At 38.7% G+C, this 42,318-nt stretch carries 37 protein-coding genes and 3 pseudogenes; 12 read left to right on the top strand and 28 right to left on the bottom strand.

What is annotated here, in order from left to right; translation table 11 throughout:
• Nucleotides 1–1,718 precede the first annotated feature (1,718 nt).
• The 3 genes and pseudogenes from tnpA (BUB71_RS19275) to BUB71_RS17510 all read right to left on the bottom strand — a co-directional run bounded on the left by tnpA (BUB71_RS19275) (nucleotide 1,719) and on the right by BUB71_RS17510 (nucleotide 6,089).
• Nucleotides 1,719–2,032, bottom strand: a pseudogene (gene tnpA, locus BUB71_RS19275) (IS200/IS605 family transposase).
• A 525-nt stretch (nucleotides 2,033–2,557) separates the two neighbouring features.
• Nucleotides 2,558–3,925 (bottom strand): SH3 domain-containing protein, encoded by a 1,368-nt coding sequence (locus BUB71_RS17500; RefSeq protein ID WP_073158076.1) that lies wholly within the window; start codon nucleotides 3,923–3,925, stop codon nucleotides 2,558–2,560.
• 811 nt (nucleotides 3,926–4,736) lie between these two features.
• The gene (locus BUB71_RS17510) at nucleotides 4,737–6,089 is read right to left on the bottom strand and encodes a hypothetical protein (protein ID WP_073158083.1); all 1,353 of its coding nucleotides are present in this window, start codon (nucleotides 6,087–6,089) and stop codon (nucleotides 4,737–4,739) included.
• A 207-nt stretch (nucleotides 6,090–6,296) separates the two neighbouring features.
• Between BUB71_RS17510 and BUB71_RS17515 the strand changes: the two genes are divergently transcribed.
• The 3 genes from BUB71_RS17515 (at nucleotide 6,297) to BUB71_RS17525 (ending at nucleotide 9,106) form a co-directional block, all read left to right on the top strand.
• Entirely contained in the window at nucleotides 6,297–6,692 is a 396-nt protein-coding gene (locus tag BUB71_RS17515; RefSeq protein WP_073158087.1) for a hypothetical protein, read from the top strand.
• Nucleotides 6,693–6,755: 63 nt separating this feature from the next.
• Nucleotides 6,756–7,157 carry a nuclear transport factor 2 family protein gene (locus BUB71_RS17520; RefSeq protein ID WP_073158090.1) on the top strand — a complete coding sequence of 134 codons (402 nt, stop codon included), beginning with the start codon at nucleotides 6,756–6,758 and terminating at the stop codon, nucleotides 7,155–7,157.
• Nucleotides 7,158–7,675: 518 nt separating this feature from the next.
• Nucleotides 7,676–9,106 carry a prolyl oligopeptidase family serine peptidase gene (locus tag BUB71_RS17525; RefSeq protein ID WP_073158093.1) on the top strand — a complete coding sequence of 477 codons (1,431 nt, stop codon included), beginning with the start codon at nucleotides 7,676–7,678 and terminating at the stop codon, nucleotides 9,104–9,106.
• A gap of 59 nt (nucleotides 9,107–9,165) precedes the next feature.
• Here the strand turns inward: BUB71_RS17525 and BUB71_RS17530 are convergent, their stop codons facing one another.
• The 3 genes from BUB71_RS17530 to BUB71_RS17545 all read right to left on the bottom strand — a co-directional run bounded on the left by BUB71_RS17530 (nucleotide 9,166) and on the right by BUB71_RS17545 (nucleotide 10,925).
• Complete coding sequence (locus BUB71_RS17530) at nucleotides 9,166–9,765, bottom strand: hypothetical protein (protein WP_073158096.1); 600 nt, start codon at nucleotides 9,763–9,765, stop codon at nucleotides 9,166–9,168.
• A 226-nt stretch (nucleotides 9,766–9,991) separates the two neighbouring features.
• Nucleotides 9,992–10,252: a hypothetical protein gene (locus tag BUB71_RS17535; RefSeq protein WP_073158101.1), complete on the bottom strand. Its 261-nt coding sequence runs from the start codon at nucleotides 10,250–10,252 to the stop codon at nucleotides 9,992–9,994.
• A gap of 331 nt (nucleotides 10,253–10,583) precedes the next feature.
• The gene (locus BUB71_RS17545; protein ID WP_073158108.1) at nucleotides 10,584–10,925 is read right to left on the bottom strand and encodes a hypothetical protein; all 342 of its coding nucleotides are present in this window, start codon (nucleotides 10,923–10,925) and stop codon (nucleotides 10,584–10,586) included.
• A 424-nt stretch (nucleotides 10,926–11,349) separates the two neighbouring features.
• Here BUB71_RS17545 and BUB71_RS17550 point away from each other — a divergent pair, with 424 nt between their 5' ends.
• On the top strand, nucleotides 11,350–11,604 hold the full coding sequence (locus BUB71_RS17550; RefSeq protein WP_073158111.1) for a hypothetical protein: 255 nt from the start codon (nucleotides 11,350–11,352) through the stop codon (nucleotides 11,602–11,604).
• A gap of 321 nt (nucleotides 11,605–11,925) precedes the next feature.
• Here the strand turns inward: BUB71_RS17550 and BUB71_RS17555 are convergent, their stop codons facing one another.
• The 3 genes from BUB71_RS17555 to BUB71_RS17565 all read right to left on the bottom strand — a co-directional run bounded on the left by BUB71_RS17555 (nucleotide 11,926) and on the right by BUB71_RS17565 (nucleotide 14,916).
• Nucleotides 11,926–12,525 carry a hypothetical protein gene (locus BUB71_RS17555; protein WP_073158115.1) on the bottom strand — a complete coding sequence of 200 codons (600 nt, stop codon included), beginning with the start codon at nucleotides 12,523–12,525 and terminating at the stop codon, nucleotides 11,926–11,928.
• A gap of 512 nt (nucleotides 12,526–13,037) precedes the next feature.
• Nucleotides 13,038–13,466, bottom strand: coding sequence for a hypothetical protein (locus BUB71_RS17560; protein ID WP_073158119.1), 429 nt, complete (start codon nucleotides 13,464–13,466; stop codon nucleotides 13,038–13,040).
• Nucleotides 13,467–13,839: 373 nt separating this feature from the next.
• The gene (locus BUB71_RS17565) at nucleotides 13,840–14,916 is read right to left on the bottom strand and encodes a hypothetical protein (protein ID WP_073158123.1); all 1,077 of its coding nucleotides are present in this window, start codon (nucleotides 14,914–14,916) and stop codon (nucleotides 13,840–13,842) included.
• A gap of 867 nt (nucleotides 14,917–15,783) precedes the next feature.
• Between BUB71_RS17565 and BUB71_RS17570 the strand changes: the two genes are divergently transcribed.
• Complete coding sequence (locus BUB71_RS17570) at nucleotides 15,784–16,215, top strand: hypothetical protein (protein ID WP_139279179.1); 432 nt, start codon at nucleotides 15,784–15,786, stop codon at nucleotides 16,213–16,215.
• Nucleotides 16,216–16,497: 282 nt separating this feature from the next.
• On the opposite strand, the gene BUB71_RS20265 is transcribed toward BUB71_RS17570, so the two are convergent.
• The 11 genes from BUB71_RS20265 to BUB71_RS17625 form a co-directional block, all read right to left on the bottom strand.
• Nucleotides 16,498–16,632 (bottom strand): hypothetical protein, encoded by a 135-nt coding sequence (locus BUB71_RS20265; protein ID WP_281248225.1) that lies wholly within the window; start codon nucleotides 16,630–16,632, stop codon nucleotides 16,498–16,500.
• Nucleotides 16,633–16,681: 49 nt separating this feature from the next.
• Nucleotides 16,682–17,179: a GNAT family N-acetyltransferase gene (locus BUB71_RS17575; protein ID WP_245815716.1), complete on the bottom strand. Its 498-nt coding sequence runs from the start codon at nucleotides 17,177–17,179 to the stop codon at nucleotides 16,682–16,684.
• A gap of 278 nt (nucleotides 17,180–17,457) precedes the next feature.
• The gene (locus BUB71_RS17580) at nucleotides 17,458–18,918 is read right to left on the bottom strand and encodes an MFS transporter (RefSeq protein WP_217653575.1); all 1,461 of its coding nucleotides are present in this window, start codon (nucleotides 18,916–18,918) and stop codon (nucleotides 17,458–17,460) included.
• A gap of 118 nt (nucleotides 18,919–19,036) precedes the next feature.
• Nucleotides 19,037–19,618, bottom strand: coding sequence for a TetR/AcrR family transcriptional regulator (locus BUB71_RS17585; RefSeq protein ID WP_073158129.1), 582 nt, complete (start codon nucleotides 19,616–19,618; stop codon nucleotides 19,037–19,039).
• A 673-nt stretch (nucleotides 19,619–20,291) separates the two neighbouring features.
• Entirely contained in the window at nucleotides 20,292–20,636 is a 345-nt protein-coding gene (locus BUB71_RS17590; RefSeq protein WP_073158132.1) for a YhjD family protein, read from the bottom strand.
• A gap of 419 nt (nucleotides 20,637–21,055) precedes the next feature.
• The gene (locus BUB71_RS17600) at nucleotides 21,056–21,352 is read right to left on the bottom strand and encodes a hypothetical protein (RefSeq protein WP_073158140.1); all 297 of its coding nucleotides are present in this window, start codon (nucleotides 21,350–21,352) and stop codon (nucleotides 21,056–21,058) included.
• 157 nt (nucleotides 21,353–21,509) lie between these two features.
• Nucleotides 21,510–22,739: a chromate transporter gene (locus tag BUB71_RS17605; protein WP_073158143.1), complete on the bottom strand. Its 1,230-nt coding sequence runs from the start codon at nucleotides 22,737–22,739 to the stop codon at nucleotides 21,510–21,512.
• A gap of 323 nt (nucleotides 22,740–23,062) precedes the next feature.
• A complete protein-coding gene (locus tag BUB71_RS19810) occupies nucleotides 23,063–23,227 on the bottom strand; it encodes a hypothetical protein (RefSeq protein ID WP_175552420.1) in 165 nt (54 codons plus the stop codon).
• Between the two features lie 568 nt (nucleotides 23,228–23,795).
• The gene (locus tag BUB71_RS17615) at nucleotides 23,796–24,482 is read right to left on the bottom strand and encodes a 3'-5' exonuclease (RefSeq protein ID WP_073158149.1); all 687 of its coding nucleotides are present in this window, start codon (nucleotides 24,480–24,482) and stop codon (nucleotides 23,796–23,798) included.
• 98 nt (nucleotides 24,483–24,580) lie between these two features.
• Nucleotides 24,581–24,895, bottom strand: a complete 315-nt coding sequence (locus BUB71_RS17620) for a DUF6881 domain-containing protein (RefSeq protein ID WP_073158152.1) — start codon at nucleotides 24,893–24,895, stop codon at nucleotides 24,581–24,583.
• A 29-nt stretch (nucleotides 24,896–24,924) separates the two neighbouring features.
• The gene (locus BUB71_RS17625) at nucleotides 24,925–25,290 is read right to left on the bottom strand and encodes a hypothetical protein (protein ID WP_139279181.1); all 366 of its coding nucleotides are present in this window, start codon (nucleotides 25,288–25,290) and stop codon (nucleotides 24,925–24,927) included.
• 1,424 nt (nucleotides 25,291–26,714) lie between these two features.
• Here BUB71_RS17625 and BUB71_RS17635 point away from each other — a divergent pair.
• Genes BUB71_RS17635 through BUB71_RS17645 form a run of 3 tightly spaced genes read left to right on the top strand, consistent with a single transcriptional unit; the run spans nucleotide 26,715 to nucleotide 28,738 of the window.
• Nucleotides 26,715–27,326 (top strand): DUF2239 family protein, encoded by a 612-nt coding sequence (locus tag BUB71_RS17635; RefSeq protein ID WP_084731787.1) that lies wholly within the window; start codon nucleotides 26,715–26,717, stop codon nucleotides 27,324–27,326.
• 32 nt (nucleotides 27,327–27,358) lie between these two features.
• A complete protein-coding gene (locus BUB71_RS17640) occupies nucleotides 27,359–27,829 on the top strand; it encodes a DUF1330 domain-containing protein (protein ID WP_073158164.1) in 471 nt (156 codons plus the stop codon).
• Nucleotides 27,830–27,847: 18 nt separating this feature from the next.
• Nucleotides 27,848–28,738 (top strand): alpha/beta fold hydrolase, encoded by an 891-nt coding sequence (locus BUB71_RS17645; protein ID WP_073158167.1) that lies wholly within the window; start codon nucleotides 27,848–27,850, stop codon nucleotides 28,736–28,738.
• A gap of 441 nt (nucleotides 28,739–29,179) precedes the next feature.
• On the opposite strand, the gene BUB71_RS17650 is transcribed toward BUB71_RS17645, so the two are convergent.
• The 5 genes and pseudogenes from BUB71_RS17650 to BUB71_RS17670 all read right to left on the bottom strand — a co-directional run bounded on the left by BUB71_RS17650 (nucleotide 29,180) and on the right by BUB71_RS17670 (nucleotide 34,164).
• Nucleotides 29,180–29,596, bottom strand: coding sequence for an ester cyclase (locus BUB71_RS17650; RefSeq protein WP_073158172.1), 417 nt, complete (start codon nucleotides 29,594–29,596; stop codon nucleotides 29,180–29,182).
• Nucleotides 29,593–31,854, bottom strand: coding sequence for an ATP-binding cassette domain-containing protein (locus tag BUB71_RS17655; RefSeq protein WP_073158176.1), 2,262 nt, complete (start codon nucleotides 31,852–31,854; stop codon nucleotides 29,593–29,595). The genes BUB71_RS17650 and BUB71_RS17655 overlap by 4 nt, the downstream gene beginning before the upstream one ends.
• A complete protein-coding gene (locus BUB71_RS17660; protein WP_073158180.1) occupies nucleotides 31,844–32,383 on the bottom strand; it encodes a PadR family transcriptional regulator in 540 nt (179 codons plus the stop codon). Before BUB71_RS17660 ends, BUB71_RS17655 begins: the two co-directional genes overlap by 11 nt.
• Before the next feature lie 253 nt (nucleotides 32,384–32,636).
• A pseudogene (locus BUB71_RS20125) lies at nucleotides 32,637–33,016 on the bottom strand (tyrosine-type recombinase/integrase).
• 611 nt (nucleotides 33,017–33,627) lie between these two features.
• Entirely contained in the window at nucleotides 33,628–34,164 is a 537-nt protein-coding gene (locus BUB71_RS17670; RefSeq protein ID WP_073158183.1) for a dihydrofolate reductase family protein, read from the bottom strand.
• A gap of 469 nt (nucleotides 34,165–34,633) precedes the next feature.
• Here BUB71_RS17670 and BUB71_RS17675 point away from each other — a divergent pair, with 469 nt between their 5' ends.
• Nucleotides 34,634–34,888: a hypothetical protein gene (locus BUB71_RS17675; RefSeq protein ID WP_073158187.1), complete on the top strand. Its 255-nt coding sequence runs from the start codon at nucleotides 34,634–34,636 to the stop codon at nucleotides 34,886–34,888.
• Nucleotides 34,889–34,898: 10 nt separating this feature from the next.
• Here BUB71_RS17675 and BUB71_RS17680 read toward each other — a convergent pair whose 3' ends face one another.
• Together BUB71_RS17680 and BUB71_RS17685 are read right to left on the bottom strand one after the other, a co-directional pair.
• A complete protein-coding gene (locus BUB71_RS17680) occupies nucleotides 34,899–35,159 on the bottom strand; it encodes a DUF7660 family protein (RefSeq protein ID WP_217653576.1) in 261 nt (86 codons plus the stop codon).
• Nucleotides 35,160–35,407: 248 nt separating this feature from the next.
• The gene (locus BUB71_RS17685; RefSeq protein ID WP_073158191.1) at nucleotides 35,408–35,713 is read right to left on the bottom strand and encodes a hypothetical protein; all 306 of its coding nucleotides are present in this window, start codon (nucleotides 35,711–35,713) and stop codon (nucleotides 35,408–35,410) included.
• A gap of 787 nt (nucleotides 35,714–36,500) precedes the next feature.
• Between BUB71_RS17685 and BUB71_RS17690 the strand changes: the two genes are divergently transcribed.
• Nucleotides 36,501–37,727, top strand: coding sequence for a hypothetical protein (locus tag BUB71_RS17690; protein ID WP_073158196.1), 1,227 nt, complete (start codon nucleotides 36,501–36,503; stop codon nucleotides 37,725–37,727).
• Nucleotides 37,728–38,076: 349 nt separating this feature from the next.
• On the opposite strand, the gene BUB71_RS17695 is transcribed toward BUB71_RS17690, so the two are convergent.
• Nucleotides 38,077–39,198: an MFS transporter gene (locus BUB71_RS17695; protein ID WP_245815721.1), complete on the bottom strand. Its 1,122-nt coding sequence runs from the start codon at nucleotides 39,196–39,198 to the stop codon at nucleotides 38,077–38,079.
• 379 nt (nucleotides 39,199–39,577) lie between these two features.
• On the opposite strand from BUB71_RS17695, the pseudogene tnpA (BUB71_RS17700) reads away from it, so the two are divergent.
• Both tnpA (BUB71_RS17700) and BUB71_RS17705 read left to right on the top strand, forming a co-directional pair.
• A pseudogene (tnpA, locus tag BUB71_RS17700) lies at nucleotides 39,578–39,892 on the top strand (IS200/IS605 family transposase); the annotation flags it as partial.
• Between the two features lie 1,495 nt (nucleotides 39,893–41,387).
• Complete coding sequence (locus BUB71_RS17705; RefSeq protein WP_073158208.1) at nucleotides 41,388–42,218, top strand: hypothetical protein; 831 nt, start codon at nucleotides 41,388–41,390, stop codon at nucleotides 42,216–42,218.
• The last annotated feature ends 100 nt before the right edge of the window (nucleotides 42,219–42,318 follow it).

The raw sequence follows: 42,318 nt of genomic DNA on the forward strand, positions 1-42,318 counted from the left end.
GAAAGTCGTGCTACACTCATGATGATCCGCCCTTTGTGGATGATGGTTGTGTGAGAGCTTTCATCTAACCACATTTTGGCGGATTTTTCTATTTTTTATTTTCGATTAATGCAACAACCTCTATCTATTCTTATTATTTTATTGTCCTATGCTGTTAAAACTCAATCCTTTTCAGTACTTTATAGTTTTGGTCTTTTATTTATCACGTTTGCGATCATCTTAGGTCTTTATTACTGGATTTCAGAAAGATATACATCCTATTCATCCCTTGTTCATCGTTATAAGGATATTTTTCGGACATGGAAAAAAACGAATTATAAAACTATAGGAGTTGATGGATGTAGTTATTTTTACAAAGAGGAAATTTTCGATTGGTTAGAGCTAGAAGTACAACAAAATGGACTCCAGCTAAAAACAGATTCAGAGGAAACTTCTTACCTTTGGGATAACATAAGTCTTAAAAGTACGAATCGATATCTTTATTTTTCTGATTCTGATTATATTTTTGCCATTATTCCCAAAGATATCTTCAAAGAAAAGAAGCTTGAACAGCAGTTTGTTTCATTCGTGCATTCCTTTTTGAACAGTTGATACCTCACACGTTATAAGGGAATAACCAACATTTGCATTGGTGAAAGATCATAATGCCTTATCCATAATGGATAGGGCATTATAACCTTATATCGCTTTCGTTTTTCAGTTGATTGGTATTTCATGATAACTGAAAAATCCCAGCAACCATAACACACTCCACATTTTTTTCTTTACACCTAACAGATTCGCGAATCCATATTCCCCATTAGCATTTTTGTAGATGATTCGCATAGATTAGCCCTACAATAATCCTACTTCTGATAAGCAACACCAAATATCATCGACTGACAACCGGTCTTGATATTTTCTATGGCCTGTCGCCTTGATCTGTTTTGATAATAAAAGATGATTATCTTATCCTCAATGAAATGTCCTTTTAGATACATTCCTTTATCATCTATCCAACTTAAACAAAAAAGTTATAGACTGACCTATGTTAAAGCAAGCCAGTCTACAATTCTTAACATTTATCTTTTACTCATACATTTTAGATCTCTAACAGGAAAAACATGATGTTTACAACCTGGATGAAAGATTTCTTTAAATCCATAATTCCTCAAATTAGACAATATTGGATAATCTCCTGAAGCCTCAGCTGTCAATTTAATATCCCTTCCCATTTTCTGCAACTTGCATGATTGAAATTATGAAAAGAAATTACACAATATAAAGCATCTCGTTTCAAAGATTCATTGATAGTACCTTCAAATTGAGCTTGCATGACCTTTGTTCTGGCTACCATCATTGAATAGCTTTCAACTGGTACAAGTTCGGTTAGCTCGATCAATGATTGCAAAATCAGCAACTTATCTAGCTTCCTCTTTTAACACTTGAATGATGTTCCTGTAATTTCTTCAAACTAACCCCCTATTTCCCGATTCCTCATATTCTCCATAACGACACGAGTAACAATATCTTTAGCCCGTTGGCTGATATTTTGGGTCATCAAAAGTTAATGATTATAAGCTACTTTTTTTATTTGATTGGTAGTTTGCTTGTTGAGTTTGTTCTCGATTTTTACCGCATCTTTTGCTGCTTTTATGGTAATAGGAGAGACTGAATTTTTTAATAATTGTTACTCCGTCGGGTACAACCGAAACTTAAATGCTTTGTACATTTGCACCTCACTTTCCTTGTTTTTCAATATACTTTCTAACTACATCAATGGGTGCACCACCTGTAGTTAAAAGACAAAAACTTCTAGACCAGAAGGACTCCTTCCACAGTTGCTTTTTGATGTGAGGAAATTCTTATTGATGATGCGAGAACTGTAAATTTTGTAATAATTTATAAATTTCGAAGGTTCTGTTTTAGGATGTGCTTTCGATAACACGTGAACATGATCTTGATCGTGGTTCCACTCTATTAATGTTATATGGTACTTACTACCAATGTCGATAAACATTTGTTTTGCTTTTTCTTTGTTTACCAGGTTCATTTTTGGTTTTTATCCTATACACACTATTTGATTACTATTACTCTTTATCCAAACTGCACACGAAATTACAAACTTACTCTGTTCCCTTCTGTGTAATCTCATTATCTCGTATTGCTGATAAGCGCCTCAAAGCTTACGGTTTATACAATCACCAACTTGCTGTCATAGAGTTAAAGATAATGGCATTATAATGTGCCAGCTATTGATAGATATATCAGTAAGAGATCAATTTATCGTGTTACAAAAGTGACTATTAGGAATTATTTCGCCACAATTGAACCGTCTGAGAATCAATTTGCTTACCAGTTTTTAGCTCCATTTGGGAATAAAATTAAAATTATCAGTTCGAAACGTTTTATTACTAACTTTTTCTCTTTATTACACTTCGCTTTTTCTGGTTCGCTTTTCATATGGAAAGGTATGAGTTCAATATAAACTCATACCCTACAAACATGCTTAATTTTTCTTGACTTTATAGGTTCCATTCAAAATCAGTTGAATCCTTATTAATCAGCAAGAGTTGATTCACCTCCCGCCACCTTGCTTTCCCTCTTCTTTCATCAATTCAGATGGTATCACTGGATTTTTCTTACATCCTGGGTATGATTCGCCTTTTATGATTTTGATGGATTCGGCAGAAAGATAGCCTTTCTTTTTATCGACTTGAACATAATACCAATTATCCTGTTTACCGTTTGCATCTTGCTTACTTGGTTTTACACAGATAATGTCTACTTCAGTTCCTTTATTAATGTAAGCCAAGATATCCGAATTTTGGTCGGCTTTTTTGTAAAGAGCGGAGTCTGATCGCACAAGATGACGTATCTCAGTATTCGGAGTTATGGATGGCTTTGGACATGACGGAATGAATCCTTTTGTTGTGAGATATTTAGCAGGAATATATCCTTTCATTTTACCTACTTTGATATATGACCATGTGTGATAGATTTTGGAATCATCTCCAAGGAAGGGGGAACCTGACGTTTTACAAATCGCTTGAACAGCAGATGCAGCTTTTACTTCAGTGATTGAATCTGAAACATCTGGTTTTTTTAATAAATAGGTGGTTTTGGTGACAATAGCATTATTGTTGCCATCTGGTTCTTTTGTAAGTGGACTATAACTTCCACCTTTTCCATTGGTTAAGTCGGGGCAATTTTTTTCGCCAGCAGCATAACACTGTGGATTCTTTTCTATCGCAACGGGATGTTTAAAATATTCTTCCCATAATTGATCAAAATTTTTAAAAACGGTCTCTTGGCGAGCATATTTATTGATCTCCTCTATGATCGTGCTTCGCTTATAATTTTTCGCCCAAATGAGAAAACGAGCTGCTTCTTTATACTTTTTCTTTTCAATTTCAGAAGAAAAAGTAGCTTTCGGTTCTGGGTGGATGGGAACAGAAACATCAGTCATACCATCTCCTAAAAGAATCATGGCATAATCTGCCATTCCTTCTATAATCCAAATTGGAGTAGATGGACTATATGCCTGAACCAAATGGGCCAATTCATGATCAAATACACGGAAATTCAACTGATCCATTTCTTGAGAAATAGGAACTTTATTGTCTGGTAAAGATTTACTCATGTTAAGATAGATAGTATCTGGCTCATTGAATTTATAAAATCCCCCTTTGTTAGGATCGCTATTGTCAACCTTTACTTTTACGATTTTAGGAGCATTTGGGTTAAAGGTTGCAACGAGCTTTGGATAAACACGATAAAATTCATTCCTGATCAGTGTTTCATATTTATCCCCTAATTCATCTACAAAGATCAGCGAGTAAGGCGATTGGTTTCCAGCGTAAACGTTTGGAATTTGTCCGGTAAGGATTGAACCCATTAATATCAAGCAGAATAGGAATAACCCAAATCTATGACATTTTGTCAATCAAACATGCCTCCTTTAGTTATTCTATTAATTTATAAATCATATTATTATATATAATGGATTAATTATCAACATAAATATAATTCAAATAACAAACTAATAAAACATCTAATTCAGCTAGATTTCAATGATGACAATCCGATAAATGAAGATCAAGATACATATCATAATATTCTGGATTTTTTGGTTCATTTATGAATTAATATTCAAATAAAAATATTATCTGATTATATGATTCCATTACGTTGTACAAAATAATCATGCGCTAGAAAAATTTGATTCCTATGAAAACACATAATGAAAGGGAGATGCAGAATTGTTAAAACGATCACGATTCGTAGTAACATTATTGATATAAAGGAATTAGGTAAGAAATATCGATACTTTGGATCAGAAAGTAGCGCTTCAAATGGTTTCGGCTTATCTTTTAAAAGATCTTTGATTCGAGGTGGAAATGTCCAAATTCTTAATAGGAAAACATGATTCTTAAAACCTGGATGAAAGATTTCCTTATAGCCATAACCCCTCAACTTTCCCGATTCCTCATATTCTCCATAACGACACGAGTAACAACGTCTTTAACCCGTTAGTTGGTATTTTGGGTCACCAAACAGCCAATTCAGAAAAATCATTTAGAAAAGTATAAGACAAAGGAAAGCTAGTAGAAATGCTACTCCTGACTCTATAAAAAGCGCCTCGAATCAAGAGACACTATTTTATATTTGGCACCGATGCAATCACAGAAAAATATTAAATTTAGTTTTCCTATTACTATTTTTGACTGTTTAAGTTCTGGATACCCTAAAATATCTTACTTTGATATTAAAAATTTATCCTTTAATTGCAAAGCTACTAGACGTGCTGCTGCATTTGTCCAATTATAAAAAGTACGCTCGGGGACACAAGTTCGAAACCAATCTAATGCCTTTTTGGCATCCTCATCGAGTTGAGAATGATCATATCGTTTACTATAGGGCTTGATCCCGATAATATATGGAAAATATAGTGAGTTATAAAATCGCCACTCATCTGTTGTATCGAATGATCGATCTTTTTGAGGTTTTAATTGTTGTACACATTCAAACATAATTAATTTCAATTCATTTGCACGTTCTAAGATGTCTGATGTATTCCCTTTTTGCTGTAACCGGTGATCAATAACCTGCAATTGAGTGAGTGGATTTGCTGATAAACGTTGTAAATCTCCAAAATGGCTAAATGCACGGCGCACCATACGAAATAATTCTTCTTCTTCCATCTGCTCTGGATAAAACTGTTCATTTACAACTAATTTTACACTCTCAATTGTACGTAAACGAGAACGCTCTTGACGTAACTTGGGAAACGATACAAAAACAAAATAATCAAATATTGTTTGGATATAACGGGATAACACTTGCGCGGATACTGAAATTAAAATACTTATTAGGATAAAGAGTATGGTATTAAATGAAAATCTGGAGCTAATCCAGATCACAAATACCACTTGTCCGGTAAAAACTAAAGTGATCAGTAACATATAATCAAAGGAATAGATGAAATCTGGAAACCATCGCTCACCTTGTTTTAGAACCATGGAAGCAAACATAATGATTGCGATTCCTATTAATCCAATACTATTTAAAATGCTAAAGATCGCGTGATCATTGAATAACAACATAATTAAACTAACCACATAAATAAATATACATAATAATAAGCTGAATTTTGTTATCTTATCTTTCAAATGAGTAATAAAAGATTTCATTGAGATGATAATAGTAAGAACGAAGGCTATTAAAATAAATGAAAAAAGCACCACCTGTAAACTATAGATATTATGTAAATAGAATAGATATATACTGACGACACTTACTAATGGTAAAAGCACATAACACCATAACTGTATCATGCGAGTTCGATACTTTGAACTCTGTGGAAGTTGAGCATATATGGCTCCTATTAAGATCAATGGTGAATAAAAGATACAAAAGTCACATATCGAAACGAAAATAGATCGGAATGTTATCGTGTAACTAGCAAGAATCATTCCCCCATTAGAAATAGCTGAAAAAATCAGACTGATGCCTATCAGCACAAATGATTTATTTTTTATATCCCGTTGCATGATATAGATAGCAATCCATATCAATAATCCATATAAAACAAAAAATACGATTTCCAAACCATGCACCCCCTTTAGACAAATTAATACAGCTTAATAGATTATGCAAATGCTGATGTTTTTTACCAATATTTTCAAAAACATACTGCTAAACAGTGCTATTTTTGCAAATCAGCACTGTTTAGCAGTGAAATGTATGGGTATGGCAGTGAAATATGAATGATAATCAGGTTGAAAGTTAAAACACATAAAGCGAGGGATCGCAAAATGAAATCAAAAAAAGTTACTATCTCAAATGGATTGAAATGGATCTTGCTTGTAAATACTTTTTCAACAGGTGGATTTGCTCTTATCTTATTACTGTTTGGTAATTTCGTTGGACAATTAACAGGAATCGAAAACGGTTTAATCATTCGATTCGTTGGATTTGGCCTACTAGTCTTTGTTTCTTTTACCTTCTGGGCGGCTAAGCAAAAACAAATCCCAGCAAATATGCTGCTTACCTTTGCTGCTATTGATTTAATCTGGGTTATTGACAGTGCAATTCTTATTTCCCTTCTTCCACTCACAGTTGTCGGGATCATAGGTATCATTCTCGTTGCACTATTAGTCGCCATCTTTTCAATTTTTGAATTCTACTTTTATAAGGTCAACCAAATATAAAAACCTATCTTTATCCTTTAAAAACATTTAATTTACGATACTAACATACAAAGGATGATATTTATGAAAAAAGCAGAACAAATACTAACACAATACATTCAAAGTATGAGTAATCCAGAAAAAGCACTCTCCTATGTACATGAGGACGCCAAATTTATCGCAGCTAAGGAGCATCCTTCTACTAAACATCATTTTTATGGTACGTATCGTGGTCCAGAGGGCGTACGCAACTTGCTATCGAAGTTTCAAAAAGATCTCGATACACAAGAATTTACTATTCATAAGATCATTGGAGATGAATTAACTGCTTTTGCATGGGGGAAATTTATTCATCGCATTCGAACCACCAATAAATTATTTGAAAGTTACTGGGCAGTCGTTGTCGAAGTTGAAGATGATAAAATCAAATTCTTTCAAGGGTTTGAAGATACAGCCGGTTTGGAGGAATCATTTAAAAAAGAATAAGTCAAAAAACTAGTAGAAATGCTACTCCTGACTCTAGAAAAGAGCCTCTCGATATAAGTGCTCTTTTCTAGAGTTAGTATCAACAACAACTTGATTTTGATTTCGTAATCCTAGCTTCTTACGATTAGCCCCTTTGGGGCTGAGAATAGTCAATGGACACAAAGACTGGTTTACTTTTATGTTAGTCAATTGAAATGCCTCTGGTTCCCAGGTGTCAGTCAATTGGTTTATGTTCATGGTAGCAAATATGGGGATTTTCCCTGAATTAAACGAATTGGTTTTCGATTTTCACGTTTCATTTTCTTTCCTCCATAATGATTGATTTGTTAACTCTTAGTTCCCTAGGTAAGCGGTGAGGGTCCCTTCGCGTTCAGCCATCTCATCGGAGTGGATCATGTTGTGTGTGTATTTATATGTTCTTGACAAATGAAATAATGCTTTATTAACATTACTCTACCAGATATAAATATCTGATAGAGTAATTGTTTTATACCTTACATATGAAAGAAGGCTTATAAATGAGCAAGTGTATAAATAAGGCATCATTGATTTCTGCATTCTTACTTGTAGCTTTGTTGTTTCAACTTTTTATTCCAACTTCATATGCAGCAAACAAATCATATCAAGAAGAAAAAATTACATTTCAGAGTGGGACAGGACCATATAGAGAGACCCTGAATGGAACAGTTTTAGTCCCAAATACATCGGGTCTTCATCCAGCAATTGTGTTAGTTCATGGTGCGGGTAAAGGAGATCAGATGGAATTACGAAAAGAAGCAGAAATGTTCGTAAGAGCTGGAATGGTGACATTGATCTACAATAAACGAACGAAGGGATATAGCAAAACAGAACGCTCCTATCAATTATTAGCAGATGATGTGATTGCAGCGATGAAAACAATTTCCACCAGACCTGATGTAGACACAAAAAAAATAGGTTTATGGGGGTTTAGTGAAGGTGGTTGGGTTGCGCCACTTGCTGCTTCAAAATCGAAACAGGTTGCATTTATGATTACAATAGGCGCTCCACTTGTTAAGCCACTACAACAACAAACGTGGAGTTTAGAAAACCGGTTGCACCATATTGGCGTCACATCGGACGCGATGATCCAATCATTAGCACGCAATGGAGCTAAATTTGTGTATTCAGCAGGTTTATTCCCTGAGGCAGCTTATGATCCTGTTCCAGTTATGAAACAAATCAAGCAACCTGTACTGGCAATCTGGGGGAGTCAAGATCGAATCGTCCCACCAGAAGAAAGCTCACAAATCATGAAAAAGATACTCAATACTTCTGGGAATTATTACAATACGATGCTCTTTCTAAAAGATGCTACTCACGAAGGTTTTCAAAGTAGCGAAGATGGTTTTGCCAACACGCCATCATTCACTGCAGATTATGAGAAAGAACTGAACACTTGGCTAGATCAAGTGTTAAAAGGCAATCCTCCTGTATCCAAGGTTATCGGGCAAACACCTACACAAGAGAGATTATCGCCTCCAGAAGTTACATCATTACATTGGTATGATTCTGCTAAGTTTCAATTAAAACTCATTCTCTTTTTTCTTATCGTTTTCATCGGTTATTTTATAATAGGAATTTTTAATCGAAAATCTAAGAGTGCTACAGCACCTCTTGTACAAAAATGGGCAAAGCATCTGGCGATTAGTGGGCTTGTTACTGTCCTTCTATTTTGGGCATACTTGCTACTCATCTGGTTCTTTGGAGGTCAAATCGTGGGGTATATCATGCTAGGCAGGTCTATATTTTGGCTATTGATTCAACTACTTACTATCTCAACATGTTTGTTTACCCTATGGTTGATCATGGTTTGGTGGAAAAACCGCACATGTGTCCGGCTTCTAGATAAGATTCGTTTCTCCCTACTCGTTCTTGGTGGTATTGTATTGCTACCATGGGCATTGTACTGGCAACTCCTCTTCTCATGATGGCTACACCTTCTTAAATTTGAAGCAAATAAAAAGCCACAAGAATAATGTGACTTTTACTAACGCTCATCTATATTGGGTCCATCAAGTTCTTGGGACCCTTTTCCTTTACCAATAACTGTGATCTCATTTACTCTTGATGGTTCGAATGTTATTTTAGGAGAGTTATCAGATTTTGTATATCCCATTTTGTCTACTTTTTCTTCAAAATATTTCTCCCCTTGTTTTCCTATAAAATCATCGGGGATTGTGGGCTCTCCATGTTCTTTTCTATAAGCCTGAATTCTAGCTACATCTCTGTATGGATCATTAGCCCCATGGCACCAATATTCAACCTTTCCTGTATCAGGATCACGAAATTCTACAATTGTACGGTTATCAACATTAAAATTACGCCATTCTATTCCGTCTTTACCAAAATGATATTGAGTACCTTCCATAGTTTTCTCAACACCCTCAGATGTAACTTTAGGTAAATCTTTTGCTTTAGTATCTTCTGGTATTAACTTATTTATAAATCGGCTTAAACCAAGTCTTTTTTCAATTTTTAATTTTCCTAAATTAGGCATTTTGTTTTTGGAAGTTATTGGAATTAAAAAGTTCATTATTTTTCCAAGTCCACCTAAATTTCTCCCTTCAAATCGTTTATCCTCTGACATATAAAACCTCCTTAATCAAATCAATCACCTTAATAATATATTATTCAATAATAAAAGTTAATTAAACATATTCACCAAACTATTCTAAAGAAGATCTTCCTGTATTGACTTTCTAATCTATTGCATATATACCAAAAATGGATATTTATATGGATTTTTTTGCATTTAGGACAAAATAATAAAGACACTTCTTTTAATTCATTCCGAATGTCAGCAACTACTTCACCTACTGTAAAGCCTGGTTTAGTGGGTTTAATCTCTTGAAAGTACATCCTAAACCATCCTCAAACATCTTCTGTCTACGTATTTCATTTACCTGGTCATAACCTGCATGTCCATTTTCATCAATTTCTATAGCCCACTTTAATTCCTCAATATAAATATCAATTTCCTCTCTCGTACCTTCAATTGTTTTCTTTTCAATGATCGTCAAATCAGGAAAAGCTGCTTTTAAAGCATATGCAATATCAACTTCAACAGGAGACATGAACGATTTAATCCCTAAGTGTTGAGCTAATATGTGTACTATTTTCTTTCTTTTAAATCCAGTACAAAAACGAATTAAACCCTCTTCTGAAATGTACTAAGCACGATCTATCATTTTTTTCTCGCTTTGATCAAAGTAATCTTTTAACATTTGAGTGATGTTACCTGAGTACCCCATATTCTTCATGAAATTTCTAGCTTGATAATAATATGTTAACGTGGTTTGTACCACTTTGATATCTAATTTGTAGTCATCGCAAAACTCAATAAATTTTCTATGTGTTGATTGCTCTTCAGTGTCGAGAAGATAGGTTCTAATTTGCTTAGCTACTTCAGAGTCGCGTAAGAGCATACCGACTCGAAGATTGCACGGCGAGGGAAAGTGCTAATGATCTAGCACGAGTTTTTATGTGACTGGACTTCTTCAAGGAGTTCAGTTGTTCACCAGAATAAACAGTATAACCATCTGATAATAATTCATTTTTATGATCAAATGTTAAACTATTGATTGACTTTTTACTTACCTCATAAAATCCAGCTACTTGTTCGGTTGTCATCAATTTCGTATTTGGTAAAAATACTAAGTCCTTAACCTTGTCTAGAACTTCCGTTTTCCCCATCATTGTTACGCGAACAGATTTACTTTCTAACAACATTCCTTCATTAATTTTCATTCTTACCACCTTGTCCCTTTTGTCCCTTTCTCCTGTTTCCTTTTGGAATTAAAAAAGGAAGCGACAAATTATCGCTTCCTAAATGGAGCCTGAACACGTGGGAAGGAAAAGGAAAAACCACTCGCAATAAGGAGCTACCTTAAAGCGGTTCAGGCTATGTATTTGGTTTTGGTTCGTTATGTGGCATAAAAATAGCCCCTGCCAATTTAGGCAGAGACTTAATTACTTTCTACTATATATGTGCAGTCAGAGGCACAATAAGGGATATAATTTTGGGAAATTTCTATTTTTTTACTTTAATTCGTATTTTCGTAGACATAGAAGCAATAAGTATGCTTTCATTTATTTAACGCAACATCCGATTAGCCTATCTCAAAAACCGGGTTAGGCCAGCAACCGTTCGACCACGTTCGAAAGGAGAGAAGTGGACCTTCTCCAGATCATCGGCCTTCTTTCTGTCGCCTACATGATTGGAGGCTTCCTAGGATGCCTCCTAAAAGTCATGATGGACTACAGCACAATACGCTTTCCGTTCATAGACGGTGGAATAATGTCCGCTTCGATGGTTTTATTTGCCATCGCAGAAATCAACAGCCAGGAGAGCCCTATTGTTGGAGGCGCTCTTGGACTTGTTGCCGGAGCTTGTATCACCTTTCTCATTGAGTGGTTCGCTGACTAGGAAATCCCGCCTCCCAGAAAGAAGCTGAACATCCAAAAGCAGTCACACCTCCGCAAGTTCGAGGGATGGGCTGCTTTTGGATGTTGAAATATACTTTTAAGACACCCGAAATCTGAGTGCCTTAATTTTTAAGCCTGTTCGTGTGGAAGGAGTTGGTTAAACCACTCTTACCAGAGATCAACTCGGAAAGGGACAGGCTATGTATTTGGTTTTGGGTCATGAATGCAACGCAAGTGAAAATGTACTTAGGTATAAATCAATCAATTTGTAAAAAAAAGCCTTTACCAAATTAGGTAAAGTTAATCTAAGCTTTAAATTTAATTATTTTTCTTTATCCTCGTTTCCTTCTTCCATTCCCCTTTCTGTACTTCTTAAAATATCATCCCAATCAGGCTTGCCTCCTTTCTGTGTAAAAAGCTTCAAAGCCTGATCATGGGCGATTGGATCAATTACTGTGGATTCTCCATATTCCCCTTTCTCTACATCTATTTCTCTCCCCAGACTTTCTAATAAATTCCTATGATTAATCTTTTTAGTTTCTCTTTCTTCGTGAAGTTGTAAAGCTTTATTATGCGAGATTCCGCTTTCCCTATCTGCATCAAATTGAGTAAACTCTTCATAAGATAATGTTGCGCGTTTACCTCGTTCGTCTTGTAAATTACCATTTTCAGTCCTACTTAAAGACCCTTCTTCTTCAATCACAACACTTAAATTTTCTTTTTCTATTGTTTCACCTCTCATCTGTTCTACTTGCTCAATATCACTTAATCGAACTCGATAACCTCCAAATTCATGTTTTCCTGAAAGTGAAATTCTTTCGTAGAAACTTGTATTATTATTCCTCTGATAATTATTTAAAACAATCCCATTTCCCACTTCTTTGCTTGAAGTGAGTGTAATAGCATTATCCTGAGTAGACATAATTATTCACCTTTTTAATACTTTTAATTAGGATTACTATATCTCAGTTTTCAAACTCATCTAACCCTTAAAAATACCTCTACTATATATGTGCCGTCAGCAGCATAAAGAGGGACATTATTAATAAATTTTTATTTTTCACACCTAATCGGATTTTCATTGACATAGGAAAAATAAATATGCTTTCATTTATTTAACACAACATAGCCCATCTCAGAACCCTGGTTAGGCCAGCAACCGTTCGATACGACCATTCGAAAGGAGAGAAGTGGAACTTCTCCAGGACATCGGTATCAGTGTTGTCATCTTCCTAACCGTAGTCTTCATCATTGTTTCCATCATAGCATTGCGAAAGATGTAAGACTGATCCCAGAAGAAGCCGAAAGAAAAAAGTACATCCAAAAGCAGTCACACCTCCGCAAGTTCGAGGGATGGGCTGCTTTTTGGTGTTGAAATATACTTTTAAGACACCCAGAAAAACTAAGTGTCTTTGCCTATAAATAGAGAAATTATTAAATGTACACTTCTTCCACACTATCAATTTGTACAAAAGAATAAGAGAGAAGTGGAGTTGTATGAAAAGTGAATAGATCAGTTAAAACATGATATATACTTGTACTTTCAGTATCTCCTGACGTGACTTTTCTCGTATATTCTTTTATAAAAACTGTTTGATCTACTGTTTCAAAAGATAGAGTTACCTTATGATGTAGTTCAGGTATTGTTTCCGTAGGTGTAGAACTTATAACGCTTGTTTCTAATCGTTTTAATATCTGATTACTAGTTGGATTAAAGTCAAAATTAAAGTACCGAACCATTGCAAACCATCTTGCGTTCGCTTCATCTGAATTCGGAACTTCATATTGAACAGGTGCAGGTGAAATTTCTTGATCATCTTTTCGTACAATAGCCTTCGTCTCGACCACGAAATCAAAAGCCATATAATCCCCACAATCCTAAAAAATATTTCCTACTATATATGTGCAACCAGAAGCACAAAAGCTGAATCTTTTCCAACTTGTACCGCTGCAAAATCATATTTTGAACTCGGTTATATATTATAACTGGCGTTATTAAAAGAGAATAGATAGATATTGCTTGAATTACGTGACTTAAAACGAACGTTTCAAATAGCGACCATTCTAAATTGTCAAGAATGTTGTCGTGAGTTTGGATTCGCCTGAGCTTTTGATTCAGAGAATGTTTTGGTTTTGCCTTTAATGTGTCCGACTTCGAATAATTTGTACCCCTTCTTATTAGCCTCAATCACTGCATACCCAGGGCTGGATAGAGATAAATCTAAACCTAGAATGATCATAAAGAACCTTTTCCCTGTCTAATTTTCTCAATGTAATTCAATATCATTTCATACTTTGATAATAGAGATTGATTAGATTTCGTTTTTGGTTGAAGACCCAAATTGATTTCCTCATCTTCTATTTCTCTGATTTCATCTCGTGCCATAGATCGAGCAATCACCTTTTTGTAATTGTTAAAGGTCCATTTGTGAATGTCCAGTTTGGGTGGACTACCATTTTTCACCCATTCGATTACCATATTGAATTTCTCTAGTAATTCTTTTCGATCTTTCTCAGTCACGTAAACATGAAAACAACGTAAATCAGGATATTTTGCTTGATCCTCATCACTCATTTCCCAACTTTTCTTTGATAAGTTTCCATATAGCAATAGAAACTCATCGACCTGGTACATAATCGAATAAGCAACAACCTGTTTCACATGGTCAAAATCAGGACCACGCATGGAGAATTGACTAGTTCTAGCGGACGATGTCTGTTTAGACTTGATTTCTAGTCCAATTTTAGAACCGTCTCTGTACTGCAAAATACCGTCTGGCTGACCTCCGATTGGGACACCTGAATAGACACCATAGGTTTTAGCAAACTCTTCCCACATCGGAACCTTAATAACATCACCAGATTTGGTTTCCATATCAGTGTATACAGGTATGAAAGTTGGTTCGTTTCCAGTCATTTTCTGATAATGCTTATGGATCGCTAACAAATCATGTTGGATCATATCCCCAAACATCCCGCCTAACTTCTGCCATCGTTTTTGGTGTGGTTGAATGGTGTCATCATCCGGTTTATCTCCTTTCGCCATATGGTAAAGCTCACGTAAGCAAGATGATGCACTAGAAGGATGAAAATAATGAACCCCCCGTTTTTTCAATCCTTTTGACGGAGGGTTTAGAATCGCTTCATATTTGATTTTATGAATGTAGGCTTCTAACTCCAGGTCATACGGTTGTTTTTCTGAGTGGAAATTGTTGATCATACTTAGAAAATCGGTTGTTAGTTGTTCCCCTCGTTGTGCTATATTTTCGGTTTCCATTTGATCTATAATTTCACTTGCCGTGCTTGTGAACATTTAATTTAATCTCTCCTCTATAATAGTTCTATTTTTCTTGTATATGTGACTTTCCTCTTTCGATCTAAAAGACTCTTTGCTGCAAACTTTATTAAATTTCATCTGGTACTTCTCTTTTCTGTGAACACCTATACCATAAATCTACCAGTTTTTTATGAGAATACTCACATCTTTTCATAATCCACACATACATTCACATTCATTGTTAAATATGTCTAATTGATCCTGTTCAGTAAGAGATTTATATAATTGATCAAAATATGCAATTCCAGTTCCATTCATTCCTGGAAAATTTCTTATCTCCTTATCAAACTCAACTGCAACTTTCCAAGACTTTTAATCACTTTTTTTCATTGTAAGCGAAGTCTTATCACTATGAAAAGAACAGCCTATACAAGCAGATTTTGGTGGTAATAGATATCCTTGTTTCGTCATCCAATTCAGACAATCTTTTCGGGGAAAATTGTGCTAAGGATTCAATCCATCCTATATACTGCTGCTATTGTATTTAACCATAACTCTGATCTGTCCTCGCTATTGGGAAATTTCAACGCCAACTTAATAAATACGATAATTTGCAAATCCCAAATTAATTTAATTAATTTACCGAACTCGTTATATTCATAAAATAATATATATTGAAAAATAAATACTTGTATTTGAAATTAAAATAAATAATGTTATAATCATGCTATCATGTCCAGTCATACCTGATCAGAGATAGAAAGGGTAATAAAAGATCAGGATTCGCTACGTACAGCCCAATCGTTGGGCAGTCCGATACAGGAAGGTACATAGTTGTCGATTAAGATGAACCTGAGGAAACTCGGGATCACCGCCCCTCGTTCCAACAGTCAGGGGAATTGCTTGACGCTCGATTGGCGGGGGATGTTCCTCTACCTCGCCAGCACCGAGACGGGTACTTCTCTTCGACTGGACAAGGAGGGATTCTGCGAGCTGGTGAAGTGGGTGTCTACTCACGAGAAGCAGCTCCTCGGGGAGGTGCCTCTCCAGAGCCGCTCTGACCACTTCCTGGCGGAGTGGGACAAGAACGGCCAGCTCAGCCTGTCCGTCGCAGTTTCTCCGAAGAAGGTCCTCATCCTCACTCCGGCCGAGCAGGGTCAGCTCGTTGACTGTGCGAACAGTCGGCTCATGCCCCTTCATCGGGGGACCATCCTCGCGGTGGACAGCAAGGGCCTCTGCACCCCGACCGAGGTGTTCGCTAACGACGTTCCGGTCGCCGACGCACTCCTGGAGTGGGAGGACGGTGAGCTCTTGCCGGCACTCCTTGCTGCGTAAGCATGCATGGTAAACAGTAAGAAGTAAGATGGCTCGTGCCCTGGGAATCGATTCCCAGGGCACGAGCCCGTTTTGCTGACATCCAGTTGGTCGATGCTCTAACCTTTACCTTAGTCCATGACGCTTTATCAATTTCATCTTGACAGTAGACAACCATATAAAGATTTGCAGGTATTTATAATCATCATACGATTTAAAGTATACCAGCAGCCAAGCAAAATATTTATCACTGTTACCTATAAAATGTTTTATATAACCACATTTTCTTATTTCTACTCCTCTTCATTTTGCTTTTAATATAGGCACTCCATTAGATCCGCCTACAAAGATATGTTTTGATCGGGTATATCCGGTTATTGGTGCTCCATAAATCTGTTCCCTCACCGTGTTTCCTTTTTCAGATTCGATCCATGCCATTTGTTGTCTCTTTTCTGAGTTTGATTTGAGCATAGACGCTATAAGAACCTTAGCTAAGTGGAGGTAAAGCAACAAACCCTGTTTTAATCCCTCTTTGAAAACCAACGTTTTCATAAAATTCTAATGTTTCTTCTCTCTTAGAACCAGTTAAAAGCATAGCTTTATAACATTTTTTGCTCCATGCTATTTCTAATGCCCTTGTTAATACTAATTTGCCATACCCTTTCCTTCTAAAATCTAGGTGTGTTACGACATTTTCCACAAGCCCATATGGATGTGCGTTTCTTGTTAAGTTTTTAATAATTGCAAGACAGCATGTTGATACTAATTTTCCGTTCACGTCAACTACTACATAATAGAGATTAGGGTCATTGAAAATTTCAAACCAAAGATCACTTATTTGTTCTTTTTGTAAGATTGGATCATCATTGTTTAGTTGCCCATATAAGGATAATAATTGATCTAATTCTTCATATTTGACTAATCGAACCTCAACATTCGTTTCGATGGATAACACCTTCCCTATTTGCTTATATTTGGGATTCAAAAGAAATTTTCAATTCCTGGATTTCACTCCTATAAGCCGTACGCCAATTCCAGGGGTATTTTGAGAGATTTTGCTTTTCAAGTCTCTTTTTTATGATTTGATCCTTTTATTCATCATTCACTGCATAAATATACATATTGAATATAACTTATGTTTCATAAAGAATCATATCATCACAAAGACTAAAGGAATTATTCGGTTTAGCATCTGTTATATTAAAATTACAAAGCTCCTGTTTGTAAAATCTAATCAATCATCTATAACCTTTAAAAAGTGGTTCATGGCGTTTTTCTCTTCGGTTCAGCGAGCATGAAATATACAACAATCGCAGCAATGGTGCAAATCATCATGACACCCCACAAAACAATTTCCCAAGCCTCTGTATACTGTTGGGCAAGAAACTGTGTATTTGATCCCATTAGACTACCTGCTGCTACTTGGTTAGCCAACTCGGAAGAGCCTACCCTTACTTGAATGAGGCTAACAAGGACTGAACCAAACACAGCGATAACAAGAGCTTCAGCCCCACCCCGAATGGTATTCAGAAAACCGGCAGCCATTCCAACACGATTGGGTTCAACTAGACTCATCGCTTGACCATCAGTTATGCCAAATGATATCCCCATTCCAATCCCGATTAATAACAGCGGCCCAAATACCTCACCATTTGTGATATTTGGATGAATCACTGTCAGCCAACCATTTCCGATTGCCATGAATAGTAAACTAACACTCATGAGACCACGAGGTGATATCCCACGGTTTATAAACCATCCACCGATTTGTGGCATAACAAGTACAGGTGCTGTAAGCATCAGCATGATCAAACCTACATCTTGGGTTGATGCATGATTCACTCCTTGAAGGTAGGTTGGAAAAAAAACTAACACTCCAAGAAAACCAACAGATGTTATAAGCGTCCCCAAGCACCAAGCCATAAACCTGACATTTTGGACAAGCATAAGATCGAGTACAGGATGTGATATACGACGTTCAATCATCACAAATAAGACTAGTAAAATAACGGAGGCAATAAGCGTGCTAAAAATGATCGGACTATTCCAACCCATTTCAGGACCTAGAATAATACCAAACATCATCAAGGCTAAACCACCAGTAAAAGTTATCATTCCAGCAAGGTCTACTTGGGATTGTCCCTCTGATCGTGATTCGGTTATGAATATGGTACCGATTAGGATAAGTACTCCCACCACCACATATGAAAAAAAGGTGATACGCCAACCCAATACTTCAATCAGCCATCCAGATAAAAATGGGCCAATCGCAATCCCTACGCCTGCCATCGTACCCATTGCAGCAAATGCTCTTGTACGAGATGATCCCGTAAATGTTGCAGCCAGGATTGCCCCTCCACTGGCCATTATTCCAGCTCCACCTATACCAGCAAGTGCTCGTGCTGCATCAAGCAGATAGATATTTTGTGCAACTACACTAATAAGTGAACCCATTGCGAAGAGAATGGCTCCTGTAATAAAAGTGCGGCGGCGACCAAACAAGTCTGCCAATGAGCCAAACACGAGGGTAAATGCTGCAAATGTCAAATTATAAGCAGCGACTACCCAGTTAAGTGCTGGACCAAAAACGTGCAAATCGTTCCCGATTCGTGTAGTCGCAATGGCTGTTCCAGCGATGGACATTGCCACCACTAGAACCCCCATTAAAACGACAAGTAAAGTCATAACAGAATTCCCTTTTTGATTTTGTATCTTTTCCATCATCAAGCTCCCTTTCTATGCCCCAAATGTTTACTGAGTCAGAGTGACCCACCCAAAAAACGATTTTGAATCTGTTGATTCATATGTTAGTTACTAATAACTAACATATGATCTAAAAAAATTAAGTGGTTAAACCTTTGGCTATAATGGATATGGCCTCTTTCAGTTCATTTTCAGGCTCTGAAACAGTTCCTTCTAGAAGTACACTGGCCACAAATTTCCCATAATTGTAGCGCATGATGGTTAATGCCAGAGTTTCAGGATTTCCAGAAATAACTTTTCCCTTCTGCTGCATATCACGAAGATATTCAGTGACGATACCTAAGAACTTTGAAGCATTCTTGAATACATTTAGATGTATGTCGGGCATTGTTTTTCTTTCCATAATGGAAATCAAATAAATTTTTTTATTTTTCTTTAGCACATCGTGATACAATTTACTAATCATTAACAAATCGGATTCTAATTCATATGTGATATTCTCTTGTATCTTTTGCTCAATGGGTTCCGAAAACAGATAACGATTAATGATAGTATCTAATATGGCCTTCTTAGTGCCAAACGTTCGAAACACTGTCATCTCACTAACAGATGCAAAAGCAGCAATTTCTTTAATGGTAACAGCCTTATATCCCTTCTCGGCCATTAAATTAACTGTAGCAGATAATATTTTGTCAGCTGTGTCTTCTTTTTTTGAACTCATATAATTCACCTCCATGTTAGTTATTGATAACTAACAAATTAACCATAATATACTTTTTACTTGCATGATTGTCAAGATCCATTTATTTAAACTTCGATCCCTTGTTGACTTGGTCTTTGTCATAGATTAATGAATTAAATAATGAAACTAAGAAGTCATTCACAAGAGGGAAACTGAAACAGTACTCTATGTCAATTTGAAATATGACTCCACATTTTTTGTACTCTTACCATACTTTCTTAATCTACTTGTTTCATCTTAAATCAACGTTTTGGAACCATCTCTTTCCCTATTCTCACAATATCCCGCCAATTTTTACTATACTTTGTTAATAGTTTTTGATATCGCAAAGGTTGATTATTGTTGTTAAATCTCGTTCAAACTTGGGGAATTCGGAGTTATCACCACCTGATCGTAAAATCTTATGCCAAAATCTCATCGCTTGCGCCATCTCATCTGAATGGGAATAGGAGTAATGAATGTGGGTTATGCTCTAGTTTCAACAGGGCTTCAAAATTCAGATCTTCAAATCGTTATTTAGAAAGCAAAAACAACAGCCACTTTATAATTATGTAAGTAATCCCCAGCTCGGCCCCTCAATATGCGAACCGGTTCCATACCCCAAAACACCCGATTTTCGTTTTGTCTACTACGAAAAGAAGTTTATAAGTAGCTATAATCCTAAATAGTCTTGCAGCAGGTTCTCACAGGCAAGCTTGATATGATGATTGAGATATTCTACCTTGAAGACATAACCTCGATGTTGGTATTCGACATGTCTCGCTTTGTCTAACTGATCTTCAAATACAATCTTTGCTTTGTTGATCATGAGTTGTTTTTTCAACTCATAAAGATCATGAGAGATTTCATTGATAACGTGGTCAATCAATGAGTTATAAACCTTGTACATTTTGGTTTCTCGCATTCTAAGTCGGTCCCATTCGAGTGTTGATCTGAGAATTTGTAGATAAACAGTTTTCTGAATGAGTCGACTTACATCATTATCGAAGATTGACATGATTGACCTCTTTTAGGATTATGTATGTCCATATAAGCGGCTCAATAATCAAAATAAATAAACCGCTTTCATTGAGCCGACTATTTTCCCTCTATCCTCTGGAGTTATCTAGTTAGCTTGTGCCTGGTTCATCGGCCGCGCATCATATCAACCTCTCCTTAAAATGAATTCCAAAGTATAGGCGACTCTATTCGAGGAGATCAAAGAAAAACGATTCGGAATGCATGGTTTTCAACGGATCGTACAATTAATATCTCGAATTGAACAGACTTTGGGCATTTATGACTTATCACAATTTACGCCCAACTATCCGAGATTTATGACGGGAAATGATATCCCATCGGGAATTCAAGTTAATTTCTTTTCAATAAATAAACCTCCTGTCAAACAGAAGATTTATTGGTATGGATGTCTTCCCTTTACATAGGGGATACGGCTTTCTTATTTTGCACAACTTCTTGATATAAAGGCTCCAGGTGCTGATGTACGCTTTGAAGCTCCCCTTTTCCACTTGTTGTAATACTGTATTGAGAGCCATTAGCCGTTACATAACCTTCGCTTGCTAAATGGTTCAATTCCTGTTGAACTTCCTGTGGGCTGACTTGATAGCCATGAGTGTTAATTTCAGCTTGTATTCCTTCTGGCGTTATTGCTTTTTGATTCGCATGATATAACAGGTGAATACGTATAAATGGCTTTTCGAAGCCCGAATGCATGGGTGAAAATCCCCTTTCAGAAGTGAATTGGTTTCACCTTTAGCTTTGTTTTACCTTACACAACTTATTCATTCCTTTTTTAGAGAAAAGGGTCGGATTAGGATGCATCGGAAAACCTGTCTCCTGCTTATAAATAGCTTCATGTTCATTGGTTATCTTAGGAAAACATGGAGGTCAAAGCACCACCGGCTGCCGAGAATAAAACGATTACCCAAGGGGGAAGCTTCCATAACATAAGTAAACCGAACGCAGCGATAGCAAGACAAAAGTCGTAAGGCGTATGAATCGCCTTCATCCAAACGAGATTAAACAGGGCAGCAAGCAAAATGCCAACAACGGAGGCATTTATCCCTTTTAAGATCGATTGAAAATTTGGGCGACGGCGAACCGCATCCCAGAACGGTAATGCACCCGTAACCAACAGAAAAGACGGAAGAAACATCGCGATTAGGGCAACCATTGCTCCGATCCATCCATTCATGACGGCTCCCAAGTAAGCAGAGAAGGTAAACAAAGGTCCCGGTATGGCTTGAGCTGCACCGTAACCGGCAAGAAATTGAGAATCCGTCAGCCAACCCGGAGGAACCACTTCGGCCTGAAGCATGGGAAGTACAACATGGCCCCCACCAAAGACAAGTGAACCAACCCGGAAAAAGCTGTCAAACACAGCCAGCCAATAGGAAGGAAACACCGCTCGTAATAGTGGCAATCCGATCAACAATCCAAAGAATAAAATCCAAGCGACAACTGCCATGCGGCGGCTAATGGATATGCCTATAAGAGGAGTTTCTGGCATTTCGGATGTTGCCAGAAAAAATCGGCCGAACAGTCCCGCAGCGGCAATAACTATCAATTGACCATAAGCGGAAGGCCATAATAAGGTGATGATCGCGGTCAAGACGGCAATCGTCCCCCGAGTACGATCAGGAGCGAGGCTCCGAGCCATCCCCCAAACCGCTTGTGTAACCACGACAACTGCAGCGATCATTAGCCCATGAAGCCAACCGACATTGATTACATCATAGTTTTTTAATGCATAAGCAAAAATCATCAATGCCAAAGCGGAAGGTAAAGTAAAACCGATCCAGGAAGCGAGCCCGCCAAGCATCCCGCCGAGCATCATGCCGATGGAAATCCCGACTTGACTGCTGGCGGGTCCCGGAAGAAACTGGCACAGGGCGACCAAATCGGCATAGCTTTTTTCATCAATCCATTTTCTACGTTTGACATATTCGTCGCGAAAATAGCCTAAATGAGCGATAGGACCGCCAAATGCTGTCAAACCAAGTTTCGTCGATGCTCCGAGGATTTCAAGAATCGAGCTTTTGGGATTTTCCTTTGCTTGTGCTGCTATAATCGACGATTTCGTATCTGTTCGTTGCGTCATCTTTTTTCAACCTCGTCACTTTTCTAATTTCGCCGGTAGTTTTAACCGGCTCTACTTATTAAATCCACCCTCAATAGCTTGTAGTTTGAAACTTTTCTCCGAGAGTAAATGCTGCGCTTTTTCACCTCTGGATTTCCCGTGATGATGCATGTTGCAATACGCTACAATCGGTTGATCTATCGGAATTTCCTGTATGTTACCCCTAGAATCAAAAAAGGAGGCTCACGCCTCCCATGTTCTTTGTTTAATTCAGTATATAATATTCACATTGCCTGATTCAGATATTTCTATCCGTTGATAGGTTTCTAAAAAATCATCTTCTGTCATTTTATCGATATAATAACCTGGCTCAGCCATTGCATATTGATATTCTTCATATTTTTTGCATCTAATATAAGTTCATATAGATATACCTTTTCTCTATTTTCCAGGTTGTTCCCAACATTAATAAATTTATCTTCTTCAAATTCTCTTGTTAATCTATCCATGCTAACCTCTCACTTGATGTTGACAGTTGATTAAACGTGGGGGATCCATTTTCCAATCGTTTCAATTCTTGATTCCTTCGGTCACTGCGAATCATAAATCATACCAAATAAGAAACCAAATATCGTTGCACATATACTAAAAGTAAAACTAATTCTAGCCCAAAAATTTTTCCTATCCCTTAGGAACGCTACTAGACCTACTACAATCAACACTGGCCCACAAAGCAGGGACAAAAAAGCTATGACTCCATAATATTGGGGCTCCGCAACTATCAGTAACTTGATGGCATAACCCACATAAACTAGTGTAAGCACAGATGAAAGGATTGTGAGGATAGAGGAAGATTTTGATTTATCCTTTACGCGTATCCAGATAATAAAGATAGCAATAAAGATAGTAAGAATGAGAATAACGAATGGTGATGCATACAAATGGATTCACTCCTAATTATGGTTTCAAAAGACATGTAATATTTGGCTTTTTATATCAGGAGCAAGCAAATTTAATCCAATTTCAGGAGTTCAGAACAATCTATATTTGCTGCGTTCATAGGAATTGAAGTAGTGGTCAAGAATCTTCGTCCGATATGTCAATCGGCTTGCCATCAGATGCAAATGGATCATTTGCTGCTGCAATCTGTTCATGATACAGCTTCAATTCATCATAGTGGGCTTGGGTAAATTTAGGATTAAAGCTGTTTTGGATAACCTTGAGAGTAGCCATACAATCGCCTAACGCTCGATGTTCGGTTTTATACCCACATGCATATTCTAATTTTACCCATCGATCAAATCCTTTTAGAAGCGCATAAGTCCGCATTACACAGTCACTATAGCAAGCATGTAATGCATCGTAGTATTGTTGAAAGGTATTGGTATCCTTGTATCGCTTCAAAGACTGGAACATCATACGCATATCAAATTGGTCATTGTAAATCAGAACTACCTTGTCTTTTATCACATCATACAATTGGGGAAGTACATCCAACCATGATGGAGCATTTACTACCATTTTATCAGTGATGCCATGTATAACACTTGCATCTACCGGTATAGGATCAATTGGCTTAACGAATGTATGCAAAAGTACATCACCACTCATAGAAATGACAGCAATATCAACGATTTCGGCATTTGTATCCAAGCCAGTCGTTTCTGTGTCCAATATTACATACTTTTCCTTGTTACCATACCATTCATTAAATTGCAACTGTGCTTTTGCCTGGGAGATGGTTAAAGGCTTCTGTGAAAACATGTTGTTCATCCTCCTTAATCGTTAACAAACGGAGTTATTTTGTTACGCTTCAGACTGTACGAAATGATCAATCTTATCAATAAGAACTTTCGCATCAGCTAGAAGTTGTTGCTCCACATCGTTCTTTTCTTGGTTGTATCATCAAAGGTAGCTAATTTCCATACTTTCTCAAATTCTTCCTTCGTAATACGGACTACCTCGATCTCTTCATCCTCTTCTAATTCTTCTAATGTAGGTGTGGGAAGGGGGCTTAAATAGGTTCCCAATTCAATTTCTTCACTGGTATAACAAAACTCCTGATTTTGATATGTTTCTACTTTTCTTGTTTCAAATCTTTTTTGATCGATCTCAATATAATATTCCAATGGATCTTCTTCTGACCTGTATTTCCATGTGATACATAAATATTCCAACCTAAATCACCTTCTACTAGATCTTACAGTTATAACTCCCAAACTTTTTCACTGATTGATCCATCCAAGACGCAGTTAAACTTTCTTCTTTCTTCAACATGCATAGGGAGGAATAAATCCTTAAAATTTGCACTCAAAGCAGCCACAGCTTCATCTGACAAATCACCTTTTTTTATAGCTTTGATTACGTTCTCCAAATAAAAAACTTCTATTGGTTCTATCCAAATTCGTCCAAGAGTACTCCCGCTTCTACAAGTGGTGAGGTGAATGGGACGTGGTTCGGTATCCCTTTTGCGGGGATGCTTAGAACCACTTTTTAATAGTTGTAGCTCTTTGAAAACTGAAGATATGGGGTTGTTGCTGGAAAGGGTCAGTAACGTAAAATCTTCAACCACCCAGCTCACCGAAGTTGCGAAAACCAAGCGAAAGTAGGGAGCATAGCAGAGCATACTTTGTTTTCACCGCTGGGACGGCGGGTAGAGCCTGCTAAGATAACTGGACGTTGGTCTGGTGTTCGCAGGAATCTACCACCTCTGTAGGTGGTAGTAGTTCAACTCATCCCTATTAGTCTCTGAACATTGGGCGATCAACCAATGAGACCCTTCAAATTCCTCGCAACCTTCAACAAAAACCCAGGTAAATTCATCATTTTCATGTCTCACACAGTAAAGATCTTCATAAATCTCTTCTCCGCAAAAATTCAAATTCAATACAAGGTGCATGGTTCCAGCTACCGATTTCAAATAATCGATGTCGACAGAAAGTTCAAACTGATAGTACTTCATTTCTTAGATCCCCATTTCTCATAGAGATTATCCAAATTTATTTTTGATAAATGTAATAACCGGGGGAGTTTACTCCCTAGATCATCGAACTCGTTTTTGGAATTGCATTTTCAGCTGTTAAATAATTTAATTACAGTTCCATACAGCCGATTCGATCCCGAAATTCCATACAAGGTTACAAAAATATTAGCAATCAGAGCACTTACTGAAAAAACAGTACGTTCCTTCGCTATCATGGAAATAACAGCTAATAAAACACCAATTGGTCCTACATAGAAAGTATAAAACCATGACCCAGGTGTTAATCCAAGTAGGTGAAAAATCCATAATGAAAATGACTTGAGAATCTCGCGGAAGACTCAAGTCATCTTATTTAGGGGTTTCTCTTTCGATATCTTCCTTTTCAAGCTTTACAAATATTTTTCCCACGTCAGCCCGTCCAAATGGCTGGGGCCGCTCTTCGTTTGCGACTTTTTGTAATGTTCCAAAAAATCCCAGCTAGTTTCTCGTTCCTTGCTCAAAGGGCTGATTGCGAGAATACGCCAAAATGATCGGATATTTTGTTTCCGGTACCATTATCAATTGAAATTGGGTTGGAAAGTAGGTTTAATGGATGCTGGATTTGTCGTGTTCAGTATATAGGAAATGTTCAGCTTCTCATGCTCATTATATCAAACGAACGTTCATATCAACACTAGACAAATATTATTTCAGATACAAACCAACCAACTTCTTAATGTGTGTGTATTTGGCTAAATTGTGTCTGAATTATGTCTAAACGTGTATTTTTCCCGAAATGATACGGTGACCCCATAGCCATCAAGCTAAAACCAAAATAATCCCCCAAAACGAAAAAAACACGCTATTCTTTCTTTAGTATAAAGAAAAAAGAAAGGATGGCTTCCATGTCAGACGTGCACTACGAAACCCATCCATAATGAACGACAAAATGCATTTTACCCGGGTGATATTGACTTTTTATTTTTACCCGGGTATAATTAGCGAGGAATTCAAAGGGGAAGGGGAGGTACAGCTTGAGAAATGAGCTAATGCGCTTTTCCTGCACGGCATTTTTGGGTGTGGGAGTCGTCGCCAGTGGTTCGTTACAGCACGTTGTTACTACAGTGAAGGATGCTCTGGATGACAGAGACCTCACACAGCTGCTTATATTTGACGATACCACGGGGAAGCAAATAGATGTTGATCTTCGTGGGAAGACAGATGACGTGCTCAAACGATTAGGAGAACAGTTTGGTGACTTGCCCAGTACGGAGGTAAATCACCAGCCTACACGGCGGGTCGGTCGACCCAAGCTGGGGGTTGTATCCGGTGAGGTTACGTTATTGCCACGGCATTGGGAATGGCTCAAGAGTCAATCTGGAGGGGCGTCGGTAACATTACGAAAACTCGTTGATGAGGCTCGCCGTGCTGGAGGAAAACAGAGCAAGATACGAGAGTCACAAGAAGCAACATATCACTTTATGACAGCTATGGCCGGAAACTTCCATCAATACGAAGAAGCTCTGCGGGCACTGTATGCTGGTGATTTGGATCGTTTTTACCACTTCATCGATGACTGGGCACCTGATATCAGAAACCATATCAAAAGATTAGCCGCGAATGCATTCCCTGAAGGGAACTTATGAATGAAAGCATGTAGAGGCGTAAAGAATTTAGAATGAAAAAAGGAACTATGAAAGGAGCTGCTATGACGGAGTTTGGATCTATTCGTTACATCGAACCATCTCAACGCGCTGGCATGAGGTTCATGAAGCGAGGCATGGAGGGCAGCATCGTCATGTTGAACCTGCTGCGTTTTCGTAATGTTGCCGATTACACAGCCAATCCTGAACTAAAACCGGAGGTCCCAATCAGCGGTGCCGAAGCTTTCAACCGCTATATTGAGCACACCCTCCCATTTCTCCGTGAAAGCGGAGGTGAAGTCATGTTTCTTGGCGATGGCGGAGAGTTTCTTATTGGACCAGAAGACGAAAGATGGGATCTTATCATGCTGATTCGCCAGAGCAGCGCGCAGTCGTTTCTTGCTTTTTCAAGTCATCAAGACTATCTGGTCGGTATCGGTCATCGGACTGCAGCGATCGAAGATTCACGCCTTCTGCCTATGGCAGAACTTCCGATACCGAATTAATTGGAGGAGAATATGATCATGAACATCCTGAAAGTCAACGGCGTTGATTTGGCCTATGACAGTTTCGGTAACGAAAATGACGAGGCTATTATCCTAATCTCCGGTCTTGGAACCCAGATGATCCGATGGACGGTTCCGTTTTGTCGGATATTAGCAGCGCGGGGCTTTCGCGTGATCCGCTTTGACAATCGCGACGTAGGTTGCTCGACACACTTTAGCCATTATCAGGCGCTGGATTTTGACGCATTGGCGACTACTCTCATGTCGGGACAGCGAACGGACATCCCTTACACTCTCGATGACATGTCCAACGACGCTATTGGACTGCTCGACGCCCTTTCAATTGACCGGGCACATTTCGTTGGCAGGTCGATGGGCGGAATGATCGCCCAGATTGCAGCCAGTGAGTACCCTGAACGAGTTTTATCACTCACCTCTATTATGTCCAGTTCTGGTAATCCCGCCCTTCCGCAATCTTCCCCAGATGTCATGGCAATGATGACTAAACCGGCGCCGAACCCATTTGAGGATGAAGCAGGATTTTTGGCGCACAGCCTCTCTTTTGCCAAACGCATCGCCGGCACCGGCTATCCGTTTGAAGAGGACACTTATCGGGCGCTCATTCTGGAGGAAGTCCAGCGAGCCTACGATCCAGGCAGTGTCGGACGACAAATTGCTGCGATCGCTGTCTCCGGTGACCGTCGTCCGCGGCTGGCGACCATAAAAGTACCAGTACTTGTCATTCATGGGGTGGACGATCCCCTGTTCGTTCCGGCGTGTGGCGAGGACACGGCTTCTGCCATCCCGGGCGCCGAGTTAATGTTGGTTGACGGCATGGGACACGATTTGCCACACCAACTATACAAAGTAATCGCTGATGGCATAGAGCGAACGGCTCGTCGTAATTGAAACACGCTTCCTAGGGTCCCCGTAATACGGTGATCCCTTTATCTTCATACTTTGGTTTGATTAAGGTAACCTAAATTCAAAGAATGTGTTTGTGAAAAATTAACAACCTTACTTCGGGTTTATTTGGCATGCCTATTTTTTCAAAGACTTAAAACTCATTTCTACCACCATCATCATTTCCACCATTTACTTTTCTTAGCTTGATAGCTATGTACGGTGACCCCATGCCCATCAAGCTAAGAAGCTGGCTGATTTAATTTGAATTAAAAGATGCATCCGTCAAAGAATTTCGTTAAGGATTAGAGATAAATCGAGTAGCAGGTGGGAGTCACCTTCTGCTACCCGATTTCGAGTTTTTTAATCACTTCAAAAAGAATTCAGAGGGATAGCCCCAGAAATTTGTACCTTCTCAAACGCTAGGTGAGGAATGTTCCTGAAAAACTATAATCGGATAGCACCGACTTGCTGCATAAGAGTAAGCGCATCAGCAACAGCCCAATGCTCGACGATCTTCTCTTCCTTGACACGAAGAATGACAACTTCCTCGTAGTTTATTGTATTGCCGGATGCGGGAATACCAGAAAATTCACCCAAATGCGTACCCTGTGCCGCGAACTTCACCATTACTTTGTCGCCTTCGGCAATGACATCATGAATCAAAATTTTTTTATCAGGAAATGCCTCCCGAAACTTTCTCATGGTGTCCTTCACGCCTTCCGAGCCTGGTGCCTGACCCGGGAAGGGATCATGAGAAAAAACGTTTTTGTCCAAATACGTATCTATCGCATTTAGATTATCGTTGTTATGCACTTCATTCAGAAAATCAATACAAATTTTTTTATTCATTTTAGTAGTCATATTAGTCCCTCCGTAATAAGATATTTGCCAGTCGCAGAATCAGAAGCATTCTTTAGTTGTAAGGGGTTACCTGTAAATGTAACCATTCCCCCGTTGCTGCCACCTCCAGGACCAAGTTCGATGATCCAGTCCGCCCGTTTAATAACATCGACGTTATGTTCAATAACGATGACAGTATTGCCAGCATCAACAAGCTGTTCGAGAATCGAAATTAGTTTTGCCACATCGGACATATGAAGCCCAGTTGTTGGTTCATCAAGAATATAGATACTGCTCGATTCGCCCAACTCCATTGCAATTTTGAGCCTTTGGCACTCGCCGCCTGATAAACTGTCAAGTGTCTGACCTAAAGTAATATAATCAAGTCCCACTTCGCTCAAAGCAGCAAATATTTTTGCAAATGATGAAACATCGTCAAAAAAAACTCTTGCTTCAGAAACGGTCATTGTCATTACATCGTAGATTGATTTATTCCGATAGGTGTAACTTAGTACGTTCTTCTTGAAGCCCCGTCCTTCACAGACTTCACAAATGGTTTTTACACCATCCATAAAAGCTAGGTCTGTCCAAATCATTCCATAGCCTTGGCAATTATTGCAAGCACCCTCGGAATTGGTCGTAAAAAGAGAGGCTTTTACGCCGTTCTTTTTAGCAAACAACTTTCTTATGTCATTTAGTATGCCCGTATATGTTGCAGGATTGGAACGGCGAGAACCACGTATGGGCGATTGATCGATCACAATAGCTTCGGGATATTCTCTAGCGAATACTTCATAAATAAGAGAGCTTTTTCCGGATCCGGCTACACCCGCCACAACCGTCAGAACCTTGGCGGGTATGTCCACACTGACATTTTTGAGGTTATGGCAAGTCGCCTGTCTGATCGGATAGACGTATGGATATTGACGATTATTTTGATTCAGTGACATACGAGTGCGCAGATACTTGCCTGTGAGAGTATTTGCCTTCTTCAATTCGTAATATGTGCCTCTAAATATGATCTCGCCACCGTTAATGCCGGCGTTTGGCCCCATATCTACAATATGATCGGCAATCTTCATCACTTCGGGATCATGCTCTACAATCAGGACTGTGTTTCCTTTGTCTCTCAACCGCACAAATAGTTCAGTCAGACGATGAACATCGCTCGGATGTAAGCCGACTGTCGGTTCGTCGAAAATGTACATCATTTCCGACAAGCTGCTGCTCAGATGTCGAACCATCTTAATCCGCTGTGACTCGCCGCCGGACAAAGTTGACGTTTCACGGTTAAGACTAAGATATCCCAGTCCAATGTCGCTCAATTGTTTTAGACGTTCGCGGAGTTGATCTAGAAGTGTCGCCACAGATTTTATATGCAGGTCATCCAGTATATCTTGAAGAGCGATTATCTCCATTGCAGATAGATCTGCGATCGAATAGCCTGCGATTTTGCAATTTAGTGCCCTCTCATTCAATCGTTGACCGTGACAAAGATCACACTGGACATTTGTTGTAAATCTCTTGAAAATTTTCATATTCTTCTCTGACATATTATCTGTGCCTTTATTGATATAGAGACGCCGAAATTTGGGGATGAGTCCTTCATATTTGGAATGAACACTACCTCCTTGCGAAGGCAAAGCAATCTTTGCATCACCGCCATTTAGCAAGGTATCCCATTCTTCTTTTGTGTAGTCTTTTAGTTTTTTATCGTTGTCAAACAGTCCTGACAAGGTGTAAAGCTTCCAGTACCAACTGTTGGGTTTAAAGTTAGGATGCAGTATGGAACCTTCGTTTAGAGATCTATTAGGATCAAGAAACTTGTCAATATTAAGAGATACCTTTGTCCCCAAGCCCTCACATTGTGGACACATGCCCTCAGGATCATTGAACGAAAATGCATTGGAATACCCAACGTATGGCTCGCCTGCGCGAGCAAAGAGAAGTCGAAGCAACGCATAGATATCGGTAATTGTTCCTACTGTTGAACGTGAGTTGCCTCCCAGACGTTTCTGATTAATGATAATTGGTGCAGACAAATTTGTGATATACTCAACCTCTGGCTGTCCATATTTCGGAAGACGATTACGGACAAAAGTGGTATACGTTTCGTTAAGCTGTCGCTGTGCCTCTGCTGCGATCGTATCAAAAACAAGTGAAGATTTTCCCGACCCAGATACACCCGTAAACACTACAATGGCATGCTTTGGAATGTTAATTGAAATGTTTTTGAGATTATTTTCACTTGCTCCTTCAATAATGATCTTATCCTTCATGTTTGACCTCATTTTCCACGTTTTTTATAAATGCCTGTACATGTTGAATATTGTATTCAAAGAATCCCGTCCAGTAGTTTACAAGACTAGGCTCTTCCGCAGGCGAACCACCTTCTTTCTTTGGAAGGGTGCACATGAATTGATGAATGCTATTGAGATTCTCGAGTCGTTTTCTCTGTGTCTGAAGCAATACGTCATGTGGTATAAGTCGACGCATCGCGATGCCTGCCGAGTATTGGTCCATCTCAAGACTTTCTAGCGCTTTTTTTATTCCCTTTTTCAGGACCACATTGCCTTTGTCGGTAATGGCATAAAGCGTTCGAGCGCCTCCTTTCTCTCCTGGTTCTTTTTTGATGGGCTTAATATACTGCTTCTTTTCAAGTTGTGTCAGCGCGTGGTATATGGAACCAGGCTTGATGCAAGCCCAAGAATCCACTCTCCATTCGATCAGTTCGCGATAAACAACATAACCATGCGTTTGTTTACGCAAAGCGATCGCGCCTAGTACAAGCAATTGTGTAGTATTCATAATGTTATTATATATATTGAGACTCTATTATTCAAATTTGAATAATAGAGTCTCACTAGGGTAAAGGGAGCGACGCTCGATTTTGGGGCCATCCGTCCAATAAATGGAAATATTTGAGAAGTCTCATCGAGAGCTCAAGTCATTTTCGTGTTTATATAGGAAACTTCGGTATCAGGCGATTATATTCTTCCTGTGCTTCTGTAATCGCTAACTTGGAGTACACTTCCAGTGATTGGCGGCTTGCGTGTCCTGATTAAGGCTGGATCAGTGCATCGTCAATCCCTTGCTTTTTGAGCCAGGTTAACAGAAAATGACGTAACTTATTTGGCGAGATCGAATGCACCATCCCTGCCTGATCAGAGTATTTTTTCAGGATTTTTCGGATTCCGCGATCCGTGTATTTCTTTTTCCAAGAGGACTCAAAGAGATAAACAGCTCCCGCTTTTTCTGCATGGTTCGTGTGACTCGCTAACATCTCTTTAAATACAGGTGGAAAGGGAACTATTCGATCTTTTTCTCTTTTCCCTGGTTGATACGAATCTGGCAACGTTCCAAATCGACATCGATTAACTTGATACGAACTAACTCACTCACTCGAACTTCCGTGTATAATAAAGTTTTGATGATCATCATGTCTTGGGAGTTTTTCGCTTTCCAAAAGGCTTCGTAATAGCGTCTAATCTCTTCCTCTGTGGGAACATGGGTTACTTCTTGTTGGTCTTTGGCACTTCAATTTCTAATTCAACACGCAGATGCCTAAACACATTCTTTAGATAATGATAGTCGGGTTGCTCTTCACGTAGGTATTTGGGGTCCCCGTTTCATTTCGAGAAAATTGTACGCTTAGACATATTTTAGACACAAATAAACCGACTACCTGTACGTTAAGGAGTTGGCTGTTTGTGTTCTAGGGATACTCTACATGTCTACAACCAAGTAAACTCTACCTTCAAAAATTCCTTTACACCTTCAGATCCTGTCAAATGCAAAGAAACTAGTTGATTGGGTTCTACATGTAAGAACTCTCCGCTTTTGGAGAGTTCTTTTATGGGTGATAAATGCACAATTGCTGCCTGTTCGTTAAACTATCGTACCCGTTAGGTCAATCGTTAATTCCATAAATAACTATGTCATTTCGCATAACTGAACAAATTTTAAAGAATAAGGGATCCTCTGACTCCGCTACAGCCGGAGAATCCCTATTAAAGCAACGTGCCCTTTAGGCCGCTGGGTCAACCGCACAACTAAGCTGGAACGTAGGTCAACCTGATCACCTTCTCGCCAATTCGATCGCTTGCCACGAGGCGCAGCGGCGGCCGCGGACCGGCGAAGAACGGCTTACCGTGACCCAGCACGACTGGATGGAGATAGAGTCGATACTCATCAACTAAACCGAGCTCCGTTAGACTGTGGGCCAACTCCGGCCCGGCAACTTCAATCTCCCCTTCATGCTGAGTCTTCAGCCCACTTATGGCTGCTGTGAGGTCGCCCTCGATCAGAGAAGCGTTCGGACCGACGGACTTTAATGTCCTCGACACCACCCACTTCGGTTTGCTTTGCCACGCCGCTGCGTATTCCCGTTCCGGCGCACCCCATTCGAAATGGTCTTCGTCCCAATACCGCATGATCTCGTACATGCGACGCCCGTACAGGCAGCCCGCCAGGCCGCGCACATCGTCGATGAAATGACGGAATAGCACGGGGTCGGGCTGAAATGCCGCGTGGTCGTGGTCGACGAATCCGTCCAGAGACTGGTTCAATGCGAAAACGATCTTTGCCATGTGACTGACTCTCCTCCCTGGTTTTCTCGCACATTCATCATCAAGATTACACTTTCCATATGCATCCTCCTTTATGTCATCATTTTATCATCCAACAGCATGTCCGGTTTCTCATGGATTGCTAATGTGCACAGTACTGGCCTGACCGAATAATGGGTCTATAGAGCAAGAAAATGGATAAAAACAAAGTTCCGATTCCAAAATGAAAGCAGGTACTTTTAAAGGCAGTTGCATGTGCCAACACTCGAATCATAGAATGAAACTCCCTTTCTGAATTAAACCTCTAAACAAACCTTTGCTGCCATTGACATCATCTACAAGGGGTTACCGTATAAGCAACGAACGCTTTAAAGCGAGCTGTGTGTTTTAATGTTTCATCACCAAATTGAGCAATAATTCTCTATAAACCGTTAGAAATGTAGAAATTTCATACATTATAATAAAAACCAAAAAGAAAAGAGTGACATATATGAATCCAAAACAGCAAGAGCCTTTTTCCTATTTACCTGATCACATTCGAACATCTATGGGTGGAAACCTTATTGCTGGTGCTGCAAAACAAGTGCAGCTACTCTGTCACTGGCCATTACCCGCAAAATGGATTCCATTTATTGTAATTGACAGCATGCTGTCAATATCGCATACTCCCTACATGGACAAATACCCAACGCAGAAAAACCACCTTACTACATATCAATTAAGTGTATCAAGGTGGTTACTATAATTCAGAACCATTATTCGTAGAATTTAGCAGCTATCAAAATGGTAGCTATAAATCTCCAATCAACTTCTTTAGGTTCAGTTTGCCCTGTATTTTGATAGAATCCTTCCATATCTCCTATCCAAGATTGTATTGCTTCGAAGTAATTTAGTAAGTCCGTATTTTCCCATTCTATCCTGTTATTCTGGAAATCTTTAATGATCCAATCCATAAATGCTAAAAAGTCATTTTTATCTTTAATTTTGTTAATCTCTGTTAAATTCACTTTGATCACCTCTACTCAACCTTTTTCATTCCCCAATTTAAATATTATCTCCCTCCAAGGATGAAATTTTTATTTCAATTTCTAAACAAATAATTTCTAAAAGCTCTGAATAGGATCTTTTTCGATATTTAAAGTAAAAATAAAAGTTTCCTGTTTTGTTTTTTTAGATTCTGGTTTCTCTTCATATCATTCTTGCAGTGATTTTTTCTTCGATCTACCTACGATTTTGTGTAAGTAGTAGATTGATTTCTTGTATTTTACTCATCCCAATTCCAGACCTTCCTCGCATATTCAATACATACATAAGACATACCACCATCGAAATCATCTGTGTCCATTCTAATACCATTGCCATCTAGAGCTTTCCCTGTGATCAAGAATGTAAATAAATCTCGTTTTCTTTCCCCATCCATTTTAATGAAAACAATTGACTCATCTTCTTTTATTTTCTTTAACACAGGTGTTAGCCTATCTAAATACACTGAATAGGATACTTCGGATCTTTCCTCACCTACAAAATCGCTTAATGATTCTACTAACTGTTTGTGTTCATCAAAAATCACTTTAACCCTCCTAAATCTATTTGCTATATCCTTTAACATTTTGCACTTAATCCGTGATACTGTATAATACCAATAGTTAAACCATTATTATTATTTTCATAGTTTAAACTCTTCTCTCGCAAAAAGATATTCATTAATACCTCCCATCAAGTGCAATCTCCTTATCAGGAAGCTCAGTAAAAACAAACAAAATGTGTATGCCACCATTTCGTGTTCTCTATTGAGTAAAATATTGCATATCTAGACACCCTCACACTACAATGAGAGAATCTTATGCAATTTGCTGTTAACAAACGGCGTTTTTGTTACTCATACTGCTTAATGAGCGTCTACTCCCGTTCCCGTTTCTGTGTGTTTTTTTCAACAAGACCCTTTACATCCTTGATATTTCCCTTCTCCCTTTTCACCATGTGGTTGAGTTGACTAACCTGATCAGGGATTAGCTCTAATGCCCAGTTTCCTTGATCTTTTTATTATTTTCGTCTGAATTTTTGCTAGACAATCATAACCCCTCCTGTAAAATGTAATAGTTCCCCTGAATTGTAACGCTATTCTTCCCGCATTGAAATTAATTTCCTTACACAACTCGCGGTCAATCCAATAGTCACAGGTCATCTTCAGTTTAGCTTTATGCCAAGCCTCTTCTTCATCAAAAGCATAAGCTGTAACTTTTTGATCAAAGTTAGAAAAAGTTAACGATTGGATACTAGCCTCAAATGTAAACTCTCAGATTGTATCCAATCCATTGGTGATGTTGTCCGATACGACAGTTAGAAAGGAAGATATCATGAGGAGACTAGATCTTGATTGGGATAGTATGTATCAAGAAGCACTGGAAAAGATTAAAAACGGTGATCAGAGTGCAAAATTTGGTGTATTCAATACGGTAGTACCGATCGAAAAAAATAGGCAAATTTATGCTGTTCGTATTGCCCGCGATGTGAAGGAATATCCGTTAAACATGTTTCTTGATTTTCCCATGGTAAAAGAGCCTTATACACAAATGAATTGGTTAATCGAACGCTTACAAGAAGGACAACCGTTGTGTAAAATCCCGCGCATCCACCATGTTTCAGGTCAAAAGCTTGCATCTAACAATCCAAATGAAGAAAGAAGTGCGTATGCTGTTTTAGATTGGATACCCCATCCAACATCCTTTACTCGACTCTCTGGTTTTGCTTTTCGAGGACCCATTCCCAACACCTTATCAACAGCATTGGATGATTATACATTTCGATGGACACAAATCCCTGTAGATGAAGTAAAAACACCAAAGGGTTGGAAAGGGAGTAACCCAAAAGAGTTTGCCCTTGCTCACTCTCGCTATGCACAAAAAAGATATGAAAAAGCTCGTCGAGGCAAATATGGTCACATCTTTGAATTGCTACAATTTCCTGAACGTCCTTTTGCAGAAGTAGAACAAGGTTTTACAACGATGGGAAACCGACCGCCTTGTTTTATTGATGCAGATCGAAATGCAGGGAATATTGCTTATTCTGGTGATAATCCATCAACCATTCCTTATTTTTACGATTTGGATGGTTACAAGATAGGAGATCTTTTATATGGTGTGATTGCAAACGAACATCGATTAGGGATTCATTTGTTAGAGGGTGAACTCGAGCAAAGGATCGAGCGATTGAGAGAACGTGGCGTTGATCCAACTTATCTCCAGAGTGCAGAGCAAGATATGTATATATATGATCGGTTTGAACTAGCAAGAAATTCGGTCACACATGCATTAATATGTGCTGATAAATATCTTAAAAATGAAAAAACACCAGTGTTTAATCATCTTGTTGATGATTTGAATCAATTACGTACAAAGATTTGGAAACAATCCGAACTTTCACATGAAGAAATCCACCAGGCATTTCTACAATTCGCCCATGAGAAGAAAAGAGAGCAATGGCTAGGGATATCCCCTAAAATTGATGAGGTTGTTGATAGCGGATTTTTAACGGCTCTTCATGATCGAAACCATGAATTAGGTGAGCGATCAAAAGGAGCGTAGAAAAACCGACTTTTCTCAGTTCAATATGTAGAGGCACGATTTCTAAAATGATACCCTAAACTGTTGATTTCATCCTCATAGCATTTGGGTGGATGTAAAGCGTAACGTAATCCATGGGCCACGATCAGCCCTTCTTTGATTTTCGATTACCAGTTAAAATCATCTTCGATTTCATAGTCATATTTTCTTTAAAAAGACAAGATCCTTATCTCTCTTCATTGAACACTATTTCTGTAACGACAGTTAGAACAGGAACCCCTTATCTCTAGAAGAGTTTAGACCTCGTTACAAATCAAAGAACAGCAGTAGACCATTTGCCAATAAAGGCTTGGTTACTGCTGTTCAGTCTCTATAACCTCTTTCGTAGTACGAGCAGGAAAGGTATGAAACAGAGTACAATCATTGACCCCCAAACTACCTGAAAGTTAGGATTGTTCCCTCCGATCCAACCCCCTAATAACAGGTTGTAGGCCATTGGAACGATTACCCCCGCATCTGCAGTGACGGTCGTAGTTGTGATACTAACTTTCTTTTGCTCCTCAGTCACTTGAAGTTGAGAGAGAGTCCGAAACCCCGTTACCGAGGCGGTAACTGCGATGCCTAGTGCCACTCCGGCTAGTAGATAACCCACTTGAAGCCCGTAAATGACCCCTGGAATTACTGGGACCATGATTAATAAGGTCGGGCATGAGATTAATGCCCCATAACCCATGCGGATAAGTGAGTAGTCGTTTCTGTCCTGTTTCGCTTCTACCCATCTGGGGAGTATGATCCCCATCAACGCTGAGGTAAAGATCGTAATCCCTTGGATCCACCCATATCTCCAATCTGTTTCGATTGGAAGATACGCATAGATTATCAGCAACATCCCATAGGATATTCCAATGGGATAAACGACCTTGACGATTTTTAGATCGATCAGTTTCCAGAATGGAAGAGTGACTTGAGTCTGGCTCTTGCGTATGAAGCATCCACAGAACCAGGAACAAGACAGACAGATCGAGATAACGATCAGCCACATGCTGCGGTTTTCTGGAGACTGGATCCATCCTCCTACTGCTGCGCAGGGGATGAAGAACACTTGGGTGGTGATACTTGCTCCAAATGCTCTTCTCTGATTATTACCTTTTTGCGATACTGCTTGACTGACCAATATCGCAAAGGATGCGACGACTAATCCATTCATTGATCCGCTGAGAACTTGCACAACCACAAATTGGACTATGGTTTGTGAGAACCCTACAGCGAGGAAGGATGGGATTGCACCCAGCATAGAGACGAGCAGCACCCGTTTCGCTCCGAATCGACTGGAGAGATTTCCTCCAATCAGAACGAAAATTCCTGATGAGATTGTCCTTATCGCAAGGATAATCCCTACGTACTCGACTAATTTCTCTTGTTTCACGAAAAGTGAAACATTACAGAATAGGAGTACGCTGGAGTATAGCGTTTGACTGAGCAGTACAACCACCAGCTGGGAAGTAAGCCAGCTTTTTTCTACACCTTTCAAAATACTCCCTACTAACTAGTGATGGACCCATTGGGTCTTCTGATTTAAGATCGCTTCAGTTTACTGAATCTAGCCTAGGGTATACTCCATTCAATACTAGGCGAGTGATTAGAATCTTCATTGTTCTCATTTATTATATAACAAACGATCAAATGCCTATCAATAATGAATCCTGTAGCATTTACTACGGTTAAACAGCGGAAACAACGGTACTGCCAGCATCAGGCGGATTGATCTAGAATCTGCTTTACTGTTGACACTCTACACATTTGAAAGCGTGGGGTTTTTGAGTTGTTAGCGTCTTGAGAATGGGCCGACTGAAAGCTCAAGCTACCGAAGAAAGGTACTGGTGAACAAGGCAGAAGAACGATTCAATCAGTTAGTAGCAGAGATGTGCCAAGAGAATGATTGGATCATTGTAGCGAAGGAAGTAACGCCTGATCATTGTCACTTGTTCTTGCATTTCCTTCCCACAGATTTCCTATTCGATGTCATGGCGAGCGTGAAAGGAATGACTTCTAGACAGCTGAGACAAAAATTCAAACATTTGTCTCAGTTGCTTTCAAGTAGCATGGTTGAACAAGATCATTCAAGGAACGATAAAACAAGGAACTGGAAAGTTCCATCAAAAGAAGAAGTGATGACAAACCCCTGAAGACTTTGGAGATCTGAAAATAAATATAAACGAATTAAATATTAAACCAGATCAAATAAAGATTGGATTAACTTATGAAAATAAAGGAAAAGAAGTTAACTGGAGACTGATTCAAAGGAAACTTGAAGTTGATGCATGCAGCTGCAAATGGATCCAAAGAATTCAAAATTAAACAGTGGTATCATTAAACCCAATGTCAAAAACAGTGGTTTTCTAACTTTTGTTTTACAAAGTGGAGATAAAAAAATCGAGAACGTAAATAACATTAGGTTCTATTTAGGAGAAATCACTTCAAGTGATTCGGGTAAATAGGAAAAAGTTGAATTTGATTTAGAGATGTAATTACAATGAAAATGGCGCGATTCTGGCTTCAAGATTCTACACAAAGCAATTAGTCTAAATAGAATCAATAATTGACGAGTAATGAACAATTAGCAATTGACTTTATATGAAGAAGCTGCACAAAAATTAGACACCTTCCTTTTGATGAGGCAAAAAAGAATGCTAACTCAATGTTAGAAGTTTGTTAGACGTTTCCCTCGCTTATTGACCTGTCTAAAAACACTCTCAAACCCCTTACTATTGGCCGAGAGGGTGGGATTTACCCCACGGTGCGGTATGCGCTGCACAACTCACCATTAACACACAATGACTCCTTTCGAACACCCTCACATATAAATCTATACTTCGTATACAAAGAAGTACCATATATATTGATCGTGATTTTATTAGTTATAATAGCGATTTCTGGAGCATGGAGCATCATCATTCTAACGCAGATTGATACTAAGTTGCCATTCATTCTATCTATTAAGAAAGGAGAAAAAGCGCACAGCCTCATGAAATTGTTGTGTCTGAGCGAACGCTAGCCACGATCCGAGTTCCAGCTAAACGCGGGCGATCATATTGTCGATTTTGAGAATTGGTAGCCGATCGAACCTATCACAGCAAAGTTATTTATCTAATTATTCAAAATTGAATGACTTCTATTCAAATTCGTCCAAGAGTACTCCCGCTTCTACAAGCGGTGAGGTGAATGGGACGTGGTTCGGTATCCCTTTTGCGGGGATGCTTAGAACCACTTTCTTTGTTAGAATAGTTGTAGCTCTTTGAAAACTGAAGATATGGGGTTGTTGCTGGAAAGGGTCAGTAACGTAAAATCTTCAACCACCCAGCTCACCGAAGTTGCGAAAACCAAGCGAAAGTAGGGAGCATAGCAGAGCATACTTTGTTTTCACCGCTGGGACGGCGGGTAGAGCCTGCTAAGATAACTGGACGTTGGTCTGGTGTTCGCAGGTATCTACCACCTCTGTAGGTGGTAGTAGTTCAAGTATCGCGGATTTAACATTCTTGCCTGTATAATTATGCCCTTGAACCCTTTTATTCCATATATATTAGACCTACTCTTCTATTCGCCATTGCATAACGGGATAGCACTTATTAAAATACTCATAATTATAATAAAACGAACTCCATCGAAGGGAAAAGAATATAAATGATCCTAAGTGATGAATTGATAAAAGATTTATCATTCAGTTGGAGGGCAGCATCCTTTGAAGAGCGAATGGAAATGGCAGAAAGAATAGAAGATGAGCAGGCAAAGCAACAAAACAGAAGGGCATGTCCAATAGAAATAAGTCAAAACATAGAGCTCGTTGGCGCCTATACTCCAAAGAAAGAAACGATTGCTTTAAAACCGATGCTCTTATCACTTAATGATTATTTTCCGCTTCTCTATATTTTAATCCATGAAGGCAGACACTTTTTTCAACACTTAATTTGCAAGGGTATGAACACTGAAACAAATCAGAAGATAAATTTATTGAAAAAAAATCTGTTTGAGTCAGGTTATTTAAGAAAAACTCCAGACTATGTCTTACAACCAGCAGAATCCGATGCTTATAGTTATAGCCTAAGAATGTTAGGTGAAATTAACGAAACGGTTCAATCTACTTACGGTTCAGACTATCGCAAAAAAATCTTTTTAAAGCATCAACAACAATACTTGTCAGAGCAGATTGATCAAGGGAGAAAGAAGTATGGTAACGATTATCCAAAAATAATTGCCTATAAAGTAAATACAAAAGATGAATTATTCAACCGATTTTTAGAGCGAATTCCCAAGGGTCAGGAGATGTATTTATCTGCATTAATTGAAGATTTTATGGATGAACGATTAGGTAGGAAGTGGGCAGTTGGAGAGTTTCAACAATTGTTAAGGAAAACGCCATTTAAGAAAGCAGCATCCATACCAGAATATTTACAACCGAAGGATCACGTGAGTCCTGTTATCACAAATAGGAGTGCTCTGCATATTTCCAGATAAATTCTTCAATAATCGCGCACAAATTGTTGAAGAAGTCACTTTATACTACTGGCTATAAACATTGAGGCATCTTGGTTCATAAAAATACGATTTCCGCGAT

It is taken from the genome of Seinonella peptonophila (assembly GCF_900129355.1).
Classification (GTDB): domain Bacteria; phylum Bacillota; class Bacilli; order Thermoactinomycetales; family Thermoactinomycetaceae; genus Seinonella; species Seinonella peptonophila.

Coding starts and splice junctions, on each gene's coding strand:
- BUB71_RS17515 (WP_073158087.1), top strand. CDS start 6,297: ATGAAATCAAAAAAAGTTACTATCTCAAATGGATTGAAATGGATCTTG.
- BUB71_RS17520 (WP_073158090.1), top strand. CDS start 6,756: ATGAAAAAAGCAGAACAAATACTAACACAATACATTCAAAGTATGAGT.
- BUB71_RS17525 (WP_073158093.1), top strand. CDS start 7,676: ATGAGCAAGTGTATAAATAAGGCATCATTGATTTCTGCATTCTTACTT.
- BUB71_RS17530 (WP_073158096.1), bottom strand. CDS start 9,765: ATGTCAGAGGATAAACGATTTGAAGGGAGAAATTTAGGTGGACTTGGA.
- BUB71_RS17535 (WP_073158101.1), bottom strand. CDS start 10,252: ATGTCTCCTGTTGAAGTTGATATTGCATATGCTTTAAAAGCAGCTTTT.
- BUB71_RS17545 (WP_073158108.1), bottom strand. CDS start 10,925: ATGAAAATTAATGAAGGAATGTTGTTAGAAAGTAAATCTGTTCGCGTA.
- BUB71_RS17555 (WP_073158115.1), bottom strand. CDS start 12,525: ATGTCTACTCAGGATAATGCTATTACACTCACTTCAAGCAAAGAAGTG.
- BUB71_RS17560 (WP_073158119.1), bottom strand. CDS start 13,466: ATGGCTTTTGATTTCGTGGTCGAGACGAAGGCTATTGTACGAAAAGAT.
- BUB71_RS17565 (WP_073158123.1), bottom strand. CDS start 14,916: ATGTTCACAAGCACGGCAAGTGAAATTATAGATCAAATGGAAACCGAA.
- BUB71_RS20265 (WP_281248225.1), bottom strand. CDS start 16,632: ATGGCATGGATCGAATCTGAAAAAGGAAACACGGTGAGGGAACAGATT.
- BUB71_RS17580 (WP_217653575.1), bottom strand. CDS start 18,918: ATGATGGAAAAGATACAAAATCAAAAAGGGAATTCTGTTATGACTTTA.
- BUB71_RS17585 (WP_073158129.1), bottom strand. CDS start 19,618: ATGAGTTCAAAAAAAGAAGACACAGCTGACAAAATATTATCTGCTACA.
- BUB71_RS17590 (WP_073158132.1), bottom strand. CDS start 20,636: ATGTCAATCTTCGATAATGATGTAAGTCGACTCATTCAGAAAACTGTT.
- BUB71_RS17600 (WP_073158140.1), bottom strand. CDS start 21,352: ATGCATTCGGGCTTCGAAAAGCCATTTATACGTATTCACCTGTTATAT.
- BUB71_RS17605 (WP_073158143.1), bottom strand. CDS start 22,739: ATGACGCAACGAACAGATACGAAATCGTCGATTATAGCAGCACAAGCA.
- BUB71_RS19810 (WP_175552420.1), bottom strand. CDS start 23,227: ATGGATAGATTAACAAGAGAATTTGAAGAAGATAAATTTATTAATGTT.
- BUB71_RS17615 (WP_073158149.1), bottom strand. CDS start 24,482: ATGTTTTCACAGAAGCCTTTAACCATCTCCCAGGCAAAAGCACAGTTG.
- BUB71_RS17640 (WP_073158164.1), top strand. CDS start 27,359: ATGAAAAAAGGAACTATGAAAGGAGCTGCTATGACGGAGTTTGGATCT.
- BUB71_RS17645 (WP_073158167.1), top strand. CDS start 27,848: ATGAACATCCTGAAAGTCAACGGCGTTGATTTGGCCTATGACAGTTTC.
- BUB71_RS17650 (WP_073158172.1), bottom strand. CDS start 29,596: ATGACTACTAAAATGAATAAAAAAATTTGTATTGATTTTCTGAATGAA.
- BUB71_RS17655 (WP_073158176.1), bottom strand. CDS start 31,854: ATGAAGGATAAGATCATTATTGAAGGAGCAAGTGAAAATAATCTCAAA.
- BUB71_RS17660 (WP_073158180.1), bottom strand. CDS start 32,383: ATGAATACTACACAATTGCTTGTACTAGGCGCGATCGCTTTGCGTAAA.
- BUB71_RS17670 (WP_073158183.1), bottom strand. CDS start 34,164: ATGGCAAAGATCGTTTTCGCATTGAACCAGTCTCTGGACGGATTCGTC.
- BUB71_RS17675 (WP_073158187.1), top strand. CDS start 34,634: ATGAATCCAAAACAGCAAGAGCCTTTTTCCTATTTACCTGATCACATT.
- BUB71_RS17690 (WP_073158196.1), top strand. CDS start 36,501: ATGAGGAGACTAGATCTTGATTGGGATAGTATGTATCAAGAAGCACTG.
- BUB71_RS17705 (WP_073158208.1), top strand. CDS start 41,388: ATGATCCTAAGTGATGAATTGATAAAAGATTTATCATTCAGTTGGAGG.